Annotated in this window: 34 protein-coding genes and 3 pseudogenes (1 of these 37 only partly in view); 27 read left to right on the top strand and 10 right to left on the bottom strand. The window is 67.8% G+C overall.

The genetic code is table 11. The features are described from left to right. From ABGB19_RS22670 to ABGB19_RS22660, 3 genes are all read right to left on the bottom strand, one after another. A partial coding sequence (locus tag ABGB19_RS22670; protein ID WP_347688237.1) for a DUF222 domain-containing protein occupies nucleotides 1-1172 on the bottom strand: 1172 nt, incomplete at its 3' end. A gap of 167 nt (nucleotides 1173-1339) precedes the next feature. Beyond that, a complete protein-coding gene (locus tag ABGB19_RS22665) occupies nucleotides 1340-1735 on the bottom strand; it encodes a type II toxin-antitoxin system VapC family toxin (RefSeq protein WP_347688236.1) in 396 nt (131 codons plus the stop codon). Beyond that, complete coding sequence (locus ABGB19_RS22660; protein WP_347688235.1) at nucleotides 1736-1984, bottom strand: type II toxin-antitoxin system prevent-host-death family antitoxin; 249 nt, start codon at nucleotides 1982-1984, stop codon at nucleotides 1736-1738. Between the two features lie 405 nt (nucleotides 1985-2389). On the opposite strand from ABGB19_RS22660, the pseudogene ABGB19_RS22655 reads away from it, so the two are divergent. The 12 genes and pseudogenes from ABGB19_RS22655 to ABGB19_RS22600 form a co-directional block, all read left to right on the top strand. Continuing rightward, nucleotides 2390-2566, top strand: a pseudogene (locus ABGB19_RS22655) (DUF4190 domain-containing protein); the annotation flags it as partial. A 424-nt stretch (nucleotides 2567-2990) separates the two neighbouring features. Further along, nucleotides 2991-3665 (top strand): DUF4190 domain-containing protein, encoded by a 675-nt coding sequence (locus ABGB19_RS22650; protein WP_347688234.1) that lies wholly within the window; start codon nucleotides 2991-2993, stop codon nucleotides 3663-3665. 5 nt (nucleotides 3666-3670) lie between these two features. Further along, nucleotides 3671-4222 carry a hypothetical protein gene (locus ABGB19_RS22645; RefSeq protein ID WP_347688233.1) on the top strand — a complete coding sequence of 184 codons (552 nt, stop codon included), beginning with the start codon at nucleotides 3671-3673 and terminating at the stop codon, nucleotides 4220-4222. Then, entirely contained in the window at nucleotides 4223-6955 is a 2733-nt protein-coding gene (locus ABGB19_RS22640) for a VWA domain-containing protein (RefSeq protein WP_347688232.1), read from the top strand. It abuts the gene before it with no gap. After that, the gene (locus ABGB19_RS22635; protein ID WP_347688231.1) at nucleotides 6955-10503 is read left to right on the top strand and encodes a tubulin-like doman-containing protein; all 3549 of its coding nucleotides are present in this window, start codon (nucleotides 6955-6957) and stop codon (nucleotides 10501-10503) included. The genes ABGB19_RS22640 and ABGB19_RS22635 overlap by 1 nt, the downstream gene beginning before the upstream one ends. Before the next feature lie 2 nt (nucleotides 10504-10505). Further along, a complete protein-coding gene (locus ABGB19_RS22630) occupies nucleotides 10506-13163 on the top strand; it encodes a hypothetical protein (RefSeq protein WP_347688230.1) in 2658 nt (885 codons plus the stop codon). 2 nt (nucleotides 13164-13165) lie between these two features. Next, entirely contained in the window at nucleotides 13166-15184 is a 2019-nt protein-coding gene (locus ABGB19_RS22625) for a hypothetical protein (protein ID WP_347688229.1), read from the top strand. After that, entirely contained in the window at nucleotides 15181-17661 is a 2481-nt protein-coding gene (locus ABGB19_RS22620; protein WP_347688228.1) for a hypothetical protein, read from the top strand. The genes ABGB19_RS22625 and ABGB19_RS22620 overlap by 4 nt, the downstream gene beginning before the upstream one ends. A gap of 35 nt (nucleotides 17662-17696) precedes the next feature. Beyond that, entirely contained in the window at nucleotides 17697-18605 is a 909-nt protein-coding gene (locus ABGB19_RS22615; protein WP_347688227.1) for a hypothetical protein, read from the top strand. Then, a complete protein-coding gene (locus ABGB19_RS22610; protein WP_347688226.1) occupies nucleotides 18602-19759 on the top strand; it encodes a hypothetical protein in 1158 nt (385 codons plus the stop codon). Before ABGB19_RS22615 ends, ABGB19_RS22610 begins: the two co-directional genes overlap by 4 nt. Before the next feature lie 140 nt (nucleotides 19760-19899). Then, nucleotides 19900-20073: pseudogene (locus tag ABGB19_RS22605) on the top strand (DUF4190 domain-containing protein); the annotation flags it as partial. 86 nt (nucleotides 20074-20159) lie between these two features. Further along, a complete protein-coding gene (locus ABGB19_RS22600) occupies nucleotides 20160-21128 on the top strand; it encodes a sensor domain-containing protein (RefSeq protein WP_347688225.1) in 969 nt (322 codons plus the stop codon). A gap of 4 nt (nucleotides 21129-21132) precedes the next feature. On the opposite strand, the gene ABGB19_RS22595 is transcribed toward ABGB19_RS22600, so the two are convergent. Next, on the bottom strand, nucleotides 21133-21480 hold the full coding sequence (locus tag ABGB19_RS22595; protein ID WP_347688224.1) for a DUF2510 domain-containing protein: 348 nt from the start codon (nucleotides 21478-21480) through the stop codon (nucleotides 21133-21135). Between the two features lie 136 nt (nucleotides 21481-21616). Continuing rightward, nucleotides 21617-21925: a hypothetical protein gene (locus ABGB19_RS22590; protein WP_347688223.1), complete on the bottom strand. Its 309-nt coding sequence runs from the start codon at nucleotides 21923-21925 to the stop codon at nucleotides 21617-21619. 427 nt (nucleotides 21926-22352) lie between these two features. Between ABGB19_RS22590 and ABGB19_RS22585 the strand changes: the two genes are divergently transcribed. The 4 genes and pseudogenes from ABGB19_RS22585 to ABGB19_RS22570 all read left to right on the top strand — a co-directional run bounded on the left by ABGB19_RS22585 (nucleotide 22353) and on the right by ABGB19_RS22570 (nucleotide 28267). Further along, on the top strand, nucleotides 22353-23360 hold the full coding sequence (locus ABGB19_RS22585; protein WP_347688222.1) for a PQQ-dependent sugar dehydrogenase: 1008 nt from the start codon (nucleotides 22353-22355) through the stop codon (nucleotides 23358-23360). Next, nucleotides 23357-23719 (top strand): annotated as a pseudogene (locus ABGB19_RS22580) (patatin-like phospholipase family protein); the annotation flags it as partial. The gene ABGB19_RS22585 and the pseudogene ABGB19_RS22580, both read left to right, overlap by 4 nt. Nucleotides 23720-23849: 130 nt before the next feature. Then, nucleotides 23850-26000 carry a hypothetical protein gene (locus ABGB19_RS22575; protein ID WP_347688221.1) on the top strand — a complete coding sequence of 717 codons (2151 nt, stop codon included), beginning with the start codon at nucleotides 23850-23852 and terminating at the stop codon, nucleotides 25998-26000. A gap of 2 nt (nucleotides 26001-26002) precedes the next feature. Next, entirely contained in the window at nucleotides 26003-28267 is a 2265-nt protein-coding gene (locus ABGB19_RS22570) for a DUF2357 domain-containing protein (RefSeq protein WP_347688220.1), read from the top strand. Nucleotides 28268-28593: 326 nt separating this feature from the next. On the opposite strand, the gene ABGB19_RS22565 is transcribed toward ABGB19_RS22570, so the two are convergent. Together ABGB19_RS22565 and ABGB19_RS22560 are read right to left on the bottom strand one after the other, a co-directional pair. Beyond that, entirely contained in the window at nucleotides 28594-29685 is a 1092-nt protein-coding gene (locus ABGB19_RS22565) for an HNH endonuclease domain-containing protein (RefSeq protein ID WP_347688219.1), read from the bottom strand. Nucleotides 29686-29781: 96 nt separating this feature from the next. Continuing rightward, nucleotides 29782-30162 carry a hypothetical protein gene (locus ABGB19_RS22560; RefSeq protein WP_347688218.1) on the bottom strand — a complete coding sequence of 127 codons (381 nt, stop codon included), beginning with the start codon at nucleotides 30160-30162 and terminating at the stop codon, nucleotides 29782-29784. 108 nt (nucleotides 30163-30270) lie between these two features. Here ABGB19_RS22560 and ABGB19_RS22555 point away from each other — a divergent pair, with 108 nt between their 5' ends. The 7 genes from ABGB19_RS22555 (at nucleotide 30271) to ABGB19_RS22525 (ending at nucleotide 36221) form a co-directional block, all read left to right on the top strand. Next, nucleotides 30271-30816 (top strand): helix-turn-helix domain-containing protein, encoded by a 546-nt coding sequence (locus ABGB19_RS22555; RefSeq protein WP_347688217.1) that lies wholly within the window; start codon nucleotides 30271-30273, stop codon nucleotides 30814-30816. 119 nt (nucleotides 30817-30935) lie between these two features. Further along, nucleotides 30936-31715, top strand: a complete 780-nt coding sequence (locus ABGB19_RS22550; protein ID WP_347688216.1) for a maleylpyruvate isomerase N-terminal domain-containing protein — start codon at nucleotides 30936-30938, stop codon at nucleotides 31713-31715. Continuing rightward, nucleotides 31712-32410: a DsbA family protein gene (locus ABGB19_RS22545; protein WP_347688215.1), complete on the top strand. Its 699-nt coding sequence runs from the start codon at nucleotides 31712-31714 to the stop codon at nucleotides 32408-32410. The genes ABGB19_RS22550 and ABGB19_RS22545 overlap by 4 nt, the downstream gene beginning before the upstream one ends. Nucleotides 32411-32466: 56 nt before the next feature. Beyond that, nucleotides 32467-32664 (top strand): antitoxin Phd, encoded by a 198-nt coding sequence (locus tag ABGB19_RS22540; protein ID WP_347688214.1) that lies wholly within the window; start codon nucleotides 32467-32469, stop codon nucleotides 32662-32664. Beyond that, nucleotides 32661-33044 carry a type II toxin-antitoxin system death-on-curing family toxin gene (locus tag ABGB19_RS22535; protein WP_347688213.1) on the top strand — a complete coding sequence of 128 codons (384 nt, stop codon included), beginning with the start codon at nucleotides 32661-32663 and terminating at the stop codon, nucleotides 33042-33044. The genes ABGB19_RS22540 and ABGB19_RS22535 overlap by 4 nt, the downstream gene beginning before the upstream one ends. Before the next feature lie 64 nt (nucleotides 33045-33108). Next, a complete protein-coding gene (locus tag ABGB19_RS22530; protein ID WP_347688212.1) occupies nucleotides 33109-34776 on the top strand; it encodes a DUF6880 family protein in 1668 nt (555 codons plus the stop codon). 293 nt (nucleotides 34777-35069) lie between these two features. Beyond that, the gene (locus ABGB19_RS22525) at nucleotides 35070-36221 is read left to right on the top strand and encodes a serine hydrolase domain-containing protein (RefSeq protein WP_347688211.1); all 1152 of its coding nucleotides are present in this window, start codon (nucleotides 35070-35072) and stop codon (nucleotides 36219-36221) included. An 11-nt stretch (nucleotides 36222-36232) separates the two neighbouring features. Here the strand turns inward: ABGB19_RS22525 and ABGB19_RS22520 are convergent, their stop codons facing one another. The 3 genes from ABGB19_RS22520 to ABGB19_RS22510 form a co-directional block, all read right to left on the bottom strand. Then, complete coding sequence (locus tag ABGB19_RS22520; protein WP_347688210.1) at nucleotides 36233-37852, bottom strand: peptide chain release factor 3; 1620 nt, start codon at nucleotides 37850-37852, stop codon at nucleotides 36233-36235. 125 nt (nucleotides 37853-37977) lie between these two features. Next, nucleotides 37978-39003, bottom strand: coding sequence for an NAD-dependent epimerase/dehydratase family protein (locus ABGB19_RS22515; RefSeq protein WP_347688209.1), 1026 nt, complete (start codon nucleotides 39001-39003; stop codon nucleotides 37978-37980). Next, the gene (locus ABGB19_RS22510) at nucleotides 39000-40430 is read right to left on the bottom strand and encodes a wax ester/triacylglycerol synthase family O-acyltransferase (protein ID WP_347688208.1); all 1431 of its coding nucleotides are present in this window, start codon (nucleotides 40428-40430) and stop codon (nucleotides 39000-39002) included. Before ABGB19_RS22510 ends, ABGB19_RS22515 begins: the two co-directional genes overlap by 4 nt. A 302-nt stretch (nucleotides 40431-40732) precedes the next feature. Between ABGB19_RS22510 and ABGB19_RS22505 the strand changes: the two genes are divergently transcribed. The 4 genes from ABGB19_RS22505 to ABGB19_RS22490 form a co-directional block, all read left to right on the top strand. Continuing rightward, nucleotides 40733-42439 carry a DUF4407 domain-containing protein gene (locus ABGB19_RS22505; RefSeq protein WP_347688207.1) on the top strand — a complete coding sequence of 569 codons (1707 nt, stop codon included), beginning with the start codon at nucleotides 40733-40735 and terminating at the stop codon, nucleotides 42437-42439. 567 nt (nucleotides 42440-43006) lie between these two features. Beyond that, on the top strand, nucleotides 43007-43468 hold the full coding sequence (locus ABGB19_RS22500; RefSeq protein WP_347688206.1) for a cyclic nucleotide-binding domain-containing protein: 462 nt from the start codon (nucleotides 43007-43009) through the stop codon (nucleotides 43466-43468). Between the two features lie 147 nt (nucleotides 43469-43615). Beyond that, entirely contained in the window at nucleotides 43616-44302 is a 687-nt protein-coding gene (locus ABGB19_RS22495; RefSeq protein WP_347688205.1) for a hypothetical protein, read from the top strand. A gap of 217 nt (nucleotides 44303-44519) precedes the next feature. Beyond that, nucleotides 44520-44859: the 5' end (the start) of a cbb3-type cytochrome c oxidase subunit I gene (locus tag ABGB19_RS22490; RefSeq protein ID WP_347688204.1), read on the top strand. The gene runs 2066 nt beyond the window's last position; the window shows 340 of its 2406 coding nt (coding positions 1-340); the start codon lies at nucleotides 44520-44522; its stop codon lies beyond the right edge, outside the window.

Here is a 44859-nt window from a genome sequence, read left to right as displayed (position 1 = left end):
GGTGGCACCGCGGGCGGGGGCTGGGTGGGTGGGCGTGCCAGTGATCCGGGGCTCAGGGTTCGGCCGGCGTGGTCGAGCACGGTGATGTCGGGTGCGGGTCCGCGGATGGTGATGATGCCGCGGTGGTGTAGTCGGTGGTGGTAGGGACACAGCAGCACCAGGTTGTCGAGCTCGGTGGCTCCGCCGTCTTCCCAGTGCCGGATGTGGTGGGCGTGCAGGCCTCGGGTGGCCCCGCAGCCGGGCACCGCGCAGGTGGGGTGTCGGTGCTCGAGGGCGCGGCGCAGCCGGCGGCTGATCTGCCGGGTGGTGCGCCCGGCGCCGATGGGCTGCCCATCCCGCTCGAACCAGACTTCGTAGGTGGCGTCACAGGTCAGGTAGTGGCGTTCGGCCTCGGTGAGCAGCGGCCCCAGATGCAGCGCCGCGGCGCGGGCCTCGACGTCGAGATGGCACACCACGGTGGTGCGCTGGGCGTGCGGGCGGCGCACCGCCTCGACGTCCCACCCCGCCTCGACCAGCCGCATGAACGCCGCACCAATGTTCGGAAACGGCGGGGATTGCTCGGAGGGGTGCTCGCCGGTGTCGTGGTCGGCCTTGTACTCGGCGACCGCGGCATCCAGATGCGACTGCAACGCCGCGTCGAACTTCGCCGCATCCAGACGGGGCAGGGTGATCTTCCAGGTGGTGGAGTCCGCGTCGCTGTGCTTGGTGATCCTGCGCTGCGGTTCCGACCGTGGTGGCTCGGGGTCGGGGCGGGGTTCCAGGCTGATCGCCTTGCGCAGCTGGCTGACCGAGGCCACCGCGGCCAACGTGGCGTAGTGCGCATCGGAGCCCTCGCCGGCCCGTGTCGCGATGACGCCGACCTGATCGAGTGACAGCCGACCCTCGCGCATCCCTTGGGTGCAGCGGGGGAACACTTCGAGCCGGTGCGCGACGGTGGCGATCGTCTTGGCGTTTGCCTCCGACGTCCCGGTCATCCAGGCCACCAACCCCGGCACCGACCGCGCACCCGTGTGGCCCCACAGCCCGTCGCGATCGATTTCGGCGACGATCTCCACGAGGCGCCCATCGATCGCGTTGCGCTGACCGCACAACTCCGCCACCTCCTCGAGCAAGACCTCAAGCCGCTCAGCAGGACTCACCACCGAGGCGTCGGACGTGATGGTCGAGGACATGACCCCATCAAAGCAGCGGGGTACGACATTTTGCGGAAGTGAGTTCGCGGGTGGCCGTGGGTCAGACCGGACCACGTGATGACCTCTAGCAGTTGAGTGGTCGCCCGTAGGCTCGGTGTCTGGTCAGGCGTGCTGCACAGCGGGATGGTGGCCGGCTTGTGCGGAAATCACACCTGCACTACGCGGACCAGATCCCCAAGGCCCACGAAGTCGTCCGCATTGCGGCTGTAGAGGTCCAGGCCATTGGCATGCGCGGTAGCGGCAATGAGCAGATCCGCGAAGCGGCTGCGGGGTTGACGCCTTTCGCTGATGACAGCTGCAACGACCAGACTGTAGCTGCGAACTGCCCTGCCGTCGAACGGTATTGGCTCCATCAGAGATTCGACTTCCTGCAACCTTGACTGGCGTTTAGCGGCCTCGACAGGCGTACTCGCCAAGAGCGGACCGGCCGTCAGCTCGGCAGCGGTGATCGCCGAGATTGCCATTTCGTTCGGCAGCTTGTCGACGACTGACGGGTCGTGCCAGTCGATCACTACCGACGTGTCGAGCAGCCCGGCCGCCATCTACAAGCTCTGATCGATGGCGTCGTCGAGGTCCCGACGAAACTGGCCGGGATCGATCCGGACACCCGCGGCGGAAATGCGTGCCAGGTCGTCGCGGCTGATGAATGTCTTGCGGTCAGACTGAACCGGACGAAGTTCGGCAACCGGCTCCCCGTTGCGAGTGACGACGAATGTCTCGCCCGCGGTAACCGCATCCATGATCTTCGCGTTCTCGTTCCGAAGTTCTCGTTGTGCGATGGTTCTGACCATAGATCAAGCGTAGCGTGATGCGCTACATCGCGCTACAGCAGGAGCCCGCGCTGCTCCAGCCGCAGGGGACGAACCTGAGGTTGTCGCCCGACGCTCAGGCGACGGTGAATGCGATGCTGCCGACGGTGCTCGACGAGACCTACGCCGGACTGTCACACGATCACATCTCGCAGACCCCATTCCGCGGAAATAGCGCGGATGATGGTGATGGAATCGGTGACCAGAAGCACGTCAGAGGGGCGAGAGATGGCACACGGCGGGTACGGGGGTGGTCAGCCCGACCCGTTCGGTCCAGACCCCGTCGGTGGTCCGCCGAGCACCCAGGGATACTTGCCGCCGCTCACCCCCGGTTCGCCCCCTACGACAGGGCCGCTTCTCCCGCCCCGGGGTAGGCCCCGCCGTGAAGTCAACACGTGGGCGACCCTCTCGATCGTGTTCGCGTTCGTATTCGCCCCGGTCGGTGCCGTCCTCGGCCATGTAGCACTGTCCCAGATCAAGCGAACCGGGCAACGGGGCCGGGAACGAGCAATTGTGGGGCTCACGATCTCCTACGTGATCATCGTGTTGGCGGTGCTAGCACTGGTGATCTGGCTGGTGACCGCCAACGACTCCGGTTCCGCTTCCTCACCGGATGCCACGACGGCGCCGCCGATGACGACACAACGCGCATCGCCGCCACCGCCGCGCACCACGGTCTTCACCCCACCCCCGGCCAAGCGGCCGACGGTCGACGTGGAGCAGCTCCGGGTGGGGGATTGTGTCGAGGTCCAGCAGACGCAGCCCGACCCCACCCGAGGGCCCGACACGAACGTCATCCTCATATTCCCGGTGCGCTGCGAGGTCCGCGACGGCGTATTTCGGGTAGACCAGATCTTGTCGACCAGCGCATGCCCCGGGCAGACACTTTTCGACCGGCAAGAGACGGTATTCGCGTGCATCTCGGATTTCCGGGGATGATGATGATGTTGTGTTCACTGACTGGCCATAGCCGCGACGGGGGGCTCTGATGCATCCCGGCGGTAATCCGTTCGAGCCGCAGTCGGCGGGTCCGTTCGGCACACCGCACGGGAGCACGTCCGCGCCGCCGTTCGGGCAGGGCGGTCGAAGCGGCGCGCCCTACGGGGCACCGCCGTCCGGCGACTACAACACCTTCGCGGTACTGTCGCCGATCTTCGCGATCGTGATCCCCCCCGCGGGGGTGGTGCTGGGGCACCTGGCGTTGCCCCAGATCCGGCGCACCGGTGAGCGGGGACGCAACGCCGCCATCGCGGGCCTCGTGATGGGTTATCTCATGTGCCTGCTGCTGATCGCGGCCCTCATCTGGTGGTTGATCAGCGATTCGCAGCCTGACGACTCGGCCGCGTCACCCTCGCCGAGCGCGGCGCCGTATCAGACGCCGCCGGCGCCGCAGCGACCCTCGACGGTGACGTCGGTGGCCCCGCCGAGCGTCATTCCTCGGATCAAGCTCGACCTGGCCACGGTGCCGATCGGCACCTGCGTGGAGATACAGCTGCGCAGCGACGAAGGCAACGACGCGTTGGATCTGTTCAAGGTCGACTGCGTGCACAAGGAAGGGGTGTACACCGTCACCTCGCGCGTCGCCGCCAGCTACGAATGCCGGTCCGTCTATGTCGCCGCGCCTCCTGACCGCTCCTTCGCCCTCTGCCTGAACCCGTACTGATGGCGATGAACCCGTTCGATTTCAGCGACTTCGGCCCTCCGGCCGGCGGTCCCGAGACTGGTGGTCCCACTCCGCCGCGAACGGGTGCGGGCGCACAATCGCGGCAGGGTGGCGACTTGTCCACCGGCTTCGATCCCTGGGCCAACCAGCCAAAGCCACAGCCACGACAGCGACGCCAGGACGCAGTCGGCCCGTCGAGCGACCGCGACGCGTTCGGAGGAGCCATCACCGCGGGAACCCTGGCCACCGCCGGGCCGCCGCTGAGGTGGTTCGCAGTGGCGTTGGTGCTGGCCGTGGCCGGCGTGGTGCTGGCGCTCGTCAGCGCCGCGGAGGGCGGCGGTGTCATCGGGCCTGCCTTGGCGGGCTGGCTTCTGGCCGGGCCGCTCGCGATCGGCGCGTTGGCGGCATACACCCGGGTCGACACCCGCCGACGCAGCGAGTCGATCTACTCGGCGCCGCGCTGGGCAGCCCGGTTGTACTGGGCGGTGCTTGTCGTGTGTCTCGTGGGCATCGCGTTGGGTGCGTGGCAGGTTGCTCTGTGGGCGGGCAGGCAGTAGATGTCGATCGCATCGCGAATCCGGTTGAGCCTCAGACGCATCGGGCTCCTGGCGCAGTTGTTCGCCGTCGCGCTGCTGATCGCTGGGCTGACCGGCTGGTCGATGACGTCCGCGCACGCCCAATCGACCGGCGGCGGCGCGAAGCGGTTCGGAGCCTGCCTGGCTTCGCAGAAGGTTGGGGATCTGCTGCTGCTGTTCGACGAGTCCAGCAGCCTGCAGGAAACCGATCCTCAGGCGGCCCGGGTGCAGGCGGCGCGCTACCTGCTGCAGACGCTGGGCAAGTACGCCGACCGGGTCGGCGCGAATCTCGACGTCGCCTCCGCCGGGTTCTCCGACACCTATACGCGCGAACAGGATTGGACGAAGCTGACCGGGGGCACCGCCGACCAGGTGAGCTCGCAGATGTCGACCTTCGCCACCAAGAACACCGGCATCGACACCGACTACTGGCTGGCGCTCGACGGAGCGCGCCAGGAGTTGGCGTCGCGCGGGCAGGGGCCCAACGGCGGGCAGCGCTGCCAGGCGATCGCGTGGTTCTCCGACGGCAAGATCGACTTCACGCCGCGCGCGGCGTCCAAGCCCTACGCCGACGGGGTCAGCCTGGACAGCCCTACCGGCGTGCAGGACACCACCAGACGGGCGGTGGAGTCGATCTGCCGGCCCGGCGGCCTGGCCGATCAACTGCGCTCCGGCAGCATCATCATGTTGGGGATCGGGCTGGGCGCCAACAAGACTCCAGGCGACTTCGACGTGATGTCGGCGATCAGCAAGGCCCTGGGACTCAACGGCATGGCGTGCGGACAGATCACCGATCCTGTACCGGGTGACTTCTATCCTGTCTCCAACATCGACGACATGCTGTTCGCGTTCGATGCGCTCAACCCCGACCCCGGCACCACCGCGCAAGGGCCCGTCTGCCAGCTGCAGGTGTGCCCGGAGGCGCGGCACAACTTCACGCTGGACCGCTCGATCAAGTCGGTGGACATCCTCGGTTCGGGTGGCGCGACCGGCGTGGTGCCCTACCTGATCTCGCCGTCGGGCAAGACGCTGGAGCTGCCCAGGAAGGACGGCCGCACCACCGCCGACATCGACGGTGTGCCGGTGACGTACGAGTGGCAATCCGAGTCGGCGCAGTCGATTTCGCTGCGGAACACCGGCGGACCGCCGTGGCCGGGGCAGTGGGCGATCGTCTACGTCGACACCACTGGCCAGCACCCCGACGCGGTATCGCGGGTCAGCATCCACATCACCACCGACATCTTTCCGGCGCTGGCCAACGCCGACGACGTGTCGTGGCGTAGCGGGCAGGTGGTCGAGGGTCTGGTGTTCGGTCTCGTCGACGGGCAGGGGAACCGGATGCAGCCCACCGATCTCGCGGGCACCGCGATTATGTCGGCGGCGCTGGCCCCCGACGGCGCGGCGCCCATCCCGCTGCTGGAGTCGGTGGCCAAAGCCGACATCGCCAGGCCGGTCGACGCCGACCTGACGGAGGTGAACCCCGGGCGTGCGCTGCTGCGGATGTCGTTGGTGATCACCACCGCGCCGGCCACCGACCCGTCCGGTGCCCAGATCGCGCCCGGCACCCGGCTGTCACCGCAGGACGTCGACGTGCCCGTGCAGGTTTTGCCCAAGCTGGGCCTGCCGGTGCCGGGCGAGCGGATCGACTTCGGCACCGTGCAGGCGACCGAGGGCGCGACCGCGTCGCTCAACATCACCGGCCCAGGCTGCGCCTGGATCGCCGACACCGACGCCGCCACGGTGGTGGCCGCGCCCGACGACATCGGCACCCCGCGGCTGTCCTCTACCGCGAACAGCCCACAGAACTGTGTGAAGGTTCAGCCCGCGCAGACCGGGCAGTTGTCGGTGACGCTGCGCACCGACCGCGACGGGCACGGCGGGCTGAACGGAACCGTCCCGGTGCACGTTGCGGCCCTGGACAACCCGAGCGATTTCCAGGTCGTCGAGGTGCCGTTCGTCGCGTCGCTGATCAAGCCGTTGAACACCACCAACTTCCTGCTGGTGTTCCTCGCCGCGCTGCTGCTCGGTCCTGGGATCCCGCTGGCGCTGCTGTACGCGACGAAGTGGTGGGTGAGCAAGATCCCCGACACGCCGATGCTGGCCGACCGGATCCCGGTAGAGGTGAGCAACGACGTGGTGCTGCGCGACGGGGAACGCTTCGCGCTGGCCGACACCGACCTGATCCGGCCGGTGCCCGGCTTGGCCGGGGGTGCTCGAAAGGTCTCGGTGCAAGGTGTCACGCTGACCACGACCGTGGGCCGCAGCCCGTTCGGCGCCGGCTACGTGCTCGTCGACGCCGACGAACTGGTCAGCGTCGGCTCGGAGCTGCCGGCGACCGACCGCAACGGGCTGCGGGCGGTCCTGCCGCTGGCGGTGCACAACAAGTGGGTGGTGCTGCACGATCCCCGCGGACCCGCCCGCGTCGCCGAGGTGCTGCTGCTGGTCGGCGGACGCACAGACAACGCCGCGCGCGAACGACTCTACGAAGACGTCGGCCGCCGACTGCCCGAGCTGCTCAACGGGTTGCGGCTACGGGCGATCGAAGCCGGGCTGGCCGTCTCGGATGATGAAGCGCGACAGGCGGTTTCGCCGTTCGGCGAGTCCGCGACGGGCGCGTCGGCGGCCCATGATCCCTTCCAGGGCGGCGGGGCATCCCCGTCGCGACCCCCGCGCTATGACCCAGATCCGTTCAACCCCTTCAGGGAAGGAAACTGATGCGACGATTCCTGGTAGTGGGTTGCGGCGGCTCCGGCGGTGCCACGTTGGCGTTCATCATGGATCAGCTGCGCTCCGAACTGCACGCCGCGGGCATCGAAAAGCTGTTGGACGGTTGGCAATTCGTGCAGATCGACGTGCCAAGCGCACCGGAGACAGGCCCGGAGGGGCTGGCCAACGTTCCCGCGCAGGGCGGCACCTACATCGGGTGCGGGCCGCAGGGGAGCAGCTACGCCATCCTCGACGGGGCGCTGTCGCAGCGGCTGGGCGCCGAATCGGCGTTGGACACCATCGCCACCTGGGCGCCGCGCAACCCGCAGGAGGTGTCCATTCCGATCTCGGCAGGCGCCGGTCAGTACCGGGCCATCGGGCGGATGATCACGCTGAGCAAGGCCACCGAGATCCACACCCGCCTACAGGCCGCGTGGGACGCGCTGTTTCGGGTCGAGACGATCTCGGAGATGTCGACCGTCGACGTGCCGGGCATGGGAAAGTTCGATCCCAACGAGCCGCCGCTGGTTCTGGTGGTGTCGTCGATGGCCGGCGGCGCGGGGGCGTCGATGGCGCTGGATGTGTGCCGGCTGCTGACGTTGGTGTCGGGGCTGGACCCGAAGCTGATGGGCGTCTTCATGGTGACGCCCGACATCTTCGATTCGCTGCCGCAGAGCTCCATCGTCGGCGTGCGCGCCAATTCGCTGGCCATGCTGGGCGAGATCGTGGCCAGTCAGGCCGGCTCGGCGCGCGAACACGATGTGCGGCTGATGCGGGCGCTGGGCCACCAGCACGGCGAGGGCGAGCCGATCCCGTTTGCGCGGGTGTTTCCGGTGGGCCGCTTCATCGGCGCGGACCGCACGCTGTTCGGGGACGGCTCGCAGTGGGCCGTCTACCGCGGGCTGGCGCGGGGCCTGGCCGGACTGATGATGAGCGGCGCCGCCAGCGACCAGTTCGTCTCCTACGACCTGGGTAACACCGCGTCACCGGAGGGCGACCGCGATCTGCTGGGCTGGGGCATCTCGGTGTGGGATGTGTTGCCATGGGGCACTTACGGATTCTCCAGCCTGAGCATGGGCCGAGACCGCTACGCCGAGTACGCCGCGCAGCGGCTGGCGCGCAGCTGCGTGGACAAGCTGCTGTTCGGACACCTGCAGACGGGCAACCCGGCGTCGAGCACCGAGCAGCTCGATTCGCTGCTGAGCAGCCAGTGGCAGGCCCACTGCGGCGAGCTGGGACTGCCGGCCAACCCCGGCGACGAGCAGACCCGGGTCGGCATTCTGGGTCGCTGGATCGGCGCGGACGCCTTCGCCCCCGAGTCCGTGGCCGCCACGGTCAACGGGCTCATCGACCGGCAACTGCGGGGTTACCTGCCGAACCCGGAGGGCATGACGGCCGAGCAGTGGGTTCCGATTTTCCGCCAGGCTCTGCACAACCGGGCCAGCGACCTGCTGCGGGCGTGCGACGACGCGGCCTACGGGATGGTGTTCAGCTGGCACCGCGAATTCGCCGCGCGGCTGGAACAGATGGTGGCCGGGGCGATCGCGACGTTGGGCCTGCCGTATGCCCGGGAGCTGGTTGACCGGCTGCGCCGCCACATCGACGACGTGCTGGCGCCCGGGGTGGCGCAGCTGGGGACGATGGGCCCGCCGGACATCGTCGCGGTGCCGCCGCAAGTGGATGCGGCGCTGCGCTCGCTGCGTGGGGTCATGACCAACGCCGATCAGGTCCTGGCGACCGCGCTGGACGGCTTGCGCTCCGGCGTGCGGCGCCAACTGTTCGCCGACGCCGCCGCGCGGATCGCCGATGTGATGCGGGTGATGGGCGCGGAGATGTTGAGGCCGCTGCGCGAAGCGCTGGGCGAGGCCATGGTGCTGTTGGAGCAGGCGCGCGCCGAACCGCCGACCGATGTGGGGCTGGCGCGGTTGAGCACCGACCAGTACGCGGCCTGGCCGGCCGACGCCGACGAGCTGGTGCCCGCGCGCTTCGCCGAGGCCAACAACGAGGTGCTGCTGATCAGCTCGTCGGCCTTCAAGGGCCGCTACGAGCTCGATCTGCCCAAGGCCGTGGCCGGTGCCAACGCCATGGTGCCGCTGCGCACCGCGATCGACGACGCGACGACCCAGGTGATTCTGGGGCAGTGGCGCACCACAGGCGGGGTGTCCGCGCCAGGGGGTCTGATCGAACGCACCGCAACCTGGGTGACGCGCGCCCTCGGCACCGACCCCGAGACAAGTCGGGCGCGGGTGCCGTCGATGGCGCAGTTCGACGTGCACACCCGCCCGGGCGAGCTGCTGACGCGGGCCCGGCTGTATGTGGGCAGGCCGGGCGAGTCGTTCGACGAGTTCTGCAAGGTGTCGCTGCGCGACTTCGTGCAGGGCGCGGGTGCCGCGGAATCGGAACTGGTCATGCGGCGCCGAGACATCACCACCAAGTTCGCCGAGGCGCTGTCGCTGGCCCGGCCGTTGACCAGCGTGAACGACGAAGCGTTGCAGCGGGTGCATCCCGGGCAGCAGACCGAGTACCGCTACAAGTTCTCCGAGGTGCCCTTCGCCGGCCAGCCCGTTGCCGAAGCGCTGTTCGACGTGCTGCGCACCAACCCGCGTATCGACCAGGCCACCAAGGACAACTATCACCGGTCGCTGTCGGACGAGGACAGCGTCACCCGGGTGGACATCTTCGGCTCCTACCCCAACTACTCGCCGCTGGCGTTCGACTCGGTGCTCAAGCCCGCCGCTCAGCAGTGGGCCCGCATCGCCGGGCCGGGCCGTGGGACGTTTTGGCGCTATCGCCGCGCGCGACCCCTACCGGCGTCGCTCCCGATGACCGACGACGAGCGCCGCGCCATGACCGCGGGCTGGTTCCTGGGTCAGATCGTGGGGCGGATCCAGATCCCGGAGTCGCCCTACACCGACGCGGTGCGCATCTACGACGCCGAGGCTGGGCACTGGCTGAACTTCCCCAACCCGCTGCTGACCCCGCCGTCGGCGTTCATCGCCACCTATGACTGGCTGCCCGCGGTGCTGGAAAGCATCCTGCTCGCGATCGCCCAGTCCCACGAGCCGCCGGTGATGCACACGCTGCGACCCTATGGCGTGCTGAGGGGACTCTACGACGCCCATTCGCAGGACCCGGCCAGCGGCATCGTGGAGTTGTCGGCCAGCGAAGTGCTGCGCGAGTTCCTCGCGACCAGCGCCGCAGCGCCGGGCTTGACGCCGCGGATCGAGACCATCGCAGCGGCCCAGAGCCCCGGGGAGCGCGCCGCCGCGGCCGAGGAGTGGCTGGCCAGTGTGCGCGACGTGGCCGCGCAGTATCTGCCGGGCGACATGCCCGGCGCGGCGCCCGGCGGGGTGTTCACCTCGGTGCCGACCCGGTCCACGGCGTCGAAGACACCGATCTTCCGCGACCTCGCCCCCGACGTGTTCTGGGCGACCGAAGCCCTCACCCGGTTGTTGCAGCGCGAGGCCGCGGCGCTGGAGCGCGGCGCGGCGACCGCCGGAACCGGCTACCTCGACGACGGCAGTCCCGTGGTGATCCCGGAGGGCGGAACGTTCTGACGATGTCGATGCCGAGCACGTCGCAGCAGGCGCTGACGGTGCTGGTCGCCCCGCACACCGGGACCGACGAGGTGTTCGGGGTGCTGGCCGACTATTCCGCCGTCGGGCTGCTCGCCGCGTTCGTGTGGGTCGACGCCGCCGACGTCGGCGGCGCGTCCACCCCGGCCACCGTGATGCACGACGGTCGCGCCGAGCCGGCGGTGTTGCAGCAGCTGCTCACCGCCAGGCGATACCAGCGGATCCGGGTGGTGGTGCTGGTGCCCACCGAGGCGCCGCCCAACGAGCGGGTGCCCCTGGCGGCCGAGCAGATGGCAGAACAGACGGTGCGCAGCAGTTCGATGGGTGCGCGCATCAGCCTGCTGCGTGTCCTGCTGAGCCGGGGAGTGGCAGCGCCGGCGGCACGGGATTCGACGCTGGTGCTGGAGGGCTGGCACAATCTGCTTGTCGCACCGGATGATTCGGCAGGACCGGGGCTAGGTGCGGTGTCGGCCGGCCCTGTCACCGATCCGCTCGATTTCGCGCAATATACCGCGCCGGTGATCGCCGGGCTCACGGGTTTGTGGGCGGGCCTGGAGCAGACACCGTTCGACACGTTGGAAATCCTGCCCGGTCAGACGGTGCGCGCGGCGCGAGCCTTCTACCGCCGGCTGGACAGCAGCGAGGTCGAAGAGCGCCTGCGCGCGCAGCTGTTCGACCCTGCGGGCCACCTTCCACTTCCCCGCGGCGGTGAGGTGCCCGTCGTGTATGTGGAAAACGTTGCGGCGGCGACGCAGACGATGGCCAGAGCGCTGTGGACCAAGCACCGCGACGTGCTGCGAGGGCCGCGGCTGTCGATGAACGACGTTCGTGCCCAGGCGATTTCGATTTGGGCGGCGTTGAAGTTGTTCTTCAGGTTCATGGGGGCTGCGTTGCGGCAGGCCCCGGGTGCGTGGTGGTCGGCGGTGACGGGTTCGGTGTCGTCGGTACTGGCCAGCACGGTGCAGGGCACGGTGTTCGGCGGGAGGGACTCCGCGTTCGCGGTGGTGACCAACACCGACGTGGCCAACTGGCAGGACCTGGGCCGCAGCGCCGACACGCTGACCACTGCGCTGGGCGGTGAGCCGCCACCACAGCACCTGGCGCAGCAGGACCTCGGCGCGTTGTGGACGGATTTTGTCAACGGCGCGCTGACCCTGGCCGACGGGGGCCGTCGCGTCGTGGGCCTCGAGCCGGTGCCGGTGGGTTCGGGGGTCGGGGTGGTCGCCGCCTCGGCCGACGTCGTTCCCAGTGTCGCCGAATCGTTTTCGGCGATCCCGACGTCGCTGTCCGCGGTCATCGGGATGAGTTCTGTGGAACCGGCCGACGTGCTGGGGGTCGCCAACCTGCGCGAGCGGCTGCAACGGGCCTATTCCGATCCCGCGGCCGGGGTCGAGGCGCGCACTGCGGGCACCGAACTGGACGGCTGGCACCGGTTCGTGTCGAGAAGCTATGCCTGGCAGGTCGGTTCCATCCTGGCCGATTTTCTGCACCGCGCCCGCGGCGAGGTGGCACAACTGGCGGGTGAGATCCAGCAGGCCGCCAACCGGGTGTCGGCCGACGAGCGACTGCAGGCGCGTCAACGCGCGATCGGCGTCATCCTCAAGACCATGTTCTGGGCGCTGGTTCTGGTGCTCGTCGTTCTGGTCGGGATCGCGGCGCTGGGCTGGGTGCGTTGGCCGTTCGCGTTGTGGACGGGCGGGGTGATGCTCGGCCTGTACATCGTGGTGTCGCTGGGGTTGTTCTTGTTCTCGCAGCGGGACCTGTTCGCGGAGAAGCACTTACGGCAGTCTCAGCTCGGTGAGCTGGAGATGATGCAAGCCAATCTGCGGGCGGCGCTTCAGGATGTCAGCCGGCTGTCGACTGCGTACGGACAGCTGTTGTCGTGGTGCCGGGTGCTGGGCGCGGTGCTGCGGGCGCCGTTCGGACCGGCGCCCGCCCCCCGGCCCTCGCCCGGTCAGCTCTTCGACGGCCTGCCGCGCTCCACCCAACTCGGTGTCGCCGACCCGGACGAGCAGCAGGCCGGCGACGCCGTGCATGCGATTCAGCGGCGCTTGTACGCGTTGGGCTGGTTGACCCCGCCGTGGCAGGACATGATCCGCGAGGCGGCCGCCCGGTTGCGTGAGGAACCGGAGATGTTGTTCCGGATGCCCGGCATCGGCACGCAATCCGGGTTGGACCAGTGGTCGTATGCCGTGGGCGCGGGGCACGTGCAGCCGGCCGGTGCCGACGCGCTGTGGGGGCGAGTCGAGCAGATGTTCGCCGAAGGCCAAGGCGAAGTCGCCGAGGCGCTCACCGGCACGGTGCTGGTGCCCGGCCTCGACCGGCATGTGCCTGCCCAGCAGTTCGCCGCGGGCATCACCGAGCACCGCGACGGGCGGGCCGCGCCGTTCGACGCCTCGCTGTTCACCCACACCGCCATGACCGCGGGCCGCGCGAGTGTTGCGGTCGACGAGGCCGCGGTCGTGCGCGGCGGGTTGGGGTATCGAGCGGCGGTGGTGCAGGCCAGTGACGGGTTGCCGCCGTACGACTTTGCGATCTTCGAACCCCCGGTTCCGGCCGCAGTGGACGGTGAGGATGACGTGATGTCGGTCAGCGGGCGGGAGCGTCGCGACGTCCCGCCCCGTCAGGACATGGTGTTCTAGCGATGCCGGACCCGCAGCACATCGACGCGGGCGACGACCCGCGGCTGCCGGCGCTCATGGCCTGGCGCCAGCAGCTCATCGACGCCGGTGCGGTGTCGCGCACCAGCTTCAAAGAAGCGCATCTGCGTCTCGTGCTGCGCTCGGGCCGCACCGACGTCGCGCAGATCCGCGCCATGCTGCCCCCGTCGGTGGCCGAGCACGCCGGAGACATGGCCCGGCTGCTGGCCGAGCTCCAACCCCCGAGGCGCGGCGGTGGGTCGGGTCGACACCACGTGGATGTGGTCACGGCCGAGATGCCTGTAACCGATCCCGACACGGAGCAAATCACCTTCAGTGCAGGCGATTTCGCCGCGTACGGCCTGGGCGAGCAGGGCGATGACGTGCATTCCATCGGCCTGCGGCGGCGGCGCGACGACGTTCTCGAGTTGACGTGGCCGCCGTATCTGCCCGCCGGTGACGGCTCGGAGGCCGTGGTCATCTACCGCCTCGTCAGCGATGAGGACGATCCGCCGTACTCACCGGACCGCGCGCATCTGGTCGCCGCCACCACCGCGACGGCGGCACACGACGAACGGCCCCCGCACGGCGCGGTGCGCCTCTATCAGGTGTGGGTCAACAGTGGCTCCACCCGCGGCCAGGCCCTGGCCGCTCAGCCGGTCAAACACGCCGAGGCCGCGCTGGTGAGCCCGGTGCGCGACTTCGCGATTCGTGAGGACAGCGGCCAGGTGATCGGGCGGTGGAGCGTGCCGTCCGCGGTCAGCGAGGTGTTCATCTATCGCATCCCGGCCGAGGAGGCCGGCCGCGAGGGACTGGAGCACCGCATCCTGCGGGGCAGCGACACCCGACGCGGGTTCGTCGACACCGACGCGGTGCGCGGGCATCGCTACATCTATCGGGTGCGCTGCGCGGTGACCATCGGCGGCGTCCTGCGACTGTCGGAGGCCATTGAGGCCACCGTCGAGGTGTCCGCGGTGTTGGCCCCGGTGCACGACCTGTCGCTGGGCTCCTACAGCCCCGACGGATCGCTGTTCGAGCTGACCTGGACGCCGCCGCCGGCCGGCCGCGCGGTCGTCTACCGCACCCAGACCGGGCCCAACGCCGTCTCGGAAACCGTCGAGCTGCCGGAAGCCACCCTCGAACAGATCGGCCTGGACCCGGATCAGCGGTTGACGCAGCCGGTGTCGCACCGCGACGACAGCGGCCTGCCCCGAGCGGTGATGTCGGGGGTGTCGTGGCCGGACGGCTGGAGCCGGGCCTATTTCACCCCGGTGACCCTGCTGGCCGGCCGCGCGCTGCTGGGCACCACCGTGTCGTCGGTGCGCACCGGGGTCATCCGCGACGTCAATCTGGCCGAATACTGCAACAAGCAGGTGCTGACCTTCGACTGGCCGTCGGGCGCGGCGGCCGTCATCGTGCACCTGGCCCCCAAGGGCTATGACCCGCGAAAAGGGTTGACCGGCAAGTCATTCGACATCTCGCTCGAGGAGTACGAGAAGTACGGCGGTATGCAGCTGTCCGAGCAGGAGTTGCCCGCCACCGGATGCTCGCTGCACCTGGCGCCGGTGGCGTTCTCGGCGGGGCGCCGCACCGTCGGCGCGATCCGCAGCGTGGAGTACGCCGGGCTGCTGCGCCTGCAGTACGCGGTGCGCATCGGCCGGGACCCCGAGGGCTGGCCCACCTACGCCACCATCGCATTGCGATCCCAGTACGAGCTGCCCGGGTCTCCCGCGTTCGTGTTGATCAACAATGCGCAGCGCATCCCGCTCTCGATGCACGACGGGCAGGCCGTCGACGCGACGCCGGTCAACGAACACGGCCAGGTTATCGGGCAGGCGTCGAAAGAACTGCGGTGGTCGGCGCTGACCACGCACGGCGTCGGTGAGATGTGGGCGGCGAACCTACGGGGCCTGCACGGCTGGATCCGGCTCTTCGTCAACACGACGTCGGCGGCGCGGCTGCGCACGATCGCGCTGCTGGACCCGCCGGTGGAAAATCTGCGGCTCACCACGGCGGTGCCATGAACCGCTACGGCCAACTGGCATACACGTCGTTCGACGCGCCCGGCTCCGCAGGCGGCTGGCAGATCAAGCAGGCCGCCGGTGACTTGAGCGCCGACGAAACGCAAACCCTGCTCGCGGGGATGCGCACCGTCTTCGATCCCGTCCAACCGCTGCCCGCCTACCCGACACCTGAACAGCTGCAGCAGGGTCCGCGACGGTTGGCCTATCGGCGCATCGATGCCCACAGCGCCGGTTACTGGCACACGGTTCCCGCCGGATCGGACAGCACCGGCCGGCCCGGCAACGTGTTCGCCCACGCGGTGCTGGACCGCACTGCGGACGCCGCGCCACGGCACCGGCCGATTCAGTGGTGGCGCTCGCCGCGATGGGTGTGTCCGTACGGGACGGCCGCGGTCGCGCGCGCCGTCCTGCCCGACGAGGCGCCCGGCCCGGCGGCGGCGGTGACCAAGGCCAGCGTGGTGGCGTTCGCGCTGGACACCAGCACGTGGCGCCTGGCCACGTTGTTCGGACTGCTCGACGCGGTCGCCGCCGCGCTCGACGGCGGGGCACCGGTGGTGCTGGGGGTCGAGTCCGCGGACGCCGCCGCGCAGTGGATCGGCCTGGTGAGCTTCCTGATGTCGCCCGGCACGGCCGCGCGGCTCAACTTCTCCACCTTCGATCGCGCCGACCAGCTGGGCGCGGCGCTGGCCGGCAAGCAGCACCTGACCGCGGTACCGGTGGCCGACGTCGACCGGATCCCGGCCGGAGTGGTGGTGATCGACGAGACCGCGACCTTGTCGTTGGGCGAGTTCGGGGGAGAACCGCACCGCACCTCGACAGGGCAGGCGATTGTGGTGACGCCGTGGTCGGCGATGGCGCAGGTGGTGCTGCTCGAACCGGGGTGGGCGCGGGCCGTGCTCGACGACATCGACCGCTACGCCGACGAAGTCGAGGACACCGCACTGCCGCCGGCCTGGCCGATGGCGGTGGCGGTGGAGGCCGCCGAGCAATATGCCGACGCCCACGCCGAAGCCCGCAGCGTCATCGCGGCGCACACACCCCGCGAAGTGGACCCCGGGTCGACGGTCGGCGCCACGATCTCGACAGTGATGACCGAGCTGGTCGGCACCAGCACCGCCGACGCCTGGGACGCGGTGCAGCACGCACCTGCGGGTTCGGCGGCCGAGCATGCCGACCTCACCTACGTGTGCCGCGCCATCACAGACGAGACCTGGCTGAGTCAACTGGGCCCAATCCCGATGGGGCCGAGGCGATTCCGTCGGGCCCCGGCCGAGCTGACTGACGCGATCGGGCCGGCTCTGGAGCAGGCCCGCGGTATCGGACCCGACCAGGTACTTCGGCTGGTCGATTTCTTGATGCGGGCCGGTGTGGACGACGAACGGCTGTCGGCGGCGCTGAGCCGCGACGTGGTGCCGCCCCTTCGCGACCCCCAAGCGGGTCCAAAGCTGGTGCATCGGCTCGGGCAGCGCATCGGCGCCGAGACCCGCCTGGCGCTGGCCACCGCGTCATTCGGAGACATTGACGGGGTCGCGGGTCTGAGCGATGACGTGCTGGGCTGGCTCGCTGAGGGCATCACCGTCCCTGATCCGTCCGAGTTGGCGCAAGCCCGCCCGTGGGATGCGACGTGGACTCGCGCGGTGCTGGGCGGTGCACGCGCCGACCAGGCGGGGCCGACAGAGGACGGCTGGATGTCGTTGTGGTGGCTGCGAATCTGCGGTTCGCCGCGCTTCGAGCAGATGGCCGCCGCGCAGGTATGGGATCCGGCGGCGCTGCTGGTGGCCACCGGGGGCGCGCCGCCTGGTCGGTCCGCGCTGCCGACCCTCATCGGAGCACCGGACTCGGCGGCACTGATCGAGTTGGCCTCCGCAGTGATGAAAACCAGGGCGGACGACGCCGCTGTGGCGTGTGCGGCGGTGCGGCTGCTCGAGCCGCGCATGTGGGTGGAGCAAGGGCACACCGAGACGTACTTGGCCACCTGCAGCGCGCACTGGGACGCCGCGCTCGCGGTGGTCGGGCCCGACCGGGTGCATCCGGACTTCGCGGTGCGCCTGCTGACGTTGGCGGCGCTCGCGGCGATCGCGGGGCAGACGTACCCGGAAGGATGCACGGCAATGGCGGCGGACCCGGCGCTGGCCGGCCACGCGGCAGCACAGGTGGTCGCATTGGTCGACGAACACGTCGTCTTCGCGCCCGCGGTGCTGGCCGCCAGTCTGGTGCGGACCTCGACCGATGATCAGCCGGCGGCGCCCGTCGGCGGCGTCGACGAGGTGTTGGCCCGAGCCGCCCAGCACCTGGCCGTCACAAGGGTTTTCACCGACCAGGAGGTCGACGAGGCGGCGGGACTGATGGCGGCGATGTCGGGCGCTGAACCGGACGGCCCGTCGCTTCGGCGGAACCGAAAGCTGGTGGGCAAGCTGCTGGCGCGCGGCGCGGCGGCGCAGCCGTCACTGGCGGCCCGAACCGAGGGGCATCGCTGATGCCGATATACGTTGTGGGAGAACTCAATCAGCGGGTGAGCATTCCTCATCAGGCGCTGGCGGTGTCGATCACCGGTTCGGTTGCCGACGCCGAGCTGGACGTGCGCGCCGGTGGGCAACAGCTGGTGGTGCGCCCGACCGCGTATCGCGCGGTGTTGCCTGAGATCGTCGGCGAGGTGACGGTCGGCGTGCGGCCGGTCGGCGCGCCGCGATTCGGCCCCGGCACCGTCGTTCATCTCACGATCGCCCACGACGACCCCGCCGACGTCGATCCGGTGCAGGTGTTGTTCGACCCGATCGACGTCAGCGGCGACTCGGGCGTGGTGGTCGCCGCGCTGCGGCCACACGGATCCCACGTCGAGGTGGGCGTCGTCGCGGTCGCCGATGTCCCGCTGAGCCCGCTGGGGTCGGCGGCGCGCAGCTCGGCTCGACAGATCATCGGGCGGGCACCGGCGCATCACGACGGGTCGCTGGTCATGGCCATGGACGCCTCGGCATCGATGCGGCCCTGGTTCGCCGACGGCAGCGCCGCCGCGGCCACCGACATCGTGGTCGGGGTCGCCGCGGCGGCCGGTATTCGCAACGTGTCGGCGGTGTTCGTCGGAGCGGAGATCACGCCGGTCGTTGCCGACGGGTCCGGTGCGCCCGGCTCCGACGCGGCGGGCTTGGCCGACGCGGTGCGGCAGGCGCGGCCGCGATGGTCCGCTGGTGCACGCTGGTCGCGGCTGACGCCCGGCCCCGGCACCATCGTCTGCGTCGACTTCCCGACTACGGTTGTGCAGCAAGGGCTCCCGGTCATCACCTTGTCCGATGACCACCGGTTCGACGCGGTGGGGGCGCGGCTGCCGTCACCGCGGCCGGGCCACGACGCGTCGGCCGAGTTGCTGGCGCACCCCCAGGTGCTGGACCGTGTCACCGCCGCGTTGGTGAGGGTGCTGACGTGACGAAGTGCCCGCGGTGCTTCTCGATGCTGACCCCTCAGCAGCACTTGTGGATGATGCCCCCGCAAGCTGGGGCCGCCCGCTACCTCGACGAGGTCGCGTCAGCGTTCAGTGGCGCGCCCACCGAGAGTGGGCCGTTCTACAAATGGGAACGTCCGCCGGGCTACCGCGGGCCCTCGCCGCCGCCTGCGGAGGCCAGCCGGGCGCTGCGTGGTCCGGTGGTCGAGGTCTGCCCGGTGTGTCACTACCCGCTGCCCGACGGATGGCGCGACGCGCATGCGGTGTGCGTCGCGATGGCGGGCGCGCGTGCCACCGGCAAGAGCCTCTACATCGCCGTGCTCGTCAAGCAACTCGAGTTGTTGTGCGAAAACCTCGGGGTGTCAATGGAACCCGCGACGCACGCGACCGCGACGGCGTACTCGACGCATTATGAGACGCCGCTGTTCGTGCAGCGCGGGCTCATCCCGCCCACGCCGACCGTGCACACGCAGGCGACGCTGCAGCGGCAGCCCTTGATCTTCAGCATCGGCATCTGGCGGGACGTGCGGCGCTACCTGGTGCTGCGCGATGTGGCGGGCGAGGACCTGGAGACCGGCGACCTGAGCGCGCCGCCGTTCCGGTTCTTCGCCAACGCCGATGCCGTGTTCTTCATGTTCGATCCGTTGCGGGTCAAGTCGATTCGTGACCAGCTGCAGGATCTGCTGCCCGCCCAGACGGTCAGCGGCGGCGAGCCGCGCAGCGTGCTGAACAACGTGCTGCTGGCGATCGGCCACGGGCAACCGAAGCTCGCGGTGATCCTGTCGAAGTTCGACGCGCTGCGGATACTGCGCGATGTGGAGGGCTCCGAGTGGAGCCTGATCATGTCCAACGCCGGTGCGGCGTACTTGCGTGACACGTCCGATTTCCGGTATTACGACGAGGCCGGCGGTCAGCTGTTGCACGAAGAGGTGCGCAGCCTGTTGACAAGGCTGAATGCGGGATCGATGGTTGCCGCGGTGGAGAACCCGTCCACCGGAAAGCTCCTGGCGCACCGGTATTTCGTGGTGTCGTCGCTGGGGCAGCCGCCCAGTGGCAACCGCTTGCACGCGCGCGGTATCGCCCCGTTCCGCTGCGCGGACCCCGTACGGTGGGTCACGTCGGGATTCGGGATGCTGTGAGCGGCGTAGAGCGTGGCTATGGGTGCCACCGCCGGGGACCAACCACCCCGGGGGGCGATCCGTTCGGCGTTGATCCGTTCGACCCGTTCACCGGTGGCGCCACTCGTTCCCGGGAGACGCCGCCACCCCGGCAGGAGACCCATACGCTTGCGACGTTGTCGGTGGTGTTCGCGTTCGTGTTCGCGCCCGCTGGGGTGGTTCTCGGCCACCTGGCGTTGTGGCAGATTCATCAGACCGGACAACCGGGCCGGGACCGGGCATTGGTCGGCGCGACGTTGTCGTATGTGTTCATCACCGTGGCCGTGGTGGCGCTGATCGTGTCGGCGGCCGGCGTCCACGCCCGATGATCGTTCGGTCGCCTGGCCCGGCGGTTAGTGTCGAGGTGATGGGGTGAGATGCGATGAACGACGGCGGGTATGGCGGCTCGGGGGGCCGGGGCGGCGGTGACGTGTTCGGCGCCGATCCCTATCCGGAGCCCCCAGTCATTTCGGCACCGCCGCCGCCTCGTCAGGAAGCGAACACGTTCGCCACGCTGTCGGTGGTGTTCGCGTTCGTGTTCGCGCCGGTCGGTGCGGTGTTGGGACATCTGGGGCTGTCGCAGATCCGGCGCACCGGGCAACGCGGCCGCGACCGCGCGCTGATTGGGCTGACGCTGTCCTACGCGTTCATCGTCATTGTGGTTGTCGCGGTGGTCGCCTGGGCGGCGATGAGCATCGGATCCGAGCGGTCCTCGACGATCGCGTCGTCCCCTCCTCCTGCATCGACGAGCACCGCGGAACCGGACGAGCGGCTGGTCACGGCCGCCCAGTTGCCGCAGTTACTGCTGGGCCTGGACGAGGTCAAGCAGGCGGTCAACGCGCCCGCTCTCGCCGAGGTCGAGGATGCCCGAGGGCTGAGCGGCGATCAGGGCATCAACGTCAACCCCCGCGAATGCATCAACGCGTTGTTCGGTGGAGGTGCGTCGGCATATGAGCGCGGCCCGTCTCGCGCGGCGTTCACGCGGGCCCTCTCCGGGGACGGTCAAAGCGGCATGATCCTGTTGAATCAGACGGTGTCGACGTTCGACAGTACGGCCGCGGCAACGCATTTCGTCTCACGCATGGTGGGCCAGTGGCGCGGTTGCGCGGGCCGGTCGGTGACGCTGATCGTCGACGGCGAGCCCCTTGTTCTCGACGTTGGACAACCGCTTGAAAACGGCACGGTCATCGTGTTGCGGAACACGCTGCGCGGCGGCGTAGCCGGGTTCAGTACCGACCGGACCATCACGTCGAAGGCCAACGTCGTCATCGACCTGGACGCGCAGGGTTACGACCTCGGCGAGAGCCTGCCGACCATAGCGAACCGGATCGTGGAGCGGGTGCCGAACTGAGCGCTTACCGGGGCGGCGGTGATGGCGTGGTCACCACGTGCACGCGACGACGATTACTGATCGCGACGATCAGCCAGATCCAGCCCCAGCCGCCGCAAGCCCAGAAGGTCAGCAGCGTGAGGACCGCGTGCAGTGCGTGGTTGGGGCCGGTGACAACGACGCTGGTTTGCGTGGGCCACGGGTATGGTGGCGGCGCTGGTTGAGGGGGCGCGGCCATAGGCGGCGGTGGCGCGGGCATGGGCTGCAGCGGGGTGGCGCGGTGGTGTGCCGTCCAGTCGCGCCCGTCGAAGTAACGCTGGCCCGGTGCACCGCTCGGGTTGGGATACCAACCGGCAGGCGGCGAGGAACTCATGCCACCTCCCGTCACCGCGCGTTGCATTCCAGGCATCTGAAAATCGCCCACAGCCACGGTAGCTGAACTGGATTCGAGAACGCTCCAGCACCCGGAGGTGACAGGCCTCCCACCGCCCGCATAAGCACTCTGGGCATCAGCGCAAGTTGAGAATGGGCGACATCACCGACGCCAACTCGAGGTACGAAGCTGTGACGATGATGAGGCCGACAGCAGCGAGGGCCAGCACGCACGTGGCGATGCTGAGAGCCCAGGTGGCGGCCGTCAGCCGCTCGGTAGCCTGGCGTTCGGCGCGCATCCGGTGCTCTGCGACCCATACATCGAGATAGGCCTGACCCCAGGTCACGTTCCACCCGACCGCCCCTGCCGCGTCGGTCAGAATCCGACCGATCCTGGCGCGGTCAGCTTCGCTCATCTCGCTTATCTGGTCTTCCTTTGTGGTCATACTCGCCGAGAATAGGGCCGGCGACCGAACGGGCCTGCAGGTTCGCCCGAGACTCGGTACCGCCGGCTGCGCAATTCAATGGGCGACGAAGAGTTCACCATGAGGTCGGTGACCGCGCCGGCCGTTAGCGCCGCTTTGCTGGCCGGGCCCAGGTCCGGCCGGTGCGGGACGCCTGGGGCTTCCGCCACCGCCATCGGGGTTGTCCGCCACCAGAGGCGTCACGGTTGTGCCGGCTGATGTGCCGGCTTATCTCATCTGAAAACACCTTTGCAGGAGGTGATTCGCGCGACACTAAGATATGGCGAACAGAACCGCAGGTGCCACGACTTATTCTCGCCTGCAATGGCATACGGCCACCAACTCCGGGCGCCTGCGTTGGGCGGTCACCGCCCAACGTTTCGTGCTGCGCGCCGCCCTTGGACTCTCCATGACCGTCTCGTTGGCCTTCGCGTGCACCGACGACCCCACGGCTGTCGGGCAGCCGAGCGGTGGTGGGCCGGACGTCGTCGCCACCAATCTGGATGTGCCGTGGGGGATTGCGTTCCTGACCGACGGCAGCGCGCTGATCGCCGAACGTGACAGCGGGGCGATTCAGCACTTGTCGCGACCGGGCGTGGTCAACAACGTCGGTACGGTGGCCGGCGTCGTCGCGCGAGGCGAAGGCGGCCTGCTCGGCCTGGCCACCGCGGGTCAAACGGTGTTCGCCTACATCACGACCGCGCAGGACAACCGCGTGGTGACGATGCGCTTCGACGGGGCGTCGCTGAGTGAGCCGTCGGCGATTCTCACCGGCATTCCCGCGGGTTCGATTCACGACGGTGGACGCATCGCGTTCGGCCCGGACGGCAAGCTCTACATCACGACGGGCGAAAGCGGCAACCCGGGACTGGCGCAGGATCGGTCGTCATTGGGCGGCAAGATTCTTCGCATCAATGCCGACGGCTCGATCCCGTCGGACAATCCCGATCCCGCGTCGCCGGTCTGGTCTTTCGGGCATCGCAATATCCAAGGGCTGGCGTGGGATTCGGCCGGACGGCTGTGGGTCACCGAGTATGGCGCCAACCGGTTGGACGAGATCAACTTGATCCAGCCCGGCGGTAACTATGGCTGGCCGATGGCCGAAGGCCGCGCGGACACCTCGGGGTTGATCGATCCGGTGATCCAGTGGCCGGTCGACCAAGCGTCGCCGTCGGGGTTGGCGTACTTCGGCGGCTCGCTGTGGGTGGCGTGCCTGCGTGGTCAGCGGCTCTACCGGGTACCGGTCGGCGCGGACGGCTCACTGGCGGAACCGGCTGCACTGTTCGTCGGACAGTACGGGCGGCTGCGCACCGTGGCCGCCGCACCGGATGGTGCTGTGTGGTTCACCACCAGCAACCGCGACGGACGTGGCAGTCCCCGCGATGGCGACGACAAGATCCTGCAGTTCCGACCATGACCTCGGCTCAGAACGGTGCCGCGCGAGCGGATCTGGTGTGTGAAGGCGGAGCCGTTCGCGGTATCGGGCTGGTCGGCGCGGTCCACGCACTCTCCGCGGCGGGATATGAATTCCCCCGGGTCGCCGGGTCCAGCGCCGGCGCGGTCGTCGCGTCCATGGTGGCGGCGCTGCAGGCGGCTGGAGAACCACTGTGACGCCTCGACGAGCTCGCGCAGAGTATCGACTACTCGAAGTTCGCCGATCCGACGCTGCTCGCACGGATACCGATCGTCGGCCCGGCGCTGTCGCTCGTCGCCAAGGACGGGCTGTACAAGGGTGACTACCTGGAGAGCCTGCTGACCGGGCTACTGGGTGATTTGTGTGAAGAGCGTTACTCTTGATGCCTGGTCGTCCGTAGCCGCCTAGGCCAGTGCGCCGCGAATCCAATTGTCCATGAGACAAGATCTAGGTTTGCTGCGCGCTGCTGGCCAGCCCGTCTAGCCTAGGACCGTGCTGGCCATCCCCACCCTAAAGCTCAGCTATAGCAATCTGCTGCTCGCCCGCCTTTGCGAAGTCGGCGCGGCCAACACCGAAGAACTCCTCGGTGACGATCCAGCGCAACTCTTCAAGTCCGGGGGTTCGGTCGAGAGCCCGAGAGAGCGGGCTCGTGATTGTCTCCGGTTCGCGCAAATGCTCGATCTGGTCGCGGAGGACGAGCGCAGCTGGAAGCTCACTGCAGCGGGCAACGAATACGCCGAAAATGTCGACCGAAGCAACCCGTGGATCGTTAATGACATCCAGGCTGGCATCCTTCGTGACCGTCTATCTGGTAGCGCTCCGCTGGCTGGGGACGTTCGCATTGCTCTCCATATCGTTCGTGATTTGACCGCCGGCTTCTCTAACGCCGATCTAGCGCGCGCGTTAGCGGAGTATGCGAAAACTGACCAATGGCAAGCGGATCGGACCTTCGAGTCGCAGGGTGCCCGCTACCGAGAGCTCCTGACAGAGAGTGGGCTTATCGATAGAAATGGTGAATTAACCGAGCATGGGATCGCATTCCTCGGGCAACAGGCTTCGGTCTGGTGGGTGAATCAAGGAGCTACATACACGAAGGAGCGCGATGGGGGGTTCCTCTGGGCGCCGATGCTCAATAAGGCGGGCCGCCCGCAATACCACTGGGACACAATGGATGAGGTCCGCGAGGGTGACGTAGTTCTGCATTACAGCAATGGCTCGTTGCGTGCTGCAAGCCATGTAAGAGCAGCAGCGAGGCCGGCGCCGAATCCGCTCGGCGACCAAGCCTGGGAAGAAGCGGGCCGCCTGGTCGAGACGCAGTATCAAGAGCTGAATGAGCCGGTCGCACTCGCCGCTATCAACGAGGGTGCCCGGCAGAGGCAAGGATCGCCGTTCACAGTCACTGGAGCCGTGCAGCAGGTCTATCTCGTCCGCCTTCAGGGGGACTTTGTCAACGAACTGGCCCAGCGGTTCCCCGAGCTCGCCGCGCACTTGCCTTCTATTCCGGCGACTGCAGGGTCAACCTCGACATTATCTGAGGCGCCGATGCCGCCCGAACTGTTTCGTGACTTCGCCGACGCCGTGGAAGCCTCTGGACTCCGCTTCCCGGCGGGTTCGAACCTCGTTCGATCGTTTCTGAGCAGTCTGCTCGCCAAACCCTTTGCGATCCTGACGGGACTAGCCGGTTCGGGCAAGACTCAGCTCGCGATGAGACTAGGTGAGTGGTTCGGCACAGACGAACACGGCCGTCATCGCCACGTCGTTGTACCCGTTCGGCCTGACTGGACGGGGCCGGAATCTATCTTTGGGTATGAGGATGCGCTACGTACGTCCGCGTCTGGAGCGCCGGTGTGGTTCGTTCCAGAAGCGTTCGAGTTTGTTCTTCGGGCAGCGAAGGACCCCGAGCACCCGTACTTATTGATCCTGGACGAGATGAACTTGGCCCACGTCGAGCGGTATTTCTCGGACTTCCTCTCTGGGGTCGAGTCGCGACGTCCTGTCTTACCGGACCTGATCTTTGATCAACCGTCTCGCCAGTGGGTCCTACGCGACGTGGAAGCGCAAAGGCTGCCGTTGCCACGCAATCTTTTCGTTGTCGGCACAGTCAACGTGGACGAGACGACCTACATGTTCTCGCCAAAGGTTCTCGACAGGGCCTTCACCTTCGAATTCCGGGTGACCTCTGACGAACTCGACGCCGAGCTTCAACGGCCCGTTGCAGCGCCGGCCGGCGAGGACCACCGAGTACGCGCCTTCGCGTCGCTGGCCGAAAGGGATGATTGGCAGCGGCAGCATCCTCATCCGGCGCGCGATGAGATCGTGTCGATGCTTCGAGAGGCGCACGTGATCTTGGCTGAGGCCAGTCAAGAGTTCGGGCACCGAACGCTGTATGAGATCCTGCGGTTCTGCGCGTTCTTCGCAGCGACCGGAGACACCGATGCGCATACCGCGCTCGACCTCGTGCTGATGCAGAAGGTTCTGCCGAAGGTGCACGGGTCGCGACGGCGAGTGGAGCCGGTTCTCAGTGCGCTGAGTGCGCTGACAATGGGAACCGGCCCGGTCCCGCAGCTGCCTGTGACCCACAACAAGATCGGCCGCATGATCGAGTCCGTTCGCGCAAATCAATTCGTCAGCTTCGCTGAGTAGTCATGTCTCAGGAACCGATGCAGTTGGCGCTTCAAACTGTCGAAGGCCACGTCGTCGGTGAGCTGCTGGTCGCCAATCTTCCCGGTCGGGAGGACACGACCTTATCCGCGAGCGGTGACGTCGCGCTGCGTGAAGGCGGGATATACCGCTACGAAATAACCACCGACACAACGAATGTAGACGTTGAGCCGCGCGAGTTGTTTGATCCCGACGATGAGAGTTGCAAGCGAGGGCGGCTACGTCCCGGTCAAGCCGTTGGGCGTCTCCGGATTCAAGTCTTTGACCGCGTGACGGGGCGGCGAGGGACGACTGATGTCGACGTCCTGGCCGTCAAGCTGGATCACGAAGCTGAATATCGCCAGATGCTGACCGACATCTCCTCATTCGCTGCTGAGGCGGTGTTGCAAGGATTCGCGCCAAGCATGTTGCATCTTGCACCTAGCGAATTGCCTGCCGAACTGCTGTACCTCCGATTCGCGATGATCGCGGCGTACCTGCAGGACCCAGCGTTCGCGGCCGCGATTGCGCGTGTCACTTCGCAGCCACACCGCACATGGGTGTCCGAGCAAGAGATTCGTCCGATTGGATCACCGTTTCCAGCGGGCGCCGCTTTCCGTCGCGCCGTCTGCGTCCCCGGTCGGCGGGTGCCCTGGGCGGGTGGTCCGACCAAGCTCGCGTCTCTGCCTGCCGCTCTGAGCCGTTACCGCACCGAAGCGAGCGTCGACAATGCGGCCAACCAGTTTGTCAAATTCGCTTTGGAGCGTTGGCGAGCCGTCGCGTTGGAGTTGCTCGACGTGCTATCTGGAGCGTCGCAAAAGGTCGAGTCAGGACCGCTGCGCCGAGGTCAACAAATCGCTACTGACGTCGGTGCCCAACTCGACGAATACCTGGCGCACCCACTCTTCCGAGAGGTCAGTTCTTTACGAATAATGCCTACTTCGGACCAGGTGCTGCTCAAGCGCGCAGGCTACCGGGAAGTCTTTCGGACGTTCGCGATGACTGAGTCGGGCCCAACCGTGCACATCACTCGCGGGGATTTGGCCGACGTCTTTGCAGCTTCACAACGCAACATCGCAACGCTCTATGAGTTCTGGTGCTTTCTCGCCGTAGTCGATTCGCTTGGGCGAGTCTGCGGGGAGGACCGGACGGCGCGTGCCTTCACTGTCGCTGGGGATGGCCTCTCCATGACTATGCGGGCAGGCCGCTCGTCGAAGTTGTCGTGGTCGGTCAGACGAGGTGGCCGGCCCCTTCGTGTCGAGGTTTTCTTCAATCGAACTTTCCCCGGAGCGGATGATCGACAAGGGTCATGGAGTCAAGCGATGCGCCCCGACTGCTCCGTGCGCATTCGACCAGAAGGCAGCACGCCTTCGCGCGTCCTTTCGCAAGAGCTCGAAGTTTGGCTCCACTTCGATGCGAAGTACCGTGTCGACAATCTCCTCGCACAGCTGACACCAGCACGTGAGTCGGATGACTTTTTCGAGGAATCGACGACCTCGAGCAGTGCTAAGCGCGACGACCTACTCAAGATGCACGCTTACCGAGACGCGATCGCACGAACGGCGGGAGCGTACGTGCTGTACCCGGGTTCAGAGATCAAAGACATTCGACGACATCCGGGCTTCAACGAAGTATTGCCCGGCCTCGGCGCCTTCCCGCTGAGGCCGAGCAGCGATGGCTTGGCATCGTCATCGCAAGCCCTAGACCAATTCTTGAACGATGTACTGACCCATGTCGCCAGTCAGGTCACGTGTGATGAGCGGCAGCGCTTTTGGACCGCGACTGTACATCGACCTGGTGAGCCGACCCTCAAGTCATCGTTGACAACGGACTTTCTGGACGAACCTCCGGCCGACACGGATGTGCTTCTCGGTTTCGTCCGAGATATCGAGCAGCGCCAATGGATAGAACGGGTGAGGCAGTACAACATTCGCGCCGGAGATCGGGCTGGCGCCGTCGAAGTCGGCGGGCGGGAGCTCGGCGCGAAGCTGCTTCTCTTGTACGAGAACCGGAACAGCGCCCTACACGTAGCCCGCGCCGCGAAGGTAGTGCGGTGGCGGCCAGCAACGGCGGCCGACTTGATCGCGACTGGGTACCCCGATCCCCACGGTGACATCTACTTCGTTGCCGACCTCGAGTTCGTCGAACACCTTCCCACGTGGGCCAACTCGATTGACGTGGAACTTCTAACGACGAACGTCCGTAACGGGGCGCCGCTTGTCGTGACCTGGTCGGACGTAATCCGTGCTGCGTCGGTCATCGAACCCTGAGGCGGTGGGCCGATCCGGACGCGAGGCCTCGGTCGGTAGGGGCGACCGCGTGCCCAGTTTCTTCGGGCGTGCGGGGCACCCTCACTTCGCGGATGCAACCTACAGGCTCCGCCCGCACGCCCGATGCTCCATGTACCGCTGACACTTGGCCGAATGCGGACGGCGGCCCGAGCCCATTCGTATGACGCAACTCGCACGAAAAGGCGCCGTGGTCCAGCGAAGTCACGAGAAGGTGCCGGTCAAGCGGAAGTGCAATCGAGCACAGGGTGCAAACGCCTGGTTGACTGCTGTGCAGCCTCGGGGGTTCGACAAGAGGCTGCTGGTAGTCAGTTCGGCGCGATCCACCAAGGTGAGAAACCGATGTCGAGCCGGACGCTGGTCTTGTAACCCGACCACGTCGGCACACCCGCCGGCTGCCCGCGGTAGATGCCGCGGGCCGCCGCCACGACGCGCTCATACTGCGTTGGCCACTGCAACTCCGTCGCGATGTCCTCCAATACTGATAACCGCTTCTCCTCGAGGGCACGGTCGACCAGCGGCATCGCAGGTAACGCATTGCTCTTGTCGGCGTTGCACCTACGGCATGCGAGGACCAGATTCGCCAGGCCGTCGATTCCCACCAGCGACCACGGCAGCACATGATCGATCGGGTTGTCGATCGGATTCGGGGGTAGGTGCGTGCCGCAGTAGAAGCAGTGCGGCCCGAACGCTTCCCGATAGGGCGCCCTGACCGCCGCCAGTGCGGCGCGTTCCCGGCCAAAAAGATGCCCGCCGACATCGGGCACGTCGGACTTAAGGAACTTGTTCATGTGTCGCACATCCTCGACCCACATGATCTCCAGCGCCGGCTTGAGCAACCCGGCCAGCCGCGCCAACCCGTACGCGACGCCGGGCTTCAGCTCGATGGCATCCCCGTGAGCCCGAACCGTGGAGCGCGACACGTTCTCCCCGAGGAAAGAGTCGTCATAGAGGAAAGGGTCGCTCTTGGGCGAGCCCGGCAACTTCTGCAGCCGCGGGAGTGGCTGCTTGATCAAAGCAAGCGCGATGCGGTCGACCGCCTCCGTGTAGGCAACGGGAGCGCGCAGCATCGCGGTCTCGAGTGACATCTGACTGTTGTCGGCCTTCGCTGACGCCCGGAAAGCTTTCGTGGCGTCAATAATTCGGGTCCTGCTGCCGGTTCGGCGCTGAGCGAGCTCCTGTCCGAGAAAGGGCCGGACTTGATGCCAGTAGAGCGCCAGGACGCGGTGTGCAAGTACCGGGATCGGAACGGTTAGCGTGTCGTCCGGATGGGGTGGCAGATTCTCGATGGAGTGCTCGATCAACGCCATTAGCGTCGCCAGCTTGTAGGTCGCGTCCCGCTGGCCCTGCTCGAGGATCGCGATCACGCGCTGACCGAGCAGTAGCGGATCACTCGCCACTGCTCCACCAGCCCGCGATCGTGTCGCGTCTCAGCACTCGTCCATTATTGACCGGCGAGCGGGCCTCGACGTGAAGTTCTCATGCGGAGTGGGAGGTCAAGCCGCGCGCCGATCGATCAACCTCGTCGGCTCGGCGGGCAGGGCGGTGGCTGCCTTCAACAGCTGCTCGTGATTGTTGCGGACACCGCGGTAGGTCAGCAGGTACTGGTCGATCTGCTCGCGGCGCAGCGGCCGCGCCCAGATGTTCTCACTGGGGATCTCGATGCCACTGTCGTTCGATTCCGCCCGCTTGCGCGCACCGATGCGGTAGCCCGCGACCGTCGCGATCATCAACACCACCAGGCTGGCCCCGATGATCCCGGCCAGCGCGCTGCCAGCGGCCAGCGCGTACACGAACGTCCCGAGCGCCACGAACATCAGCAGCATGCACACGTACGCCACATACGTCAGCGAAACCCGTCCCAACGCCTTCAACATCAGAATCACCTCTCAGTAACCTCAGAAACGCTACGCGTATCGTAGCGCTACGCCTAGTGTAGCGTTTCTCCGGTCGAAGATATTCCCGGCGTGCTAGGAGGAGGGCCGATGGCGCAGCGACGCGAGGTCGACGACGCCATCACCGACGCCACCCTGGCGCTCCTGCGCTCAGGCGGGCCCAAGGCCGTGACCGTCGAGGCGGTAGCCGCACGCTCGGGCATCGCCAAGACCACCATCTACCGCCGGCACCACGACCGCCGCGACATGTTGTCCGTCGCCCTGGAGAGGATGACCACTCCCGAACCGCTCGCGGCGCAGACCGAGGCGCCCGACCGGCTCCGCTGGCTCATCCGCGAAGCCGTCAAGACCATCGAGGTCGGCATCGGCTTCGGCGGCCTCGCGGCGATGCTCACCGACGACGACCCCGACTTCACCAAGCTCTTCCGCCGCATCCTCGCCCGCCAGCGCGCCGAACTCGAGTCGGTGATCGACGCGGGCAAGGCCGACGGGTCGTTCCGCGCCGACCTCGACGGCGCCACGCTCATCGACGCGGTAGTCGGTGCCGTCATCGCCGAACGCGCCCGGACGGGCCGCGTCGCGAACGGCTGGGAAGCGCGACTGTTCGATCTGTTCTGGCCGAGCGTGCGGGTCTAATCAGCCGAACACACGGCGGCCCGGCTCCTTCAGGACTCAGCCCGATTGAGATTGCGCTGGCGGCGGTCATTTCGCCGATTCCGCCGCCATGGACGCCGTCTCAACGCTAGAGAGGAGTCGTGGCAACCCGAAGCGAGGACGAGATCCGCGGCGCCCTCGAGCACTGTTACGCCTCGATGGAAGCGCTCTGTGCCGACCTCAGCGACGACGAGTGGCGGGCGCAGTCCCTCTGCCCCGACTGGACGGTCCGCGGCGTCGTCGACCACGTCACCAGCATCGAGGCCGTCATGGCCGGGTGGTTGCCCGAGGACGACACGACGCTTCCGTCGTTCGACCGGGCCGCGGAGTTCATCGCCGACCCCACTCCGTACCTCGAGAAGATGCGCGCGGTCTTCGACCTACGCCGGCGCGACCTGGCCGCCCTGTCCCGTGAGGACCTCGATCGCCCGTCCTGGATGCCCGTCGGCCCTGGCACCTACGGCCGGTTCCTTCAAATCCGCGTCTTCGACATCTGGGTGCACGAACGCGACATCACGACCCCTCTCGGCCGCACGACCGACGACACCGGCGTCCCCGCGGAGATCGCGCTTGCCCAGGTGGAGAACTCGATCGGCTACATCGTCGGCAAGAAGGTCGGCCTGCCCGAAGGCAAGAGCCTCACGTTCGACCTCACCGGACCCATCGTCCGTCAGCTGCACGTCGCCGTCGACGGTCGGGCCGCGCGGGTCGAGCACCTCGACCACCCCGACGTGACGGTGACGACCGACTCGACGACGTTCATCCAACTCGCCTGTGGGCGTATCGATCCGCAGGCTCAGATCGACTCCGGCACGATCACTTGGCGGGGCGACGACGAACTCGGTGACCGCGCCGCCCGCAACCTGAGGTTCACGATGTGACGAATCGTCCTGTCTCCGTCGACTTTCACTTCGACGTCATGTGCCCGTACGCGTATCAGACGTCGCGATGGATCCGCGAGGTGCGCGACCTGACCGGCCTCGAGGTGAATTGGCGCTTCTTCAGCCTCGAGGAGATCAACCGGCAGGACGGCAAGAAGCACCCGTGGGAGCGGGAGTGGTCCTACGGCTGGTCGATGATGCGCATCGGCGCGCTGCTGCGTCGGCAGTCGATGGTCGACGTCGACGCGTGGTACGAACGGGCGGCGCGGGCACTGCACGTCGAAGGGCACAAGCCGCACGAAAAGGCCGTCGCTCGAAGCCTTTTGGAGGAACTCGGCTTCGATCCCGAGCTGGTCGACCAGGCCATCGCCGACCCGACGACCAGCGACGAGGTGATGGCAGACCACCAGCGCGTCGTCGACGCCGACGGCTACGGGGTGCCGACCTTGTTCTTTCCCGACGGCCAGTGCCTGTTCGGGCCGGTGCTCATCGATCCACCGGTCGGTGAGGCGGCGGTGCGGCTGTGGGACGCCGTCGTCGCGTGGACGGAGTTCCCGCATCTCTACGAGTTGCAGCGGCCCAAGACGCCCGCCGACCAGCAGGCGATCGTCGAGACCTTCCGCCCGTACCTGGAGGCCCGAGACTGGGTGTCGATCGACCGGGGCAAGGTCGTCACCTTCGACACGCCGCGTTGAGGCTAGGCGGGGTCTGATGGTACCGGTCACGGTACTGAATTTGGTACCGTGCCTGTATGCCGGCCTTGAACGTCAACTTCAGTGACGCGGAGATGGAGCAGCTGCGAACCGCGGCCGCGGCGGGGGAGCTGTCGCTGCGCGCGTTCGTGCACCGCGCCGCCCTCGATGCCGCCAGCGATCACAAGCGGCGCGTGCGCGAAGCTGCGCGGATCGTCGCAGAACGCAGCGCAGAGCTCAACCGCCGTCTGGCGTGACCGAATATCTGGACCGCGACGACGTTCTCGTCGCCGGTGCTGCGGCCGTGGGGGTCGAGCTGAGGGTGGCCGACTACGGCCTGCTCGACGCGGCGGTGACCCGGCCGCAGGCCACCGCCTTCGGCGTCGACGCCTATCCCGACCTGTTCACCAAGGCGGCGGCGCCGCTGCAGTCCCTGGCTCGTAACCATGCGCTGGTCGACGGTAACAAGCGCACCGCATGGGCGGCCGCGTGGACGTTCCTGTACATCAACGGCGTCGAGTTGGCCCCCGACTTCGATGTCGACGACGCCGAGAACTACATGAATGCCGTTGCCACGAATGCAGATCTGCAGCTGGCAGAACTCGCGGAGAAGCTGCAGGCGTTCGCATCCGGATGACGGCGCCCTGAGCTCTGCGCGCGCTGCGCCAGAGTGTGGCCCACGAATAGGGCACCATGGTGACGTGCCGCTCTCTGAAACCGCGCTGCTCGAGGTGGCCGGCGATCTGGTCTACGCCCGGGGCGAAGACTACGTCCGTTATGTCCGAGGGCTCCGCACAACCGACTTCAAGGCCTACGCGTCGATCCAGGCCAAGAACGTCTACACCGTGGAGCTCGACTGGTCCGGTCGGCTACCCGACGGGTCCTGTACCTGCCCGCATAATGCCGACGGCAACTTCTGCAAGCATCTGGTCGCGACCGGACTCGCCGCGATCGACACCGGACGAGTCGCGGTCGACGACACAGCCGACGGTACGGCCGAGGCAGCGCTGGAAGCAGTCGTGCACGCGATGGATGTCGGTGAGTTGCGTGAACTGGTCGTGACACTTGCGCAGCGCGACGGCGGGGTCCGCCGCATGCTGGAGATTCGCGCCACGACGGCCTCAGGAAGCGATGCGCACGCCAAAGCCGAGCTGGAGGCCTACGTGCGAAACACGTTGACGTTCCGCGGCTTTGTCGACTACCGACGTTCCTTTGAGGTCGCGGAAGCGGCCAGTGAAATGCTCGACGAACTCGAGAACCACGTGAACAGTGGGGCCGCAGAAGTCGCGCGGCCGGCGTTGCTGCGCGCACTGACCCGGTTGCGCAAGATCATCGAGCAGGTTGACGACTCCTCGGGTTCGATCGGTGATCAGTGCCAGCGGGCCGCCGAGCTTTACGCGCGGGCCTGCCGACTGGGTGAGCCCGACCCTGTCAAACTCGCGACGTGGCTGGTGAAATTCCGCGCTGACTCGCCAGGGTGGCCGCACCTGGTCTTGGCGGACTTCGTGGACGCATTCGACGAACGGGCACTCGCGACCTACCGCCGTGCGGTGGCGGCGCTCGACCGGAAGCTCGAAGGTCTGGATCACTGGAAGCGGTTCGAAGTCGACGCCATGCTGCTGGAGCTCGCCGATCACGACGGCGATGTCGACCGGGCCGTCCACTTGCTCGCTCAGGGAGAACACCCGCAATACGGTGCGATTGTCGACCGGTTGCGGGCAGCCGGTCACACCGACGAGGCGGTGGCATGGATCGATCGAGCCGTTGCCGATGGACGATTCTCGAGCCACGGCGGTGGCAACGAATTCTGGTTGAGCCCGGACCATGTCGCCGAAACCTACCGGGGACTGGGTCGCATCGACGATGCGGTCGCCGTCCTTCGCGCGGACTTCGTCCGAGCGCCGTCGGTGGGCGCCTACCGTGTCCTGCTCGACTTCGCGGCCGGCGTCGACCGCCTCGATTCCGAACGCACCTGGGCCTTCGACCACGCGCGGCAACTGGCGGCCTCTGACCCATTCGCCGCCGGCGCGGTTCTGGTGCAGCTCCATATGAGCGAGGGCGATATCGATGCCGCGTGGCAGGCCGCCGACCGTTACGGCCCCGGCTGGGCGTGGCGGGAACTGGCCGTCCGCGGCGCCGAGGCTCGGCCGGTCGAGGCTGCTGACCTGTACCGGCTGCAGCTCGAGAAGGATCTGCGGCACCCCAACTCCAAGCTTTATCCCGACATCGCCGCGACGTTGGCGACTATGGCCGAACTCTATGAACGAGGCGGCCGCAGCGCCGATTTCGCGTCGTTCATCGCGCAGATCCGCGAGGACTACGGCAGGCGACCCTCGCTGATGAAGGCGCTGGACGCGAAGGGGCTCTAAACGGCGGGGTTGAACTGGCGGCCCGGCATCAAGCACCGTGGCGCCGTAGTACAAATCGGTGCTCGGCCGACGCTGCATCTGCGATTCGCGCGACGGGGGTTTCCAGACCTGCGACCCGGCTACACGTTTAATTCCACCGTCGCAGAGCTGAACTTTGTCCACCCGGTTGTTGTTTCGGCCGCGACCACAGTCCTACCCGCAGTCTTGACGTGGTGGGCCGCTCAAGTCCGTCGGCATACGTCGCGCCGCGTGCGATGATGGCTCGCATATCCCCGAAAGCAAAGGAGCTTCAGATGGGATTCGAGCGAATCGACGACCTGCTGAACGGCGTGACCGCCGATGGATCGCTGCACGGGGTCGGGGCCACAGTGGTCGGCCGCGACGGCGTCCTCTACGAGCATGCAGCTGGAGATGCCAAGCCCGACACGATGTTCCGCAACGCATCGATGACGAAGGCCGTCGCGACCACCGCGGCGCTGCAGCTCGTCGAGCAGGGGCGCGTCGACCTGGACGCGACTGTCGCGTCGATTGTGCCCGAGTTCGGCGAGCTCCAGGTGCTGGACGGCTTCGAGGGCGGGGAGCCGGTCCTGCGCGCGCCCAGGACGCCGGCGACCGTCCGGCACCTGATGACCCACACGGCCGGCTGCGGCTACCACTTCCTCAACGAGAAGCTGTTCGCCTTCTGCGCCGGGCAGGACTTTCCCAACCCGCTCGAGGGAAAGAAGCAGAGCATCAGCGCGCCGCTGGTCCACGATCCGGGCACGGTCTGGGAGTACGGCCTCAGCACCGACTGGGTCGGCATGGTCGTCGAGGCCGTGAGCGGCCAGACACTGGGCGACTACCTCGCCGAGCACGTGTACGGCCCGCTCGGCATGACGGACTCGACGTTCGCCCCGAGCGACGAGCAGCGCGCGCGGTTGCTACCTGTCCTCTCCCGAGGGCCGGACGGCAGCCTGGCGCCGACCGAGCTCGACCTGTCGGTCGAGCAGGAGTGGGACGCCGCCGGCCACGGGTCCTACGGGACGATCGGCGACTACGGGCGTTTCGTACGCGCGTGGCTCAACGGCGGCGAGCTCGACGGCGCGCGCATCCTCAGAGAGGAGACGGTGGAGCTCGCGTTGCGCGACCACCTCGACGGGGCGCCGCTGCCGAAGAAGTTGGAGCCGACCGTCCCCGAGCTGGCCAACCCGGTCGAGCTGCTCGACGTGCCGCAGGGGTGGGGTCTCGGGTTCCACCTGTACTTGGCCGATCTGCCCGGCATGCGCAGCGCCGGCTCGGCCGACTGGTCGGGGCTGTTCAACAGCTTCTTCTGGATCGACCGCAAGGCGGGGATCGGTGCTGTGATCGCGACGCAGCTGCTGCCGTTCTTCGACGACAAGATGGTCGAGACAATCCTCGGCTTCGAGGCGGCGGTCTACGCGGAGCTCGGCACGGCGATCTCGTAAGCAGCGACGGCCTACGCCGCCACCAACGACCCGAGGTTGACGTCGGGGTTGTCGCGTTGGAAGCCCTCGAGCCGCCACGGGGTGGAGAACAGCACGAGCATCACCCCGTCGCTGCGGGTCAACACCTCCGCCGACACCTGCTTGTCCATGAACGCCGCGTCGGCGGGGTCGACAATCCGCGCGACCTGATACGGCAGTGACTCCAACGCGATCGGCGCGCTGAACTCGGTCGCCATCCGGTGGGTGGCCACCTCGAACTGCATCGGGCCGACCGCGGCGAGCACCGGCGCCTGGTCGCCGCGCCGGTCTGAGCGCAGCACCTGCACGACGCCCTCCTGCTCGAGCTGCTCGATCCCGCGGCGAAACTGCTTGTGCTTGCTCGGGTCGCTGCCGCGCGCGACCGCGAAGTGCTCGGGGGAGAAGCTCGGTATCGGCGGATACTGCACGGGCACATCGCGAAACAGCGTGTCACCCGGGCGCAGCGCGGCGGCGTTGGCCAGCCCGATCACATCACCCGGCCACGCCGTGTCCAGGGTGGTGCGCTGCTGGCCGAACACCGACTGCGCGTACTTGGTGACGAACGGCTTCCCGGTGGCGGCGTGGGTCAGCACGTCGCCGCGTTCGAAGGTGCCTGAACACACCCGCGCGTAGGCGATCCGATCGCGGTGTGCGGAGTCCATGCCGGCCTGCACCTTGAAAACGAAAGCGCTGAACGGTGATTCGGCGGCGCGCCGGACCCCGTCGACGTCGAGCGCCCCGCTGGGCGGCGGCGCGAGCTCGACGAGCACATCGAGGAGCTGATTCACGCCGAAGTTCAACGCCGCCGAGGTGAACAGCACCGGTGTGGCCGCGCCGCTGAGGAACTGCTCGCGGTCGTAGTCCGAGCCGTCGGCAGACAGCAGCTCGGACTCCTCGACGGCGTGGTTCCAGTCGTCGCCGGCGGCGCCGTGCGCGTCGGCCGCCGCGATGTGCTCTTCGGGGGCAGCGGTGGCGCCACCCGCGGTGCGGGTGAACCGGATGAAGTTTCCGCTCCGCCGGTCGAGCACCCCCTTGAAGTCCCCGGCGATGCCGACCGGCCACGTCAAAGGCGTTGGGCGCAGCCCGATCCGGGCCTGGATCTCGTCCATCAGCTCCAGAGCGTGGCGGCCGGGCCGGTCCCATTTGTTGATCACCGTGATGATCGGGATTCCACGGTGCTTGCACACCTGGAACAGCTTCAGCGTCTGCGGCTCAAGGCCTTTGGCCGCGTCGATGAGCATCACCGCGGAGTCGACGGCCGTCAGCACCCGGTAGGTGTCCTCGGAGAAGTCGGCGTGGCCGGGGGTGTCGAGCAGGTTGATGACGCACGTGCGGTACGGGAACTGCAGCACCGTCGACGTGATCGAGATGCCCCTGGCCTTCTCCATCTCCATCCAGTCCGACACCGTCGCCCGCCGGCCCGCTTTGCCGTGGACCGCGCCGGCTTCGGTGATGACCCGGGCGTGCAGCGCCAGCGCCTCGGTCAACGTGGACTTACCGGCGTCGGGATGGCTGATGACGGCGAAGGTCCTGCGGCGGCCCGCCTCGGCGGAGACACGGCCAGGCGGCGAGGGATCGGCGCTCGGCGCAGCCGTCAGAGCAATCTCGGTCATAGCTTCAGCGATGGTATTGGCTTCGGGGTTCAAACCACCAATCGGCACCACTGCGCATGATGGACCGACGGTTAACCTCAGGTATTCGCCGGCCTCCGGAACGCCTTTGACGGCCTGTGCTGTCGTCATGACAGCAGCCCCTGGAGTCGTGCGGCGATCGCGGTCTCGCGCAGGGCAGCGTGGGCACTGTGGCGAGGGTGCCAGCCGAGTTCCTTGTGCGCTTTGGTCGTCTCCAGGACGAGCGTTTTACGCATTGCGTTCACCCACGCGAGGTCCTGGGGCAGGAACCGCTGCAGCCGTTCGATTGCCGCGGCCGCGATCGGCACGGCCTGGCGCGGGATCGGCAGCGGTCGCCACCCGAGGGCGTGGGCCACTTCGCTGAGCGAGACCGGATCCGGCGCGGCGAGGTTGTAGATGCCCGGGGTCCCCTGTCCCTCGATCGCCGCCACGAGCGCGTCGGCCACGTCGTCGTGGTGGACGAGCTGCATCGCCACGCCGGGGTCGGGAAGCATCGGCCGCAGCCATGGCAGCGCCTTGACCAGCTGCCGTTCGACCGGGAACCGCCCACCGATCTGAAAGCTCTTCGCGATGCTGTCAACCAGCAGCAGTGCGTCCGGACCGGCAACCACGACGGGCCGGAAAATGTACACGTCGACACCTGCCGCGCCGAGGATCTCCTGCAGGAGCGCCTCGAGCTCCGCCTTCTGCGCCGAGTAGTAAAACGCCTCGCTTCCACGCGGCTGCACCGTCTCATCCACGTGCTCCGGGGTGTCGTCTCCGAACCCGTAAGCGGCGACCGAGGACGTGTACACGAAGCGCCGTACGCCGGCGGCGGCCACCGCCTCGAACACATTCCGTGAGCCGCAGAGGTTGACCTCGCGGGTTTGCTCCCGGGTGCCAAAGATCAGGAACGCCAGGTGCACTACCACGTCGGCGTCGGCGACAAGGGCGGCGACGGAATCGGGATCGAGCACGTCGCCCTGGCGGTAGGACACCTTGCTCCACCCGTGCGCCTCGGGATCGAACGGTCGGCGCGCCATCCCCAGCACGCGCGTGACGCGGTCGGAACCTTCGAGCGCACGGAGCAGGGAGCGGCCGATGTCGCCGGTCGGTCCGGTGACCGCAACGGTCAGCCCGTCCGTGCCGGTCATGACGACCCACCGGTCGCCGTTCCCGAAGTCTCTGCCGCCCGCTGCAGCGCGCCAAGAGCGTCGCGGATGTGGCCGGCGACATCCCGGATGTCGGGCATCACCTCCCAGTCGCCGATAAGACAGAAGCCGAGCTTGCCGTTGTAGGAGAGGATTCCGAACCCGAGGGTGTGGGCCTGCGGCGTAGGCGCGATCGGCAGGAAGCTGACGAGTTCGCGCCCCAGCATGTGCAGCGGGAACTGAGGTCCGGGAACGTTGGTGACGATGAGGTTGAACAAGCGGGTGGAGAAGTTCAGCCGCGCTGCCTGGGCCAGCAGCGTCGGCGGCGCGAACTGCTGCATGCCCAGATAGGCCTCGACGCCGAGCACCTGCTTCGAATTCTTCAGGTCGTTCATCGCCGCACTCACTGTGCGCAGCCGCTCGACCGTATCCGCGACGCCGACTGGCAGAGGCGCGCGCATCGCCGCGATCCGGTTGCCGAACGAATGACGCTCGGTTTCTTCCCGGACAGACTTGGGCACCATTGCCTGCAGCGTGAGGCCGTCGACCGGATAGCCCCGGTCCAGCATCCAGCTCCGCAAGCCACCCGCGACCGCCGCGATTACCACGTCGTTGACGGTTCCGCCGAGCGCGCTCTTGATTCGCTTGACCTCGGACAGCTCTACTTCGAACCAGGTGACCCGCCGGTGCGGACCGTGCGGGACGTTGAAGGGGGAGGGCGGGGCAGTGTCGACCACGGCGCCGAGGAAGTCCCGTAAGCCTTGCAGGTATTCGCCGGCCACATGGAGGGCTCGGCGGGGATGCGGAACGGCCTGCAACGCTCGTTTGGCGACGGACCACTGCCCCCCGATGAGTTCACGCAATTCGGCGGAGGCAAGCTGCGCTCCGGTCGGCTCCGAAGCGGGCTCCCAGTCCGCGTCAGCGCCGTCCCGGGTGGCACCGTCGGGGTCGGCCTCGAGCGAGTCCAAGAGCAGGCTGGCGACGTCCACTCCGGCGATCCCGTCGACGAGCGCGTGATGGGTCTTGGCGATCAGCGCGAACCGATCGTCATCGAGTCCCTCCACATACCACAACTCCCACAGCGGTTTGGAGCGGTCGAGGCGCTGTGAACAGATTCGCCCTACCAGCGTTTCGAGGTCATCCGTCGATCCGGGTGCGGGCAACGCGGTGTGGCGCAAGTGGTAGTGGATGTTGAAGTTGGGGTCGTCGACCCACAATGGGCGCCCCAGCCGCAACGGGGAGCCGGCGAGCTTCTGCCGGTAGCGCGGGACCAGGTCGAGGCGAGACTGAATCCGCGCCACAACTTGCTCATAGGGCGGTGGCGGTCCCTCGAAGATCAGAACACCGGCCACGTGCATGTGTCCGCCACCCTTTTCGAGGGTGAGGAACGAATTGTCGGTGACGTTCAAGCGGGCCGCCGTCGTAGGCATCACCGCATTCTAGGGAGCGTGAGTCGGGGCGCGGGGGCCGCTCGCGACAGCAATCGCACCTGATCTTGCCCGTCACGATTTGCAGCCGGTTGTCCACGTCGGTTCCGTAGAGCGTCGGGCCGTGACCGCGCCGGCGCGGGTCGCCGAGAAGGCACGCGCGCGGGTGTCTGTGAGAGGATTCGAGCATTCGCATCGGCGTGATGGTGCGATCCGCGGGGGGCAAGGGGCCCACGCCACCGACAGGGAAGTCGGACGGCGCCCCGTCACGCCTGGACATACCCCGGAGATGTTTGGAGTTTTCGATGGGCGCCCACAGGAATCTTGAGTCCGATCGCGCCGTCTCGCCGGTTGCGGCCTCGCTCATCTGGCTCGGCGGCGGCGAGCGACGTGAACGCGGCGCACGCCATGAGCGGTCCACGCTCATCAGCGCCGGAGTCGTGGTGCTGGTCGCTGCGATGCTGGCGTGGCTGGTGGCAGCCGCGGCCCTGGCCGGGCCGACGTCCTGGCCGACGGTGGCCGTCGTCGCGGTGACCTCGACGTTCGGGCTGCTGGTCGGAGCGTTGAGCCGGACGATCGCCTCCGGCGTGGTCCACGGTTCCGGCGTAGTGGGCCGCGCGGCTGTCGCGGTCGCCGTCGGGCTTGTGGTCGGCGAGCTCGCCGCGGTCGTGGTGTTCTCCGGTTCGATCGACCGGCTGCTCGACGCGCAGGCCGCGCGCACCGCCGAGTCCGCTCCCGCCGCCGCTCAGGCCGCCGCGGACCTGGACCGCACCCGCGCCGCGCGCGGCGAACTCGACGCGGCGGTCGAGCAGGCCGTGCGGCGCCGCCAGGAAGCCCTGGTGGTGGCCCGCTGTGAGTTCAATCCCAGGCCCGACTGCCCACAGACCTTCATCACCGGCGTGCCCGGGGCCGGACCCGAAAACCGGACGGCTAACGACTACCTCGCCGACGCTCAGCGGGCGCTCGACGCCGCGTTGGCCGAGCGAGACGGTCGTGCGCCCGCGCTCGATGCCCAGATAGCCGACGGCGAGCAGGCGCTGGCACAAGCCCGGCAGGGCGCGATGGCCGATGCGGATCGCGGGCTGGGCGCTCGATGGGTCGCCATGAACGACCACACGCTGGCCAATCCGGGCGCGTTGGTGCTGCGGCTCGTCGTCGACGGTTTCTTCGTCCTGCTGAGCCTGCTGCCGCTGGTCCTTCGGCGGTGGCGGGGCGAAACGTCCCAGGATCGCGGGCTCGCCGCCGACGTCGAGCGGGATCGGGCGGAACTGCAGGCCGACACGGCGGTCGCGGTGAAGCGGGCCGAGGTGCGCGCGGCCATCGACACCATGTGGGCCGAACAGCAACTGGCCAGCGCCCGCATGGCCGTCGAGGCGCAACTGCAGATCGACCGGGAGCAGGAGCGCCGCAGGGTGATCGAGGCGATCGACCCGGCACTGCACGCGCGGTCGGAACGCATCCCCGAGGTCGAGGACGTGTACCTGCCGATCGCCGCCGAGGCCGAAGCGGCGAGCCTTTCCGCCGCCGAGTTGCCGGCCGTCGAAGACGACGGGAACCCACCAGAAAACCTTCCCGCGCGGGACGAGCCCCAGTCGGTGGAGCCCACCGCCGGACGGCCGCTGATCCCGGTGATTCCGGACGTCACCCGCGCCGCAGCCCGGTGGATTCGCCCGCTGGTGCCGCCGATCATCGTCAACGCGATCGACACCACCACCAAGCCGCTACGCGGTGCGCGACAGATCTTCGAGGAGACCGAGGAGATCCACTTTTCGCTGCGACGCACCCGCAGGGTTACCACCCAGGTGGAGGAAACCGATGAAGCTGCCGGAGACCGTGTTCCAAACGCGTCGACCGTCAGAGCCGACGATCGCGAGCACGACTACGGACGGCTCGGCGCCGATGCGGGCCACGCGGCCATGACGAGGGGCGAGGGCCGCGCCGAACTCACCGGCAGTGGGCGGCGTGAACTGAGCGGGCATCGCGGTCCCCGGGAACTGCCGCCCGGACGTTAAAACGAACTCGTTCTCGGTACTCGACTCGCCGGCGGGCATGACCTGACCATCGCCGTCCGGATCGACCACGACATGTTGTCGGGCGTCGCCGATGCCGGTGCCGTACCGGAACCGATCGACGACGCTCTCGCGCGGGCAGCCGAATCCAGCACTGGCACTCTCGTTTTCGAGATGGCGCGCGCCAGATCGACCTACGAAGCACTCGGGTGAGCACGGAGGTGCTGGCGGGCGACGCTGCGCCGTAACGGCTGCAGCCCGCGGTGTCGACGGGACTGCCCACCGCACTTCGGATCTGGCTATGTTGGCCTGCGGCCGTCGTCGACACGCGTACGGAGGTCGGCGAAGGTCTGTCGTCGGTCGACGAGGTCCTGGCGGAGGCCGGACTCACCGTTTCGCCTCGATGCGTCTGCGGTCGCCTCCACCGCCGCCCGCCGAGCGCCCGGGGTGGTGGGCACCCTTGGCCCCGACACCGCTCATTTCCATGATTCACCGCGGTGAAAGCCCGCTGTTGTCCCTCGGCGAGGTCCACAATGGGCAGATGACCGCGGCGGGGAAAGGGGACAGGAAATGAAGACCCTCGAAGGCATACTTTCCAAGCATCCGTTCTTCGCCGGATTGGATCCTCGTTACATCCAACTGGCCGTCGGATGCGCGGCGAACGTCCGTTTCGAAGCCGGCGAGGTCATCTTCCGCGAAGGCGAGGAAGCCAACAACTTCTACCTTATCCGCGAAGGCAAGATCGCGCTGGAAGTCTTCAGCCCGGGCCATGGCGGCCTGACCGTTCAGACCCTGCACGACGGCGAGATCCTCGGCTGGTCATGGCTGATCCCGCCGTACCACTGGAGGTTCGATGCGCGGGCGGCGGAGACGACACGGGCTATCGCCTTCGACGGAAAGTGCCTGCGCGATAAGTGCGAACAGGACCACGAAATGGGCTACGAACTGTTGAAGCGAATCGCCTCGATCCTGGGCGAACGCCTGGATGCGACACGATTCCAGCTTCGCGGTCTCTACGGCGTCGCCACTTAGTCCTCCCGAACGAGCGCGGCCACCTCGCCGCAGAGCCGCGGATCGCCCTCGGTGTTCGTCAGCGTCGGCGGCGCGAACCGACGGCTCGACGCCGCCACCAATGCGCCCTCGTGCACAGGACCGTGTTCGACCAGGGAGGGGCGAGCGATGGCCGAAGGGGTCGCTCTCGGGGCCGGTGACGTGGTGGAAACCGCGATGCTCAGCCTGTGTGCCGGTGGCCTCGTGCGCACGTGGACGGACGGCGGATCGCGGCTGTGGCGGGTCCGGGAAGCAGCGCTGTTGCACAGCCTGCAAGGCACCGGAGCGATCGGTCGAACACTGCGGGAGGAAGGGCGATTTCGTGAGGTCGGCATGTTGTGCGAAGAGCGGGGCACGCTGCTGCTTCAGTCGCGTTTTCCTGTGCAAGTCGACGGCGACGAGGTAGCGATCGAAGCGAATTTGCTGAACCTGGAACCTGCAGGCGCACCGGACTCGTCGGTGTTCGATGACGTCGAGTCGCTTCTTCGCCAAGCGGTCCGTCATACGTTGGCCCAGAACGAGTTTCTCTTGGTCGAGATGGGCGGCTGGGACGCGCCAACGGAGCCGTTCTGCCTGTTCATTGTGGTCGTCGAGGACGACTCGGCGGTCAGCGTGATCGAGACCGCGCCGGAGCCGCGCGGATCCCGGCTGTGGGAACCGCACATCGTCGCCGGCCGGGAGACCAACAGCCTCAGCGCGCCGGCGGCACCCGAGAACATCGACGCCGCGCCCATCGTGATGATGGACGCAATCGCGACGTGGGGGCTCGAGCCCTGGGATCTCGCACTGACTTTCGGTCAGCGCCCAACCGATTGAACAGGCGATGCCGTCGTCGCGCGGGCTTTGGACACGCCGAGTGTGAACCCACAGTGAAATTTCGTCGCGAAACCCGCAATTGCTTCACACTCGGCGAGCGGCCGGGGAACATGTGCGCACGCGCAACGAACCGAAGTTCTGAACCTCGCCACTTTCCCGACGGTGTTTCGCTACCTTGACCAAGGACGCTGCGTCGTGAATCCATCTCAGTGGGGGTATGGCAGTGACAGAGCAGTTCTTGGAGCCCGTCCCGACCAAAGCCGAACTCGCCATCTCGAAGGGATGGGTCCAGGGTGTCGCCCTGGTCATGGTCTTCGGCTTCCTGATCATGGGAATGCTGGCCGCCAGAACCTACGCGGACTCCATGCCGCTGCCCCAGCGCGTGGTGGGCCCGGACGGCCAGACGCTCTACACCGAACAGCAGATCACCGCAGGCCAGCAGATCTTCCTGCGCCGCGGACTGCAGCAGTACGGCTCGGTGATGGGCCACGGCGGCTACCTCGGCCCGGACTACACCGCGGAGTACCTCCGGTTGTCCGCCGATCACGTCGGCCAGG

The sequence above is a fragment of the Mycobacterium sp. B14F4 genome (assembly GCF_039871645.1).
Lineage (GTDB): Bacteria > Actinomycetota > Actinomycetes > Mycobacteriales > Mycobacteriaceae > Mycobacterium.
Note: the sequence above shows the minus strand (reverse complement) of the source record. Positions and strands in the feature narration are given on the sequence as shown.

Coding starts and splice junctions, on each gene's coding strand:
- ABGB19_RS22630 (WP_347688230.1), top strand. CDS start 10,506: ATGTCGATGCCGAGCACGTCGCAGCAGGCGCTGACGGTGCTGGTCGCC.
- ABGB19_RS22600 (WP_347688225.1), top strand. CDS start 20,160: ATGAACGACGGCGGGTATGGCGGCTCGGGGGGCCGGGGCGGCGGTGAC.
- ABGB19_RS22590 (WP_347688223.1), bottom strand. CDS start 21,925: ATGACCACAAAGGAAGACCAGATAAGCGAGATGAGCGAAGCTGACCGC.
- ABGB19_RS22555 (WP_347688217.1), top strand. CDS start 30,271: ATGGCGCAGCGACGCGAGGTCGACGACGCCATCACCGACGCCACCCTG.
- ABGB19_RS22510 (WP_347688208.1), bottom strand. CDS start 40,430: ATGCCTACGACGGCGGCCCGCTTGAACGTCACCGACAATTCGTTCCTC.
- ABGB19_RS22500 (WP_347688206.1), top strand. CDS start 43,007: ATGAAGACCCTCGAAGGCATACTTTCCAAGCATCCGTTCTTCGCCGGA.
- ABGB19_RS22525 (WP_347688211.1), top strand. CDS start 35,070: ATGGGATTCGAGCGAATCGACGACCTGCTGAACGGCGTGACCGCCGAT.
- ABGB19_RS22650 (WP_347688234.1), top strand. CDS start 2,991: ATGCATCCCGGCGGTAATCCGTTCGAGCCGCAGTCGGCGGGTCCGTTC.
- ABGB19_RS22660 (WP_347688235.1), bottom strand. CDS start 1,984: ATGGTCAGAACCATCGCACAACGAGAACTTCGGAACGAGAACGCGAAG.
- ABGB19_RS22625 (WP_347688229.1), top strand. CDS start 13,166: ATGCCGGACCCGCAGCACATCGACGCGGGCGACGACCCGCGGCTGCCG.
- ABGB19_RS22665 (WP_347688236.1), bottom strand. CDS start 1,735: ATGGCGGCCGGGCTGCTCGACACGTCGGTAGTGATCGACTGGCACGAC.
- ABGB19_RS22570 (WP_347688220.1), top strand. CDS start 26,003: ATGTCTCAGGAACCGATGCAGTTGGCGCTTCAAACTGTCGAAGGCCAC.
- ABGB19_RS22520 (WP_347688210.1), bottom strand. CDS start 37,852: ATGACCGAGATTGCTCTGACGGCTGCGCCGAGCGCCGATCCCTCGCCG.
- ABGB19_RS22560 (WP_347688218.1), bottom strand. CDS start 30,162: ATGTTGAAGGCGTTGGGACGGGTTTCGCTGACGTATGTGGCGTACGTG.
- ABGB19_RS22620 (WP_347688228.1), top strand. CDS start 15,181: ATGAACCGCTACGGCCAACTGGCATACACGTCGTTCGACGCGCCCGGC.
- ABGB19_RS22640 (WP_347688232.1), top strand. CDS start 4,223: ATGTCGATCGCATCGCGAATCCGGTTGAGCCTCAGACGCATCGGGCTC.
- ABGB19_RS22585 (WP_347688222.1), top strand. CDS start 22,353: ATGACCGTCTCGTTGGCCTTCGCGTGCACCGACGACCCCACGGCTGTC.
- ABGB19_RS22635 (WP_347688231.1), top strand. CDS start 6,955: ATGCGACGATTCCTGGTAGTGGGTTGCGGCGGCTCCGGCGGTGCCACG.
- ABGB19_RS22645 (WP_347688233.1), top strand. CDS start 3,671: ATGAACCCGTTCGATTTCAGCGACTTCGGCCCTCCGGCCGGCGGTCCC.
- ABGB19_RS22595 (WP_347688224.1), bottom strand. CDS start 21,480: ATGAGTTCCTCGCCGCCTGCCGGTTGGTATCCCAACCCGAGCGGTGCA.
- ABGB19_RS22515 (WP_347688209.1), bottom strand. CDS start 39,003: ATGACCGGCACGGACGGGCTGACCGTTGCGGTCACCGGACCGACCGGC.
- ABGB19_RS22495 (WP_347688205.1), top strand. CDS start 43,616: ATGGCCGAAGGGGTCGCTCTCGGGGCCGGTGACGTGGTGGAAACCGCG.
- ABGB19_RS22540 (WP_347688214.1), top strand. CDS start 32,467: ATGCCGGCCTTGAACGTCAACTTCAGTGACGCGGAGATGGAGCAGCTG.
- ABGB19_RS22505 (WP_347688207.1), top strand. CDS start 40,733: ATGGGCGCCCACAGGAATCTTGAGTCCGATCGCGCCGTCTCGCCGGTT.